This is a genomic window from Bradyrhizobium sp. 21, assembly GCF_023073335.1.
Taxonomy (GTDB): domain Bacteria; phylum Pseudomonadota; class Alphaproteobacteria; order Rhizobiales; family Xanthobacteraceae; genus Bradyrhizobium.
In genome coordinates this window covers 253,665-307,842 of the sequence record NZ_JADPJG010000035.1, presented here as the reverse complement: position 1 = coordinate 307,842, position 54,178 = coordinate 253,665, and the positions used below count along the sequence as shown (strand labels likewise).

52 protein-coding genes and 1 pseudogene are annotated in these 54,178 nt (G+C 65.6%); 26 read left to right on the top strand and 27 right to left on the bottom strand.

The window, feature by feature from the left end; translation table 11 throughout:
• Window positions 1-907, top strand: a pseudogene (locus tag IVB31_RS30120) (phenylalanine--tRNA ligase subunit beta); the annotation flags it as partial.
• Window positions 904-1,674: a sulfite exporter TauE/SafE family protein gene (locus tag IVB31_RS30115; protein ID WP_247331406.1), complete on the top strand. Its 771-nt coding sequence runs from the start codon at window positions 904-906 to the stop codon at window positions 1,672-1,674. The pseudogene IVB31_RS30120 and the gene IVB31_RS30115, both read left to right, overlap by 4 nt.
• A 159-nt stretch (window positions 1,675-1,833) precedes the next feature.
• Here the strand turns inward: IVB31_RS30115 and IVB31_RS30110 are convergent, their stop codons facing one another.
• The gene (locus IVB31_RS30110; RefSeq protein ID WP_247331404.1) at window positions 1,834-3,222 is read right to left on the bottom strand and encodes an FAD-dependent oxidoreductase; all 1,389 of its coding nucleotides are present in this window, start codon (window positions 3,220-3,222) and stop codon (window positions 1,834-1,836) included.
• A 192-nt stretch (window positions 3,223-3,414) separates the two neighbouring features.
• On the opposite strand from IVB31_RS30110, the gene IVB31_RS30105 reads away from it, so the two are divergent.
• A complete protein-coding gene (locus tag IVB31_RS30105; protein WP_247331401.1) occupies window positions 3,415-4,395 on the top strand; it encodes a YiiX/YebB-like N1pC/P60 family cysteine hydrolase in 981 nt (326 codons plus the stop codon).
• Between the two features lie 196 nt (window positions 4,396-4,591).
• On the opposite strand, the gene IVB31_RS30100 is transcribed toward IVB31_RS30105, so the two are convergent.
• Window positions 4,592-4,867: a metal-sensitive transcriptional regulator gene (locus IVB31_RS30100; RefSeq protein ID WP_247331399.1), complete on the bottom strand. Its 276-nt coding sequence runs from the start codon at window positions 4,865-4,867 to the stop codon at window positions 4,592-4,594.
• 50 nt (window positions 4,868-4,917) lie between these two features.
• On the opposite strand from IVB31_RS30100, the gene IVB31_RS30095 reads away from it, so the two are divergent.
• The gene (locus IVB31_RS30095) at window positions 4,918-7,356 is read left to right on the top strand and encodes a heavy metal translocating P-type ATPase (protein WP_247331397.1); all 2,439 of its coding nucleotides are present in this window, start codon (window positions 4,918-4,920) and stop codon (window positions 7,354-7,356) included.
• A gap of 51 nt (window positions 7,357-7,407) precedes the next feature.
• Window positions 7,408-7,851, top strand: a complete 444-nt coding sequence (nikR, locus tag IVB31_RS30090) for a nickel-responsive transcriptional regulator NikR (protein WP_247331395.1) — start codon at window positions 7,408-7,410, stop codon at window positions 7,849-7,851.
• Between the two features lie 43 nt (window positions 7,852-7,894).
• Here the strand turns inward: nikR and IVB31_RS30085 are convergent, their stop codons facing one another.
• Together IVB31_RS30085 and IVB31_RS30080 are read right to left on the bottom strand one after the other, a co-directional pair.
• On the bottom strand, window positions 7,895-8,842 hold the full coding sequence (locus IVB31_RS30085) for a hydroxymethylglutaryl-CoA lyase (RefSeq protein ID WP_247331392.1): 948 nt from the start codon (window positions 8,840-8,842) through the stop codon (window positions 7,895-7,897).
• Window positions 8,839-10,038 (bottom strand): CoA transferase, encoded by a 1,200-nt coding sequence (locus IVB31_RS30080; protein WP_247331391.1) that lies wholly within the window; start codon window positions 10,036-10,038, stop codon window positions 8,839-8,841. Before IVB31_RS30080 ends, IVB31_RS30085 begins: the two co-directional genes overlap by 4 nt.
• Before the next feature lie 111 nt (window positions 10,039-10,149).
• Between IVB31_RS30080 and IVB31_RS30075 the strand changes: the two genes are divergently transcribed.
• Together IVB31_RS30075 and IVB31_RS30070 are read left to right on the top strand one after the other, a co-directional pair.
• On the top strand, window positions 10,150-11,082 hold the full coding sequence (locus tag IVB31_RS30075) for a LysR family transcriptional regulator (RefSeq protein ID WP_247331389.1): 933 nt from the start codon (window positions 10,150-10,152) through the stop codon (window positions 11,080-11,082).
• Window positions 11,083-11,237: 155 nt separating this feature from the next.
• Window positions 11,238-12,656 carry an MFS transporter gene (locus tag IVB31_RS30070; RefSeq protein ID WP_247331386.1) on the top strand — a complete coding sequence of 473 codons (1,419 nt, stop codon included), beginning with the start codon at window positions 11,238-11,240 and terminating at the stop codon, window positions 12,654-12,656.
• Between the two features lie 45 nt (window positions 12,657-12,701).
• Here IVB31_RS30070 and IVB31_RS30065 read toward each other — a convergent pair whose 3' ends face one another.
• Window positions 12,702-14,345, bottom strand: coding sequence for a S53 family peptidase (locus tag IVB31_RS30065; RefSeq protein ID WP_247331383.1), 1,644 nt, complete (start codon window positions 14,343-14,345; stop codon window positions 12,702-12,704).
• Between the two features lie 470 nt (window positions 14,346-14,815).
• On the opposite strand from IVB31_RS30065, the gene IVB31_RS30060 reads away from it, so the two are divergent.
• Entirely contained in the window at window positions 14,816-15,556 is a 741-nt protein-coding gene (locus tag IVB31_RS30060; protein WP_247332317.1) for a sulfate transporter family protein, read from the top strand.
• 6 nt (window positions 15,557-15,562) lie between these two features.
• On the opposite strand, the gene IVB31_RS30055 is transcribed toward IVB31_RS30060, so the two are convergent.
• From IVB31_RS30055 to nth, 3 genes are read right to left on the bottom strand one after another with little or no spacing between them, the layout of a single operon-like run.
• Window positions 15,563-17,191 carry an MFS transporter gene (locus IVB31_RS30055; RefSeq protein WP_247331381.1) on the bottom strand — a complete coding sequence of 543 codons (1,629 nt, stop codon included), beginning with the start codon at window positions 17,189-17,191 and terminating at the stop codon, window positions 15,563-15,565.
• On the bottom strand, window positions 17,178-18,311 hold the full coding sequence (locus tag IVB31_RS30050) for an HlyD family secretion protein (RefSeq protein WP_247331378.1): 1,134 nt from the start codon (window positions 18,309-18,311) through the stop codon (window positions 17,178-17,180). Before IVB31_RS30050 ends, IVB31_RS30055 begins: the two co-directional genes overlap by 14 nt.
• Before the next feature lie 46 nt (window positions 18,312-18,357).
• Complete coding sequence (gene nth, locus IVB31_RS30045) at window positions 18,358-19,140, bottom strand: endonuclease III (protein WP_247331377.1); 783 nt, start codon at window positions 19,138-19,140, stop codon at window positions 18,358-18,360.
• 22 nt (window positions 19,141-19,162) lie between these two features.
• On the opposite strand from nth, the gene IVB31_RS30040 reads away from it, so the two are divergent.
• Window positions 19,163-19,696 carry a DUF2244 domain-containing protein gene (locus tag IVB31_RS30040; protein WP_247331375.1) on the top strand — a complete coding sequence of 178 codons (534 nt, stop codon included), beginning with the start codon at window positions 19,163-19,165 and terminating at the stop codon, window positions 19,694-19,696.
• A gap of 55 nt (window positions 19,697-19,751) precedes the next feature.
• On the top strand, window positions 19,752-20,648 hold the full coding sequence (locus IVB31_RS30035) for a bifunctional helix-turn-helix domain-containing protein/methylated-DNA--[protein]-cysteine S-methyltransferase (RefSeq protein WP_247331373.1): 897 nt from the start codon (window positions 19,752-19,754) through the stop codon (window positions 20,646-20,648).
• Window positions 20,649-20,811: 163 nt separating this feature from the next.
• Here the strand turns inward: IVB31_RS30035 and IVB31_RS30030 are convergent, their stop codons facing one another.
• The 8 genes from IVB31_RS30030 to dnaK all read right to left on the bottom strand — a co-directional run bounded on the left by IVB31_RS30030 (window position 20,812) and on the right by dnaK (window position 28,193).
• Window positions 20,812-21,435 carry a 2,3-bisphosphoglycerate-dependent phosphoglycerate mutase gene (locus IVB31_RS30030; protein WP_247331371.1) on the bottom strand — a complete coding sequence of 208 codons (624 nt, stop codon included), beginning with the start codon at window positions 21,433-21,435 and terminating at the stop codon, window positions 20,812-20,814.
• Window positions 21,436-21,460: 25 nt separating this feature from the next.
• Complete coding sequence (gene dapB / locus IVB31_RS30025; protein ID WP_247331369.1) at window positions 21,461-22,276, bottom strand: 4-hydroxy-tetrahydrodipicolinate reductase; 816 nt, start codon at window positions 22,274-22,276, stop codon at window positions 21,461-21,463.
• Window positions 22,277-22,523: 247 nt separating this feature from the next.
• Window positions 22,524-22,835: a DUF1330 domain-containing protein gene (locus IVB31_RS30020; RefSeq protein ID WP_027566211.1), complete on the bottom strand. Its 312-nt coding sequence runs from the start codon at window positions 22,833-22,835 to the stop codon at window positions 22,524-22,526.
• A 22-nt stretch (window positions 22,836-22,857) separates the two neighbouring features.
• Entirely contained in the window at window positions 22,858-23,568 is a 711-nt protein-coding gene (gene pyrF / locus IVB31_RS30015; RefSeq protein ID WP_247331367.1) for an orotidine-5'-phosphate decarboxylase, read from the bottom strand.
• Window positions 23,569-23,574: 6 nt separating this feature from the next.
• A complete protein-coding gene (locus IVB31_RS30010) occupies window positions 23,575-24,153 on the bottom strand; it encodes an NAD(P)H-dependent oxidoreductase (protein ID WP_247331365.1) in 579 nt (192 codons plus the stop codon).
• A gap of 56 nt (window positions 24,154-24,209) precedes the next feature.
• The gene (locus tag IVB31_RS30005) at window positions 24,210-24,809 is read right to left on the bottom strand and encodes an rRNA adenine N-6-methyltransferase family protein (protein ID WP_247331363.1); all 600 of its coding nucleotides are present in this window, start codon (window positions 24,807-24,809) and stop codon (window positions 24,210-24,212) included.
• 88 nt (window positions 24,810-24,897) lie between these two features.
• Window positions 24,898-26,031 carry a molecular chaperone DnaJ gene (gene dnaJ / locus IVB31_RS30000; RefSeq protein ID WP_247331361.1) on the bottom strand — a complete coding sequence of 378 codons (1,134 nt, stop codon included), beginning with the start codon at window positions 26,029-26,031 and terminating at the stop codon, window positions 24,898-24,900.
• Window positions 26,032-26,291: 260 nt separating this feature from the next.
• Complete coding sequence (dnaK, locus tag IVB31_RS29995; RefSeq protein ID WP_247331358.1) at window positions 26,292-28,193, bottom strand: molecular chaperone DnaK; 1,902 nt, start codon at window positions 28,191-28,193, stop codon at window positions 26,292-26,294.
• A gap of 396 nt (window positions 28,194-28,589) precedes the next feature.
• Here dnaK and IVB31_RS29990 point away from each other — a divergent pair, with 396 nt between their 5' ends.
• Both IVB31_RS29990 and pncA read left to right on the top strand, forming a co-directional pair.
• Entirely contained in the window at window positions 28,590-29,531 is a 942-nt protein-coding gene (locus IVB31_RS29990) for a hypothetical protein (protein WP_247331356.1), read from the top strand.
• Window positions 29,532-29,627: 96 nt separating this feature from the next.
• Complete coding sequence (gene pncA, locus IVB31_RS29985) at window positions 29,628-30,350, top strand: bifunctional nicotinamidase/pyrazinamidase (RefSeq protein ID WP_247331354.1); 723 nt, start codon at window positions 29,628-29,630, stop codon at window positions 30,348-30,350.
• A 7-nt stretch (window positions 30,351-30,357) separates the two neighbouring features.
• On the opposite strand, the gene grpE is transcribed toward pncA, so the two are convergent.
• Together grpE and hrcA are read right to left on the bottom strand one after the other, a co-directional pair.
• Window positions 30,358-30,972, bottom strand: coding sequence for a nucleotide exchange factor GrpE (gene grpE / locus IVB31_RS29980; RefSeq protein ID WP_247331352.1), 615 nt, complete (start codon window positions 30,970-30,972; stop codon window positions 30,358-30,360).
• A gap of 95 nt (window positions 30,973-31,067) precedes the next feature.
• Complete coding sequence (gene hrcA, locus IVB31_RS29975) at window positions 31,068-32,156, bottom strand: heat-inducible transcriptional repressor HrcA (RefSeq protein WP_247331350.1); 1,089 nt, start codon at window positions 32,154-32,156, stop codon at window positions 31,068-31,070.
• Window positions 32,157-32,350: 194 nt separating this feature from the next.
• On the opposite strand from hrcA, the gene rph reads away from it, so the two are divergent.
• Genes rph through hemW form a run of 3 tightly spaced genes read left to right on the top strand, consistent with a single transcriptional unit; the run spans window position 32,351 to window position 34,912 of the window.
• Window positions 32,351-33,064: a ribonuclease PH gene (rph, locus tag IVB31_RS29970; RefSeq protein ID WP_247331347.1), complete on the top strand. Its 714-nt coding sequence runs from the start codon at window positions 32,351-32,353 to the stop codon at window positions 33,062-33,064.
• Window positions 33,065-33,075: 11 nt separating this feature from the next.
• Window positions 33,076-33,711, top strand: a complete 636-nt coding sequence (rdgB, locus tag IVB31_RS29965; protein ID WP_247331345.1) for an RdgB/HAM1 family non-canonical purine NTP pyrophosphatase — start codon at window positions 33,076-33,078, stop codon at window positions 33,709-33,711.
• Window positions 33,712-33,727: 16 nt separating this feature from the next.
• Window positions 33,728-34,912: a radical SAM family heme chaperone HemW gene (gene hemW, locus IVB31_RS29960; RefSeq protein ID WP_247332314.1), complete on the top strand. Its 1,185-nt coding sequence runs from the start codon at window positions 33,728-33,730 to the stop codon at window positions 34,910-34,912.
• Between the two features lie 3 nt (window positions 34,913-34,915).
• On the opposite strand, the gene IVB31_RS29955 is transcribed toward hemW, so the two are convergent.
• Window positions 34,916-36,169 (bottom strand): penicillin-binding protein activator, encoded by a 1,254-nt coding sequence (locus IVB31_RS29955; RefSeq protein WP_247331343.1) that lies wholly within the window; start codon window positions 36,167-36,169, stop codon window positions 34,916-34,918.
• A 345-nt stretch (window positions 36,170-36,514) separates the two neighbouring features.
• On the opposite strand from IVB31_RS29955, the gene rsmI reads away from it, so the two are divergent.
• The 7 genes from rsmI to IVB31_RS29920 all read left to right on the top strand — a co-directional run bounded on the left by rsmI (window position 36,515) and on the right by IVB31_RS29920 (window position 43,523).
• Window positions 36,515-37,465 carry a 16S rRNA (cytidine(1402)-2'-O)-methyltransferase gene (gene rsmI, locus IVB31_RS29950; protein WP_247331341.1) on the top strand — a complete coding sequence of 317 codons (951 nt, stop codon included), beginning with the start codon at window positions 36,515-36,517 and terminating at the stop codon, window positions 37,463-37,465.
• On the top strand, window positions 37,452-37,853 hold the full coding sequence (locus IVB31_RS29945; RefSeq protein WP_247331339.1) for a YraN family protein: 402 nt from the start codon (window positions 37,452-37,454) through the stop codon (window positions 37,851-37,853). Before rsmI ends, IVB31_RS29945 begins: the two co-directional genes overlap by 14 nt.
• Before the next feature lie 10 nt (window positions 37,854-37,863).
• A complete protein-coding gene (gshB, locus tag IVB31_RS29940) occupies window positions 37,864-38,808 on the top strand; it encodes a glutathione synthase (protein ID WP_247331337.1) in 945 nt (314 codons plus the stop codon).
• A 284-nt stretch (window positions 38,809-39,092) separates the two neighbouring features.
• The gene (gene cpaB / locus IVB31_RS29935) at window positions 39,093-39,917 is read left to right on the top strand and encodes a Flp pilus assembly protein CpaB (RefSeq protein WP_247331334.1); all 825 of its coding nucleotides are present in this window, start codon (window positions 39,093-39,095) and stop codon (window positions 39,915-39,917) included.
• 13 nt (window positions 39,918-39,930) lie between these two features.
• Window positions 39,931-41,448, top strand: a complete 1,518-nt coding sequence (locus IVB31_RS29930) for a type II and III secretion system protein family protein (protein WP_247331331.1) — start codon at window positions 39,931-39,933, stop codon at window positions 41,446-41,448.
• 54 nt (window positions 41,449-41,502) lie between these two features.
• Window positions 41,503-42,237: a CpaD family pilus assembly protein gene (locus tag IVB31_RS29925; RefSeq protein WP_247331329.1), complete on the top strand. Its 735-nt coding sequence runs from the start codon at window positions 41,503-41,505 to the stop codon at window positions 42,235-42,237.
• Complete coding sequence (locus IVB31_RS29920) at window positions 42,234-43,523, top strand: AAA family ATPase (protein ID WP_247331327.1); 1,290 nt, start codon at window positions 42,234-42,236, stop codon at window positions 43,521-43,523. Before IVB31_RS29925 ends, IVB31_RS29920 begins: the two co-directional genes overlap by 4 nt.
• A 79-nt stretch (window positions 43,524-43,602) precedes the next feature.
• Here the strand turns inward: IVB31_RS29920 and IVB31_RS29915 are convergent, their stop codons facing one another.
• Together IVB31_RS29915 and IVB31_RS29910 are read right to left on the bottom strand one after the other, a co-directional pair.
• On the bottom strand, window positions 43,603-44,388 hold the full coding sequence (locus IVB31_RS29915; protein WP_247331325.1) for a tetratricopeptide repeat protein: 786 nt from the start codon (window positions 44,386-44,388) through the stop codon (window positions 43,603-43,605).
• Window positions 44,389-44,467: 79 nt separating this feature from the next.
• Window positions 44,468-44,713 carry a PilZ domain-containing protein gene (locus IVB31_RS29910; protein ID WP_129270212.1) on the bottom strand — a complete coding sequence of 82 codons (246 nt, stop codon included), beginning with the start codon at window positions 44,711-44,713 and terminating at the stop codon, window positions 44,468-44,470.
• 227 nt (window positions 44,714-44,940) lie between these two features.
• On the opposite strand from IVB31_RS29910, the gene IVB31_RS29905 reads away from it, so the two are divergent.
• The 4 genes from IVB31_RS29905 to IVB31_RS29890 all read left to right on the top strand — a co-directional run bounded on the left by IVB31_RS29905 (window position 44,941) and on the right by IVB31_RS29890 (window position 50,209).
• Window positions 44,941-46,479, top strand: a complete 1,539-nt coding sequence (locus IVB31_RS29905; protein WP_247331321.1) for a YifB family Mg chelatase-like AAA ATPase — start codon at window positions 44,941-44,943, stop codon at window positions 46,477-46,479.
• 120 nt (window positions 46,480-46,599) lie between these two features.
• On the top strand, window positions 46,600-47,067 hold the full coding sequence (locus tag IVB31_RS29900; protein ID WP_247331319.1) for a hypothetical protein: 468 nt from the start codon (window positions 46,600-46,602) through the stop codon (window positions 47,065-47,067).
• A 140-nt stretch (window positions 47,068-47,207) separates the two neighbouring features.
• Window positions 47,208-49,433 carry an ATP-binding protein gene (locus tag IVB31_RS29895; protein WP_247332312.1) on the top strand — a complete coding sequence of 742 codons (2,226 nt, stop codon included), beginning with the start codon at window positions 47,208-47,210 and terminating at the stop codon, window positions 49,431-49,433.
• A gap of 104 nt (window positions 49,434-49,537) precedes the next feature.
• A complete protein-coding gene (locus IVB31_RS29890; protein WP_247331316.1) occupies window positions 49,538-50,209 on the top strand; it encodes a histidine phosphatase family protein in 672 nt (223 codons plus the stop codon).
• A 42-nt stretch (window positions 50,210-50,251) separates the two neighbouring features.
• On the opposite strand, the gene IVB31_RS29885 is transcribed toward IVB31_RS29890, so the two are convergent.
• The 6 genes from IVB31_RS29885 to hisH all read right to left on the bottom strand — a co-directional run bounded on the left by IVB31_RS29885 (window position 50,252) and on the right by hisH (window position 54,144).
• Window positions 50,252-50,491: a hypothetical protein gene (locus tag IVB31_RS29885; protein ID WP_247331314.1), complete on the bottom strand. Its 240-nt coding sequence runs from the start codon at window positions 50,489-50,491 to the stop codon at window positions 50,252-50,254.
• A gap of 101 nt (window positions 50,492-50,592) precedes the next feature.
• Window positions 50,593-51,549, bottom strand: coding sequence for a type I pantothenate kinase (coaA, locus tag IVB31_RS29880; protein WP_247331312.1), 957 nt, complete (start codon window positions 51,547-51,549; stop codon window positions 50,593-50,595).
• Between the two features lie 20 nt (window positions 51,550-51,569).
• A complete protein-coding gene (locus IVB31_RS29875) occupies window positions 51,570-51,896 on the bottom strand; it encodes a phosphoribosyl-ATP diphosphatase (RefSeq protein ID WP_247331309.1) in 327 nt (108 codons plus the stop codon).
• A gap of 76 nt (window positions 51,897-51,972) precedes the next feature.
• Complete coding sequence (gene hisF / locus IVB31_RS29870; RefSeq protein WP_247331307.1) at window positions 51,973-52,749, bottom strand: imidazole glycerol phosphate synthase subunit HisF; 777 nt, start codon at window positions 52,747-52,749, stop codon at window positions 51,973-51,975.
• Window positions 52,750-52,759: 10 nt separating this feature from the next.
• Complete coding sequence (gene hisA / locus IVB31_RS29865) at window positions 52,760-53,497, bottom strand: 1-(5-phosphoribosyl)-5-[(5-phosphoribosylamino)methylideneamino]imidazole-4-carboxamide isomerase (RefSeq protein ID WP_247332308.1); 738 nt, start codon at window positions 53,495-53,497, stop codon at window positions 52,760-52,762.
• Window positions 53,494-54,144 (bottom strand): imidazole glycerol phosphate synthase subunit HisH, encoded by a 651-nt coding sequence (hisH, locus tag IVB31_RS29860; protein WP_247331304.1) that lies wholly within the window; start codon window positions 54,142-54,144, stop codon window positions 53,494-53,496. The genes hisA and hisH overlap by 4 nt, the downstream gene beginning before the upstream one ends.
• Window positions 54,145-54,178 lie beyond the last annotated feature (34 nt).

The following is a 54,178-nucleotide window of genomic DNA, read 5'->3' as shown; positions in this document are numbered from 1 at the left end:
CGCGCTGGCGGGCCGCGGCATCATCGAAGCGGTGACGTGGTCCTTCATCACCAAGTCCGCGGCAAAACTGTTCGGCGGCGGCCAGCGTGAGCTCGAAGTGGCCAACCCGATCGCGGCAGACCTCTCCGACATGCGCCCGACCCTGTTGGCGGGCCTGATCGCGGCGGCGCAGGCCAATGCCGATCGCGGCTTCGGCGATGTCGCGCTGTTCGAGGTCGGCCAGGTGTTCAAAGGCGATCGTCCGGAGGACCAGTTCTTGGCGGCCGGCGGCGTCCGCCGCGGCTTTGCCTCCTCGGAAGGTCTCGGCCGGCACTGGACGGGCTCGGCGCAAGCCGATGTGTTCGACGCCAAGGCCGATGCGTTGGCGGTGCTGGCCGCGGCCGGCGCACCGATGCAGGCACTTCAGATCGTCGCGGGCGGCCTGTCCTGGCTGCATCCCGGGCGCTCAGGCACCATCCAGATCGGGCCGCAGAACGTGCTCGGCCATTTCGGCGAGATGCATCCGCGCGCGCTCGAGGCGCTCGGCGCCGACGGCCCGCTGATGGTGTTCGAGGTGATCCTGGACCGCGTCCCCGAGGCGAAGAAGAAGCCGACCCGTGCCAAGCCCGTCATCGAACTGTCGGCCTTCCAGCCTGTTACGCGTGACTTCGCCTTCATAGTCGACCGCACCGTGAAGGCCGGCGACATCGTGCGCGCGGCGCAAGGCGTCGACAGGAAGCTGATCACCGCCGTCAACGTGTTCGACGTCTACGAAGGCAAGGGTATCGACGACGGCAAGAAGTCGATCGGCATCGCGGTGACGATCCAGCCGCGCGAAAAGACCCTGACCGACCAGGAGATCGAGGCTGTCGCCGCGAAGATCGTGGCGGAGGTGACGAAGAAGACCGGCGGCACGCTGCGCGGATGAGTTTTACGGACTTCCTCCCCAAGGACGTCAGCCTCACCATTGCGATGGCGCTCTGCGCCGTCGCTTTCGTTTCCGGCACCGCGCGCGGCTTCTCCGGCTTCGGCTCGGCGCTGATCTTCATGCCGCTGGCGAGCAGCATCGCGGCGCCGCGTCTCGTTGCCGCCCTGCTCCTCGTGATCGATTTCGTCGCGGCCGCGCCGCTGCTGCCCGACGCCTGGCGCAAGGCCGACCGCAAGGCCACCGCGGTGATCGTGCTGGGCGCGCTGGTCGGCGTACCCGTCGGCACCTATTTCCTCAGCGTGCTCGAGCCCGTCACCACGCGCTGGATCATCTCCTGCTTCGTCGCCGCGCTGCTGCTTCTGCTGCTGTCGGGCTGGCGCTATCGCGGCAAGGACCACGCCTGGCTCTCGGTCGGCATCGGCGGTCTCTCCGGCTTCTGCAGCGGCCTTGCACAGACCGGCGGCCCGCCGATCGTCGGCTATTGGCTCGGCCGACCGATCGCATCGGTCGTCGCGCGCGCCAACATCCTGCTGTTCTTCGGCGCGTCGGATTTCTTCTCGATGGTCAGCTATGCGACGACCGGCCTGATCTCACGCGAGTCGCTGGTGCTCTCGCTGATCGTCGGCCCGGTCTATGCCATCGGCGTCGCGTTCGGTGCATCGCTGTTCGGCCGCGCCAGCGAGCAAATGTTCCGAAGCATCTGCTACGCGCTGATCGCGGTGGCGGTGATCGCGGGGCTGCCGGCGCTGGATGGGATTTTGCGCTAAGCTATCCATTGTCGTCCTGGCGAAAGCCAGGACCCATTACCCCGGTCAGCGTTTATAGCGCGAAGCTCATAACCCTAGGTCTTCGCCAGACTACTTCCTGGGGTAATGGGTCCTGGATCTGCGCTGCGCTTGTCCAGGACGACGACTGAATCAATTACCCTACTGCCGCGGCGCCCTGCGCTTCTTCGTCGACTGCGTCGGGACATCGGCGGGTTCATCCTTCAACGCGCCGATCTTGCGCAGGGCCGCATCCGCTGCGCGCTCACCGCTTTCCCAGGCGCCGTCGACCGTGCCCCAGAGCGTCTCGTGCGTGGCTTCGCCGGCGAGGAACATGTTGCCGATCGGCTCGGCCAGAATCTTTCGCGAGAGTTGCCCGCCGGGCGAGGCCGCCGACATCGCCCCCATCACGAAAGGCGAGGCGTTCCAGCGCGTCGCGCTGACTTTCTGCACGGCCGCGGCCACCTCGCTGCCGAACAGTTTTGTGATCCATTCCCTGGCGAAGGCGGTCATCGCCTTCTCGCCCTGCTCGGAGAGATCGCGGCCGAACGAGCCGCCGACATCGATCGAGCACAGCGAGGATCCGCCGATATTGGCGAACATCAGCGCCGTGCGCGTCGAATTGCTCTGCTCGATCAGGATGTCGTCGCGCGACAGGCCCAACGGGTTACCCGGCAATTGCAGCACGATGTGATCATAGCTGCCGAGCGTGAGCTTCGAGGCGGCATCGAGCGTGCGCTTTGGAATGTCAGGCCCGAACTTGATCGCGCCTGATGTCAGCACATTGGTCGAGACCGTGATGATGGCCGCGCGTGCGGCGATCTTGCCGGCTTGCGTCTCCACGCTGACGTCGCGATTGCTCCAGACGATGCGGCTCGCCGGCGTCGCCAGCGCCACCGGCGCCTGCTCGCCGAGCTTGCTGATCAGAGTCCCCAAGCCCTGGCGGCAGGCGATCGCGGCGTTGCGATCCTGCGCGCGGGCCTTGTCGATCGCAGAAAGCTCCTTCAGATCCTTGCCGGCGAAGCTGGCGCCGAGCATAAACTCGGCCGCGCCGGCCCAGTCGCCGAGGTCCTTCGGCAGCACAGAGGCACAGGCGGTATCGAGCTTGCCGCGCGCGGCCTCGTCGATGGTGCGGTTGGCGCGCACCAGCGCCGCAAGGAATTCCTCGGTCTCGCCCGCACGCGCGTTGCGGCGCCCGATGCGCATCTTCTGTCCCGATGGCGCCGGCAGCACGTCGAGCCCCGCGCTGCGCGCCAGCCGGATCATCGGATTGGTGTCGGGATTGTGCATCCAGCGCGCGCCGCGATCGAACGGCGTGTCGAAGGTCGTGGTGTCGGTGATGCAGCGCCCGCCGATCTGCGACGCCGCCTCCACCACCACGACCTTGCGATTGGCCGCCATGATGCGCCGCGCCGCGGCAATTCCGGCAGCGCCCGCGCCGATCACGACAATGTCAGCCTCGCGCGGCAGGGGCGCGGCGGTCGCGCGCAGGACCGGCATCGCGGCAAGGGCCGCCGACGCCGATAGGAAGCTGCGGCGCGTGATTGTCATGTCATGGTTTCCGGAGACTTGCGGCGAACGGGAACAGCCAGCGAACCTTGCCGCATCCGATGTTGCACGGCAACCATCATGGTGAATCAATCGTGCTTGACCTCACGGAGCTATGAACCGAATTGCAAGACGTTTCGACCATGATAGAGAAGAGAAAAAGGCGGCCGGAAAAGGCCGTGGGGAGAGTTTGACATGGGGACGGTCCTGGACTCAGCCGGCAAGCTTATTGCCGCGTACCTCTCGAAGGAGGTGCCGGGCTACGAGCCATTCACGCCGAGCGACCCGGAGCACCTGCGCGGCGTCATCGAACCCGGCGACGTGCTGCTGGTCGAGGGCAACAACCGCATTTCCGGCATCATCAAATATCTGACGCAGTCGACCTGGTCGCATGCCGCGCTCTATGTCGGCCCGATCGAGGGTGCCGAGGAGCCCGACGGCGAGCCCCACGTGCTGATCGAGGCCAATATCGGTGAAGGCGTCACCTCCGCGCCGCTGTCGAAATATTTCCCCTATCACACCCGGGTCTGCCGCCCGGTCGGGCTGTCCTATGAGGACCGCACCACGGTCTGCCGCTATGCGATCAACCGCATCGGCTTCGGCTACGACACCAAGAACATCGTCGACCTGATGCGCTTCCTGTTCCCGCTGCCGATCCCGCAGCGCTGGCGGCGCCGCATGATCTCGATCGGCTCTGGCGATCCGACCAAGATCATCTGCTCGGCGCTGATCGCGCAGGCGTTCGACGCCGTGCGCTATCCGATCCTGCCCAAGATCACCAAGGCCGGCAGCCGTGCTGCCCGCCGCGAGATCCTGCACATCCGCGATTCCTCGCTCTACATGCCCCGCGACTTCGACATCTCGCCCTATTTCGAAGTCGTCAAACCCACCATCGTGCACGGTTTCGACTACACCGCGCTGCACTGGGCCGACAAGCAGAAGCCGCTCGAGGAGGTAGCAGGCTCATTCGGGGTGTTTCCAGAAACGCTCAGTGCGCCGCCGCTCGTTCCTGAAGCGGCTGACGAAGAGGCGCCGGATCAAATTCCGGCTGGGCAAGTGATGCGTAAGGCGGCTGCGGAGATGAGCGTCGCCTTCTCCGAGCATTTTGTGCTGCTGAACGAGCTCGCGAGGTACCGCGCACGGGGATACGAACACGCGAGCGAGATCGCGGCGTAAATTGCCCAACGTCGTCCTGGCGAAAGCCAGGACCCATTACCCCAGGGAGCAGTTTGACGAAGATTCGTCGTTCGGTACGATGACCGGACGCACTCGATAGATTCCGCGGTATGGGTCCTGGCTTTCGCCAGGACGACGCTGGAGGAGATAGCGCGCGCGCGTCCATCTCCACCGTCATCGCAATGACAGGAAAAACCTACCGCTCCGACCGACCGATCACCGCCATCAGCTCCGCGATCTTCTCGCGCTGATCGGCCTTGTCGCCGCTCGCGATCGCATGCTCGACGCAATGGGCGACGTGGTCTTTCAAAACCTCTTCCTCGACCCGGCGCAGCGCCGCGCGCACCGCCGAGATCTGCGTCACGATGTCGATGCAGTAGCGGTCATCCTCGACCATTTTCGAGAGGCCGCGAACCTGCCCCTCGATCCGGCCGAGACGTTTTCCGACGGATGCCTTGATGTCCTTGCGCATGTCGACTATATACCCCCCCAGGGTATAAGTTGCAAGGCCGGAGCATGGCAATGAACGACGCGGATCACGAGCATCATCACAACGCGGAAACGCATTCCGGATGCGGCTGTTCCAGCAAGGCTCCGCCGGCCGCCAAACCCGCGACCTCCTCTTGCTGCGGCGGACACGGCGATCACACGCACGACCATGGCGACGCCGCGACAAAAGTCGTCGATCCCGTCTGCGGCATGACGGTCGATCCCGTGACCTCGAAGCACCGGTTCGACCATCATGGCAAAACCTTCCACTTCTGCTCGGCCGGTTGCCGCACCAAATTCGCCGCCGATCCCGCAAAATATCTCGCGAAGGAAAAAGAGAGCGACCCCGAGATGCCCGCGGGCACGATCTACACCTGCCCGATGCATCCGGAGATCCGGAAGGTCGGACCCGGGACCTGCCCGATCTGCGGCATGGCGCTGGAGCCGGAGGTCGCGAGCCTGGAGACGGGGCCCAATCCGGAGCTCGCCGACATGACGCGGCGATTCTGGATTGGCGGTGCGCTGGCGCTGCCGGCGGTGGTGCTGGAGATGGGCGGCCATCTCGCGGGCCCGCACAACTGGATCGATGCGACGCTGTCGAACTGGATCCAGCTCGTCTTCGCCACGCCCGTGGTGCTGTGGGCCGGCTGGCCCTTCTTCGTGCGCGGCTGGCAGTCGATGCTGACGCGCAACCTCAACATGTTCACGCTGATCGCGATGGGCACCGGCGTCGCCTATGTCTACAGCATCATCGGCACCATCGCGCCGCAGATCTTCCCGGCCACCTTCCGCGGCCATGAAGGCGCGGTCGCGGTCTATTTCGAGGCCGCGGCCGTCATCACCGTGCTGGTGCTGCTCGGGCAGGTGCTGGAGCTGCGCGCCCGCGATGCGACGTCGGGTGCGATCAAGGCGCTGCTGCAGCTCGCGCCGAAGACCGCGCGCCGCGTCGATGCTGACGGCGGCGAGCACGAGGTCGAGATCGACGCGCTTCATGCCGGAGACCGCTTGCGCGTGCGCCCGGGCGAAAAAGTGCCCGTCGACGGTGTCATTCTGGAAGGCCGCTCCGCGCTCGACGAATCGCTGGTGACAGGCGAATCCATGCCGGTGACCAAGGAGAGCGGCGCAAAAGTGATCGCCGGCACGCTCAACCAGTCGGGCAGCTTCATCATGCGCGCGGACAAGGTCGGGCGCGAGACGCTGCTGGCGCAGATCGTGCAGATGGTCGCGGACGCGCAACGCTCGCGCGCGCCGATCCAGCGCCTCGCCGACCAGGTCGCGGGCTGGTTCGTGCCGACGGTGATTGCCTTTGCCATCATCGCGTTCGCGGGCTGGGCCTGGTTCGGGCCGGAGCCGCGGCTGGCCTTCGGGCTCGTCGCCGCGGTCAGCGTGCTGATCATCGCCTGCCCCTGTGCGCTCGGCCTGGCGACCCCGATGTCGATCATGGTCGGCGTCGGCCGCGGCGCGCAAGCGGGCGTGCTGATCAAGAACGCCGAGGCGCTGGAGCGTATGGAGAAGATCGACACACTCGTGGTCGACAAGACCGGTACGCTGACCGAGGGCAAGCCGAAGGTGGTTGCGATCGTTCCGGCGGCCGGCTTTGCGGAAGACGACATCCTGCGCATGGCGGCCAGTGTCGAGCGCGCCAGCGAGCATCCCCTGGCAGACGCGATCATGCGCGCGGCGAAGGAAAAGCAGCTCGCGCTGGGCCAGGTCGAGCAATTCGATTCGCCGACCGGCAAGGGCGCGACCGGCAAGGTCGACGGCAAAACCATCGTGCTCGGCAATGCAAGATATCTGACGTCGATCGGCATCGACACCAAAGCGCTCGATACGGAGGCCGAGCGGCTGCGCGGCGACGGCGCGACCGTGATCAACATGGCCGTCGACGGCCGGCTTGCCGGCCTGTTCGCGATCGCCGATCCGGTCAAGGCCTCGACCCCGGAGGCGCTGAAGGCGCTGGCGGCCGAAGGCATCAAGGTGATCATGCTGACCGGCGACAACCGCACTACGGCCGAAGCCGTCGCACGCCGGCTCGGCATCGCCGAGGTCGAGGCCGAAGTGCTGCCGGATCAGAAGAGCGCGGTGGTGACGAAGCTGCAAAAGGCCGGCCGCAGCGTCGCGATGGCCGGCGATGGCGTCAACGACGCGCCGGCGCTCGCGGCGGCCGAAGTCGGCATCGCCATGGGCACCGGCACGGATGTGGCGATGGAGAGCGCCGGAATCACCCTGCTCAAGGGCGATCTCACCGGCATCGTGCGCGCGCGAAAGCTGTCGCAGGCGACCATGAGCAACATCCGGCAAAACCTGTTCTTTGCCTTCATCTACAACGCCGCAGGCATTCCGATCGCGGCCGGCATCCTCTATCCGACGTTCGGCGTGCTGCTGTCACCGATCATCGCCGCGGCGGCGATGGCGCTGTCGTCGGTGAGCGTCGTTGGAAATGCGCTGCGGCTTCGCGCGACGCGACTGTGAGCACCGCGGAAACCGTGTAGAACGGTATCAAGCGCGCGAGGGAGCATTGTGATGCAGCGAATTACGATCACGATCGAGGACGATCTGCTGGCGGAGATCGACGCGGCGGCCGAAGCGCGCGGCTACCAGAACCGCTCCGAGATCATCCGTGATCTCGCCCGCGCCGGCCTGCAGCAGAGCAGCGAGGACACCGCGCAGACCGGCCCCTGCGTCGCCGGCCTCGTCTATGTCTACGACCACGCCGCCCGCGATCTCTCAAAGCGCCTGGTGCAGGAATTCCACGGCCACCACGACCTCGCGCTGGCGACGCTGCATGTCCATCTCGACAACAACAATTGCATGGAGATGACGGCACTGCGCGGCGACGCCGGCGAAGTCAGGCATTTCGCCGACCACATCATCGCCGAACGTGGCGTGCGCTACGGCCGCGTGGTGATGATCCCGACGGGTGCGGGGAAGCAGGCGAAGCGGAAACAGGCGCACAGGCATGATTGATTCTTCTCCCTCTCCCCGCTTGCGGGGAGAGGCGAAGAAAATCTCACGCCGCCTTCGCCGCGCTCCCACTCGGCAGCCCCGCCCGTGCGACACCGCCGTAGAGCGCTTCGTTCGGCATCTCCTCGCGCAGGATTCTGCGCACCGCGATCAGCTTCTCCAGATCGATGCCCGTCGCAAAGCCCTTGCTCTCGCACAGGAAGACCAGATCCTCGAACACGACATTGCCGGTTGCGCCGGGAGCGAAGGGGCAGCCGCCGAGGCCACCGAGCGAGCCGTCGAGGATCCGCGCGCCTTCATCCAACGCCGCAGCCGCGTTCGCGATACCCATGCCGCGGGTGTCGTGGAGATGGATGCAGATCGGCTTTGACCCTGCGAGCTTCACCGCGGCGCGCGTCAGCTCCGCCACCTGCTTCGGCCCGGCATAACCGACAGTGTCTGCGATCGCGACGAAATCAACGCCGGCCTCCAGGCATTTGTCGACGAGACGGAGCACCTCTGCCGGATCGACCGCGCCGGTGATCGAGCAGCCCAGCGCCATCGAGATCGCCGCGTTCACCAGCGGCTTGTGCGGGCTCGCATCGCGCATCTCGCACAGCCGTTTCAGATTGGCGATCGCGGAGTCGCGCGAGCGGTGCGCATTGGCCTGGCTATGCTCTTCCGTCGCCGAAACCACCGAAGCGATCTCGCCGACGCCGGATTCGAGGGCCTCATTGACGCCGCGCTCGTTCAGCGCAAGCGCGATGCCGTGCGCGCCTGGCAAGGAAGCAACGGTCGCGACGACGTCGCGGACATCGACGAATTGCGGAAAGGTCTTTGCCGGCAGGAACGAGCCGACCTCGAAATGCCGCACGCCGGCGGCATATTCCTCGCCCACCCAGCGCTGCTTGGCGTCGGTCGACGGAATTTTCTTCACGAGCTGGAGCCCGTCGCGCAAGCCGACCTCGCGCAGGCTGACGCGCTCCGCGGGGTAGATCTCCAAAATCCGGCTCATGCGCGCCTCCCTGTTGTTTTTGACGTGACGTCTTGATTGTCGATCTCGACGCGAACGGCCGCGGTGTCGGCGCCGAGCGGCGCGACCTTCAGGCCTTCGCCGATATTGCTGCCATTCCACTCGATTGGCAGCGCCGGCACCCGGAACGGCTTGCCGTCGGCGGTGAAATTGTTGACGAGCCCGCCCGGCCGCAGCACATGCGGATCGGCGAAAAGATCCTCGGGCCGGTTGATCGGCGAGAAGCAGATGTTGAGTGCATCGAGCTTCTGCGACAATTTTGCCGCGTCCCACTGCCTGATCACCTCAACGGCGCGCGGAATGATCCGCCCGCGTGCCAGGATGCGATCGGTCGTGGTGCGCAAGGTGGGATCATCGAGGAATTCACCCAGACCGAACTCGCGGCAGAAGCTCTGCCAATGGCCCTCGGTGACGACGCCGATGAAGATGCGCTCGCCGCTGGCGGTCTCGAAGATGTCGTAGATCGGCCAGGCATGCTCGCGCTCCGGCATAGAGCGCGGCTTGTTGCCGGTCATCTCATATTCGACCATGTGCTGCGCGACCAGGAACAGGCAGTTCTCGAACAGGCCGATGCGGATGTCGGCGCCGTCGCGTTTTCCGTCGCGTTTTCCTGCGCGCTTCTGATAGAGCGCCGCGAGGATCGCGATCACGCCGAACATGCCGCCCATGATGTCGTTGGCGGACGAGCCGACGCGCTGCGGCTTTTCGCTGGTGCCGGTCATGGCGGCAAGGCCCGCCATCATCTGCACGACCTCGTCGAGCGCGGGGCGGTGCTCGTAGGGACCGGAGAGGAAACCCTTGTGGCCGGCGATGATCAGCTCCGGATGAAGGCGGCGCAATTCGTCCGCGCCAAGCCCCTGCTTCTCGAGCTGACCGTCGCGAAAATTCTCCAGGAATACGTCGGCGGTCGCGAGCAGCCGGTGCATGGTGTCGCGATCGTCCGGCTTCTCGAAATCCAGCACCACGCTGCGCTTGCCGCGGTTGAACAACGGGAAGAAGGCGGTGCCCATGCCCCCCAGGCTGCGGGTCTTGTCGCCCGCGGGCGGCTCGACCTTGATCACGTCGGCGCCGAGCTGCGCGAGGATCATGCCGCAGGTCGGGCCCATGACCATGTGGGTCATCTCGACGACGCGCACGCCTGCAAGCGGCAATCCGGCCGCCCGTTCTTCATTCGTCATGCGCGCGTCCCTGTTCATTGCCGGCTTCTGGCCAGCCTAGGCCTTCACAAGCCTTCTGAAAAATATAATCTCTCGAAGAGAGTATTCACCGTTCTAGAACGCTTGGGCGCCATGGACCTACGCCAGCTCCGCTATTTCATCGCCGTCTACGAACAGCGGAACCTGTCGCGCGCGGCCGACCAGGTCAACGTCGCGCAGTCCGCGCTGAGCCACCACATCTCGAATCTCGAAGCCGAGTTTGCAACGCCGCTGTTCGAGCGCAAGTCGCGTGGCATGGAACCGACCGCTGCCGGCGAACGGCTGTACGAGCATGCCCGCATCATCCTGCGCGCGATGGCGGAAGCCGAGACCGAGGTCCGCGAGGGTGCCCGCGTCATTGCCGGCGACATCTCCATCGGCATGGCGAATTCCGGCGTCAAGGCGATCGGCGTCGAGCTGATGCGCACGGTGCTCACCAAATATCCCAAGCTCAAACTGTCGCTCACCGAAAGCCTGTCCGGCGCGACGCTGATGCATCTCATGGTGTCCAACGTCGATCTGGCGCTGGTCTACAATCCGCCGTCGGAGAAGGAGCTGATCACGGAAGCCGTCCTGGAAGAGGAAATGTTCTGCGTCGGCATTCCAAAGCTGGTCGGCAAGGGCAAGGCCCCGATCCGCTTCGAGGAGCTGAACCGGTTGCCGCTGATCCTGCTCCGCTACGGCCTCGGTCTGTCCTCGCGCGCGCTACTGGACGATCCGGTCCTGCTCAAGCGGCTGGAAAGCAGCGCCATCCTGCACGCCAACTCGATCACAGGCATGACCGGCGCGCTGGTGGAGGGACTGGGCTGCACCATCGCGACAAAACTGTTCGCGCGGGAAGAGCTGGCGGCTGGCCGCCTGGTCGCACGCGAGGTGATCGAGCCGAAGCTGACCCGTACGCTCTATCTCTGCCGCCTGCGCAACCGTCCGATGACCTATGCCATGGAAGAGATGCGCCGACTGATGCTGGCATTGATCGCCGAGCAGGTGCGCAGCGGCGGCTGGCAGGCGACGCTGGTGGATTAGAGCGGCGAGTTCGCGTTTCTCGAACGCTTCCTTCGATATGTTCGTCTGGATTTCTGGCTGGCAGCGGCCAACATGCCCCCGACCCGGATGCGCTTCTGCAAGAAAGCCGCCGGGACCAGCGCCGCCAGAAGCGTGCGCGTCACGGGGAGGAACTCATGAGCGTCGTCGGCATCGACACGGGCATCGAACTCGGCACCGCATCCGCAGCACCGGATGACATCTCGCGGAGGCTCGAGGCCATGCCAGGGACATCCTATGTCTGGCGCCTGGTCATCCTGCTCTCGCTCGGCGGCTGCTTCGAGATCTACGATCTGTTCCTCACCGGCTACATCGCGCCGGGCCTGAACCGCAGCGGGCTCCTGACCACGACGACGCACGCCTTCTTTGGCTTCTCAGGCATCGGCGCCTTCGTCGCTGCGACTTTTGCCGGCCTGTTCGTCGGCACCTTCTTCCTCGGCTTCCTCGCCGACCGTTTTGGGCGGCGCGCGATCTTCACCTATGCGTTGCTCGGCTACACCACGGCCTCGGTGATCATGGCCTGCCAGACCTCTTCGGAAGGCCTGTTGTTCTGGCGCTTCCTCGCCGGCATTGGCATCGGCGTCGAGGTCATCACCATCGATGCCTACATCACCGAACTCGTGCCGAGCCGGATGCGCGGCCGCGCTTTCGCGGTGAATCAGTCGATCATGTTCATCGCGGTGCCCGTCGTCGCCGCGCTCGCCTGGTGGCTGGTGCCGCTTTCGCCTTTCGGCGTCGACGGCTGGCGCTGGGTGGTGCTGATCGGGGCTGCCGCGAGCATGATCGTCTGGGTGCTGCGGCTGTTTCTGCCCGAAAGCCCGCTCTGGCTGGCCCGCCATGGCCGCAGCGCGGAGGCCTATCGCATCCTGGCCGCACTGGAAGCCGCCGGCGGCAACACTGCCGCGATGCGCCCTGTGCCGTCATCCGCGCGGACGGTGACGCACTCGGCCACGAACGTCGGCTTCGCCGATCTGTTCCGCCCGCCTTATCTCTCTCTCGTCATCCTCTTCATGGTGTTCAACCTCTGCCAGGCCTTCGGCTTCTACGGCTTCGCCAATTGGGTGCCGACGCTGCTGGTCGAGAAGGGCATCAACGTCACCAAGAGCCTGCAATATGCCTTCATCGTCGCCTTCGCCTATCCGATCGCGCCGCTACTGGCATCGAGCTTCGCCGACAAGTTCGAACGGCGATGGATCATTGCCGGTGCGTGCGTCGCCATCATCGTCTTCGGCATGGCGTTCGCGCAGCTGACCGAGCCTGTGCTGCTGATCATCTGCGGTGTGCTGCTGACCGCCTGCAACACCACGATGTCCTATGCTTACCACGCCTACCAGACCGAAGTGTTTCCGACCCAGATCCGGGCGCGCGCCTCCGGCCTCGTCTATTCGATGAGCCGGCTGAGCGCGACGTTCTCGGGCTTCATCGTCGCCTACATGCTGAAGGAAGCCGGCGTCACCGGCGTGTTCGGCCTGATCACCGCGGCGATGCTGATCGTGGTGATCGCCATGGCGCTGTTCGGCCCGAACGTGCGCGGCAAGCCGCTGGACGTGGTGTGAGCCTCTCCCCGTAACAACGGGGAGAGGAAGAGGAAAGAGTCTGGATCACGCCGCCAGCAAGTTCTGCAACGCCGCGCCATCGGGGACGCCGAGACCTGTACAGGGATCCCAGCCGGAGCCGGCCTTGTACATGCCGTGCAAGTCGCCGGTGATGTCGTTGTTGCCGGACGTGATGTCGCGGAACGCGCCTTGCGCGTGCGAGGCGTAGATCAGCGGGTTGATGAAGCCGACGGTCTTGCCGAATTTCTTCATCGTGGCCTCGTTGATGCGGGCGATCAGTCCAGCCATCAATGGCGCCACCGCGCTGGTGCCGCCGATCGTGGTGCCGACGCCGTTGAGGAAGATCTCGTAGCCGGTCGCGGGATCGGCGTCGCCGGCGACGTCAGGCACGCCGCGGCCGCTGCGATGCGCCGGCGATTTCGGCACGTGCGCGTTGGCCTGGTATTTCGGCTGCGCGAACATGACGCTGACGCCGCCACCGCCGGCGCCGCCCTGCGGGCCGCCATTCCAGACCACCTCGTTGATCTGGCCATTCGTCGCCCTGAGATTGGTGCCGCCGCAGGCGAGCGCGAAGGGGCTCGAGGCCGGGAAGTCCGCGTGCGGCTTGCCGTCCCAATCCTGGCCCATGTCGGCCGAGCCATTGTCGCCCGAGGCAACACAGACGGTGACGCCCATCGCGGCGGCGTCGCGGATCGCCTCGTTGAGGCCGTCGGCGAATTGCTGCGAGCCGTCCTGGTCTTCCGGCCCGCCCCAGCTGATCGAGATCACCGAGGGTTTTCGCGCGGTGTCGTGGACGGCGGCCTTCACCGCGTCGATGAAGCCGTTGGTGGTGTTGGGCGCGAAATAGACCACGATCTTGGCGCCGGGCGCGATGGCGCCGGCCACTTCGATGTCGAGCACGACCTCACCGTCCGCGTCGGAATGACCCGGCTTGTTGGCGCCGCCGTCGACGCTCGCGGGCGCGATCTTCGGCATCGGGATGCCCGCCTTCTTGAAGAAGGTGCGCAAGTCCGACGTCTTGTAGCCCGCCCCCGTCGGATGGCCCTTCTGGTCGATGTCGTTGAGCTCGATGATGGCGATGCACTGGCCGGCACCGGTCTCGCCGCCAGGGAAATTGTAGAGCTGGGCGATCTCCTCGACCGAGAAGCTGCCACCCTGCGCTGCGCGCGCCGTCGCGCCCTTCCCGGTGACCTTGCGCCGGAAGTGCGGCTGCGCCACCGGCCGGTTGTCGAGGCCATGCACGCCGACAACGATCCCTTCGAGCTCGGCCGGGATCTGCACGCTGCCTTTGCGCATGCGATAGGTCGCGCCCTCGTGGCGCACCTTGTTGAGCTTGACGCCGAAGGCTGCACTGAGCGCCTTCACAGTGCCGGTCAGCTTCACCGTGCGGGACGCCAGGTGCACGCTCTTGACGTTGAGATCGTGATGGTGCGCGAAATCGTCGATGCTGGCGACGTCGCCGGGGTCGGCGCCCATCTCCTCGGCGAACTCGGCACGCGAGAGATATTTTCGCTCGCGCGGCGGTTGCGCGCCGAGCGCCATCACCTGCTCGTCGTCCGCGCGCTTGGCACGCAGGCGGACGCTGATCTCGATTTCCTGCTTGGGATCGGCCGCGCCAACGAGTTTGGCCCCCTTCGGCAACTTCCGTGCGCTGTTCATCAACGCGACACGCTTGGTCGAGCTTGCCATGACTTCCTCCGTTTGTGATTGGAAGGCGGATTGTCGCACCTCAACTATAGGTGTAATCTCACACACCAATTGGTTCAGGCATTGAGCGATATTTTTTCAAAAGACCTCTTGTTTGGCAGGGCAGAACCTCGACAGCCTCACATCGGCACAGAATTGGTCAGCGGTCACGACCGTTCGACGCCGAAGATTGCGATTTAAGATTGCAGGCGTCGGATCACCGGGCCGGCAGCGGAAGTTGGCTGACTGCAAAGGGGTTTGAGCGAAATCTCGGTTTCGATCCGATCACGCCGCCGCCGCGCGAGACCTTCGCGGTGAAGCGCATGGCGGACGCCGCGGTGAAGGAGACCGCGAAGGTCACGACGGAAGGACTTGCGGAGCCTTGGGCCGCAGGCTGGACAAGGTCAGCCTCCCTTGCCGAGGCGCCCTGGGGTGTCTACTTCTCGCGGGTGGTTTTCCTGAGAGGTAGTCCCATGCTGGATGCCGCCGTAAAGGCGCTGTCGCAAATGATCTCGCCGCCGATGCGCTCGATCCTGTGGCGGTCGATCGGCGTCGCACTGGTGCTGATCATCGTACTGGCGATCGGCTTGCAGCGACTGCTGAGCTGGTTTGCGACCTATGGCGAGGCCTGGCTGGAGGGCCTGCTCGGGCCGGGCTGGCACGCGTCGCTCGAGGTGCTGGCCTGGATCATCTCGATCGCCGCGGGCCTTGGCGTCGTGTTCGGAGCTGTGTTCCTGATGCCCGCGATCACCTCGCTGGTGGCGAGCCTGTTCGTCGACGACGTCGCCGACATCGTCGAGCGCGAGCATTATCCGGCGGAGCGGCCGGGCGTCGCGCTGCCGGTCGGCCAGGCGATCTATGAGGGCGTCAAGACCGCGCTGCTGACGATCCTGGTCTATCTGGTCGCGTTGCCGCTGGTGCTGATCGCCGGAGCCGGCTTCCTGGTCTTCTTCCTCGCCACGGCCTGGCTGTTGGGGCGCGAATATTTCGAGCTCGCCGCGATGCGCTTCCGCTCGCCGGAGGAAGCCAAGGCGATGCGGCGCGACAACGCCGCGACCATCTTCACCGCAGGCCTGTTCATTGCGGCCTTCGTCTCGATCCCGATCGTCAATCTGGCGACGCCGATCTTCGCCATGGCCTTCATGGTCCACATGCACAAGCGGCTCTCAGGACCGCGGCCCGAGCTGATCGAGCCGGCGCGGCAGATGCGGTGATGCTGACTACCTCAGCGACATCCCGCATTTGCGCAACAGCATCCTGGCGAAGCCGAACGGCGCCGGCGTGAACGGGCCAGGCGGCGCCCGGGTGACCAGCGCGACGACGCCGAGCCCGGCCATCGCCACCCAGAAGCACAGCCAGAAACCGTCGATATAGGCGAGCACATTGGCCTCGCGCTGGACGAAGCCCGCGAGCGTGCCGACCGCGCGCGCCTGTGCCGAGCCCGCACCATGGGCCGCAAAATGGTCGGCGAGCTGCTTCAGCATGCGGACCACATCGACATCACCGACGCCGAGATTCTGGCCGAGATAGAAGGAATGGACCTGCTCGCGGACGCGCAGCCACGTCCCCATCAGCGCCACGCCGATCTCGGCGCCGCCGAGCCGCATGATCTGGATATAGGCGGCAAACGAGGTGGCGCGGCTCGGATCGGAATTGGACAGCAGCGTGATGATCAGCGGCAGCAAGGTCAGCGACTGCCCGATGGCCTGGAGCAGCACGATGCCGGCGAAATCCTCGCGTGCCCAATCATGGCTGAGCTGCGTGCCCCAAAGATTGGCGGCGGCGAAGCAGGCAAATCCCACGACCACCACCGCCCGCGTATCGAAATGCCGCAGCAGCCAGATCGAGAACGGCACCAGCACGAACATCGGCAACGCACCATAGGTGAGCAGCAACAGGCCACTCTGCTCCGGCCTGAGCAGGGCGATGGTTGCGAGGAAGTTCGGCACCAGCGACGCGTTGGACAGGCTGGTCAGTGTGTAGAGCAGGATCAAGACCAGCCCCAGACCGATATTGCGCGAGAACAAGACGTTCACGTGCGCCCAGGGCTGCCGCACCAGGGACTCGTTGACGAGGAAGCCCGCGACCAGCACCGCGCCGGCAATGATCAATGCCATCACCGTCCCCGACCCCAGCCAGTCAAGCCGATTGCCCTGGTCGAGGCCGGCATAGATCATCGAAACGCCGGCGCCGAGCAGCAGCATGCCGCCCCAATCGGCCTCGCGCAGCAAAGCGCGGTTCACCGGCTCGTTCGGCGTGCCCAGATAGACCATCAGGCCCATCAGGGGCGCGATCACGACGCTCTGCCAGTACAGCCATTGCCAGCCGAGATGATCGACATAGAAGCCGACCAGCGAGCTCGACGTATCAAGCGCGAAGCCGACGCGGATCGAGTAGATCGAGATCGCCGGAAGCCACCAGCGGATCGGCAGATTGCGGAACACGATCATCAGCGTCGCCGGCACGAAGGTACCGAGCAGCAACCCATGCACGACGCTGAGCGCGAGCAATGTCGGATAATCGTGCACGAACGGGATGATCAGTGACACCGCGGCATAGACGAGGCTGGGGATGCCGAGCACGCGGCGCAGGCCGAAGACGGTGGCAAGCCAGGCCACCGCGGGCGCGATGAAAATCTGCGAGCCGATGCCTGCGGTGGAAAGCCAGGCGCCCTCGTCGAAGGAGAGCGAGAATGCGCCGCGCAAATCGGGCAAGCCAATTGTGGTGAGGCGGCTGTCGAAATTGGCGAGGAACGAGCCGAGCAGCACCGCCGCCACGGCAAACAAGGGCTGAGGCGCGACGCCACCGCGCGAGAGCGGCCCGCGACCGGAATCGTCATTTTCCGCCATTGCCGGCCTTGGTGTCGATGCTGGTGACGACCGACATGCCCGGCACCAGCCGCGCCAGCAGGGGCTGGTTGTCGTCGAACTGGATGCGCACGGGAATGCGTTGCACGACCTTGGTGAAGTTGCCGGTGGCGTTGTCCGGCGGCAGCAGCGCGACCTGCGCGCCAGTCGCGGGCGCAATGCGCTCGACCCGGCCGCGGAGCTTCTCGCGCGGGAAACTGTCGACGGTGATCTCGACCGGCTGGCCCGGCGCGACGTGCGTGAGCTGGGTCTCCTTGTAGTTCGCGATCACATAGACCTTCGGCAGCGGCACCACGTTGATGAGGTTGGTGCCAATGTTGACGTAGTCGCCGGGCTGCACCTGGCGCTCGCCGACGACGCCGTCGAACGGCGCCGATATCTTGGTGTAGCCGAGCTTCAGCTTGGCGCTCGCAAGCGTCGCCTTGGTCGCTTCGAGATCGGCGGCGCGCTGCTTCCTGGTCCCCTGGAGAACCTCGAGCTGGTGCTGCTGGGCCGCGATCACGGCGCGGCTCGCGCGCACGTCGGCCTGCGCCTTGGCATAGCCGGCGACCGCCTGCTCGAACCGCTGCCGCGTGCCGGATTCGGTCTGCGTCAGCGATTGCTGTCGCTCCTGCTCCTGCCGCGCCTCGACCTCCAAGGCTTCAGCCGAGAGCCGCGCGGCTTGCGCCTGCGCGATCGTCGCATATTGCAGCTCGATCTGATTGGCCAGATTGTCCAGCACGGCTTGCGCGGCGGCGACCGCGGCGTCGGACTGCGCGACTTGCGCCTCATAGTCGGCAGGATCGATCTGGATCAGGAGATCGCCGGCCTTGACGCGCTGGAAGTCGGTGACCCCGACCGTCAGGACCTCGCCGGAGACACGGCTCGCAAGCCGCGTCAGCTCGGCGCGCACATAGGCGTCGTTGGTGGTCTGGACCACGGTGTTGCCGACCCATTCGTCGAAGCGCTGCGTTGCGAGCGCGACGAAGGCGAGCGCGACGATCACCGCGAACAGCGGAATCGCGAGCCGGCTCCACAGCGAGCGCGCCGGTGGCTGCGAGGACTTGGGCGGCGGGGCAGGCGCCGCGGCGGGCGGTGGCGAGACTTGTTCTAGTTGACTCACGACATGCCCCCAAACCGACCTTCCGAACGTAGATCTCGCCGCCGCCTCACACCGTCTTCTCCGGCCACCGGCAGAGATCGTTGATCAGGCATACCTCGCAGCGCGGCTTGCGCGCGAGGCAAGTATAGCGGCCATGCAGGATCAACCAATGATGGGCGTGCAGCATGAACTCGGCCGGGATCACCTTTTCGAGACCAAGCTCGACCTCCAGCGGCGTCTTGCCGGGCGCAAGGCCCGTCCGGTTGCCGACGCGGAAGACATGCGTATCGACCGCCATGGTGTGCTCGCCAAAGGCCATGTTGAGCACGACGTTGGCGGTCTTGCGTCCGGCGCCGGGCAGCGACTCGATCCCGGCGCGCGTGCGCGGCACCTCGCCGCCGAATTCGCTGAGCATCTTTGCCGACAGTGCAATGACGTTCTTCGCCTTGGTGCGGTAGAGGCCGATGGTCTTGATGTAGTCGCGCAGGCGTTCCTCGCCGAGATCGAGCATTTTCTGCGGCGTGTCGGCGATCTCGAACAGCGCGCGCGTGGCCTTGTTGACGCCGGCGTCGGTCGCCTGTGCCGACAGCACCACGGCGACCAGCAGCGTGAACGGATTGACGTGCTCAAGCTCGCCCTTCGGCTCCGGATTGGCCTTGCGGAAACGGCTGAAGACCTCGTGGACCTCGGCGGGCGTCCAGGGTTTTGTAGGCCTGGGTTTTGTAGGCTTGGGTCTCGTGGCCTTGAGCGACTTTTTCGCGGCGGCCTTTGGCTTCGCGACGACCGCTTTCGCCTTTTTCTTCGGCACGGGCGCTTTGCGCGAGGCCGGCTTGAGGGTGATTTTCGCCATGATCGGGATATACTGAGGGACGATGAGCACAGGCAACGAAATTGAGCGCGAACGATCTGCAGCCGAGGTCGAGCCTCGGATCTTTTCCGCCCTGCTGACGCCGCACCGCTCGCTGAACCGCACCGGCTTCCTCGCCGTGATGCTGTTCCTGAGCGTCGTCAGCTTCGTCACCGGCCTCGTCTTCCTGATGATGGGCGCGTGGCCGGTGTTCGGCTTCTTCGGGCTGGACGTGCTGGTGATCTGGTGGGCCTTCAAGGCCAATTTCCGCGCGGCGCGGGCGCGCGAGGAAATTACGGTTACGACGTCTGAATTGCGGGTACGGCGCGTCAGCCAACGCGGCCAGGTTGTCGAGTGGACCTTCAATCCGCTCTGGGTCCGGCTTGACATGGAAATCGACGAGGATTTCGGCATCGAGCATCTCTATCTGATCTCGCGCGGTCACCAGATCCAGATCGCCCGCTTCCTGGGACCAGACGAAAAGGCAAGTTTTTACAAAGGTTTGGTCGAGGCTCTCAACGCCGCCAAACGCGGCCCGACCTACAACCCAGTCTCCTGATTGCGGATCGGAAATCGGGTGGTTTCGGGCCGGCCGTAGGCCTACATTTCCGGTCATGATGACACTCGCCATAAATGATCAGCGCCTGGCCGGGCCGGGCTCCCAGAACGCCGCGATGCGCGACTATGATTCCGTGCGCCGGGCGATCGCCTTCATCTCGGAGAACTGGCGCACGCAGCCGGCCATCGAAGCGATGGCGGATGCGGCCGGGGTCACGCCGGATGAGTTGCACCATTTGTTCCGCCGGTGGGCCTCGATCACGCCGAAGGCTTTCATGCAGGCGCTCACCCTCGACCACGCCAAGGGGCTGCTCAGGGACTCCGCGAGCATCCTCGACGCTGCGCTCGACTCCGGTCTCTCCGGCCCGGGGCGCCTGCACGACCTCTTCGTCACCCATGAGGCGATGTCGCCGGGCGAATGGAAGAACGGCGGCGCGGGGCTCATCTTGCGCTACGGCTTCCATCACTCACCGTTCGGCACCGCGATCGTGATCGCGACCGATCGCGGCCTGTCGGGACTCGCTTTCGCCGATCCCGGTGAGGAACAGGTGGCGCTTGCCGACATGACGCGGCGATGGCGGAACGCCACCTATGTCGAGGATCACGAAGGCACCGCACCGCTGGCGCAGCGCATCTTCGACACAAAACTGTGGCGGCCGGACCAGCCGCTGCGCGTGGTCATGATCGGCACCGATTTCGAGGTGCGGGTGTGGGAGACGCTGCTGAAGATCCCGATGGGCCGCGCGGTGTCCTACTCCGACATCGCCTGCAAGATCGACAGCCCGAAGGCTTCACGCGCCGTCGGCGCCGCGGTCGGCAAGAACCCGGTCTCGTTCGTCGTGCCCTGCCACCGCGCGCTCGGCAAGAGCGGCACGCTGACCGGCTACCATTGGGGCATCACCCGCAAGCAGGCGATGCTGGGCTGGGAAGCCGGGCAGTTGGGAATGCAGTAGCTCTTGTCGTCCCGGCGAAGGCCGGGACCCATACCGCGTGATCTATCGGGGACGAACGGTGCCAGTCCCAAGCGAAGTCACGCCAACTGCAGTCTTCGCCAAACTTCTCCCTGGGGTTATGGGTCCCGGCCTTCGCCGGGACGACACCAAGGTTTGGATTGCCTTACGAGGCCAGATCCAGCTTCGACGCCACCGTCGAATCCGCGTTCAGCCGGTAGATGATCGGCACACCCGTGGCGAGCTCGCGCTTCAAGATGCCTTCGGGCGACAGCTTTTCCAGCACCATGATCAGCGCGCGCAGCGAATTGCCGTGGGCGGCCACCAGCGTGCGCTTGCCGTTGAGCACGCCGGGCAGGATCTCCTGCACGTAGTATGGCAGCGCACGCGCGAGCGTGTCCTTCAGGCTTTCGCCGCCGGGCGGCGGCACGTCGTAGGAGCGGCGCCAGATCAGCACTTGGTCCTCGCCCCATTTCTTGCGGGCGTCGTCCTTGTTGAGGCCGGAAAGATCGCCATAGTCGCGCTCGTTCAGCGCGAGGTTCTTCGTCGTCGGCAGGCCCTTCTGGTCGAGCTCGCCCAGAATGAGATCGAGCGTGTGCTGCGCGCGCGTCAAGACCGAGGTGTAGGCGACGTCGAACACGAGCCCCTGCGTCTTCAGCTTGCGGCCGGCTTCGGTTGCCTCCTTCACGCCAAGCTCGGTGAGGTCAGGGTCTTTCCAACCCGTGAACAGGTTCTTCAGATTCCATTCGCTCTGGCCGTGGCGCACGAGCACGAGAAGACGTTCGCTCATTGACTATTTCCGTTGCTTGCTTCGTTCAGAGATCAGCGAGGCCGAGCACATCGGCCATGGAGTAGTGCCCCGGCTTCTTGCCATGCGCCCACAGTGCCGCTTTCAGCGCGCCGTGGGCGAACAGCATGCGATCCTCGGCGTGGTGTGACAGCGTCAGGCGCTCGAACGGACCGAGGAAGCTCACGGTGTGATCGCCGGCGGCGGTGCCGCCGCGCAACGACGCAAAGCCGATGTCGCCGGGCTTGCGCGCGCCGGTGATGCCGTCGCGACCGCGGTCTGCATGCTCGTCGAGCGCGATGCCGCGGCCGCTGGCTGCGGCCTGGCCCAGCATCAGGGCGGTGCCCGAGGGCGCGTCGATCTTCATGCGGTGATGGGTCTCGACGATCTCGATGTCGAAGCTCTCGTCGAGCGCCTTGGCGACGCGCTTGACCACGGCGGCGAGCAGATTGACGCCCAGACTCATATTGCCGGACTGCACCACCACCGCGCGGTTGGTGACGCTCTTGATCACGGCGTTGTCGGAGCCTGACAGCCCGGTCGTTCCGACCACGTGCACGAGACCGCGCTCGGCGGCGATCGCGACATTGGCGAGGGTCGCCGCGGGCACGGTGAAATCCAGAATGCCGTCAGCGTCCTTCGACATCGCCCATAGATCGCCGGAGAGCTTGATGCCGTTGGCCGGCAGGCCTGCGAGCACGCCGGCATCCTTGCCGAGCAGCTCCGAGCCCGGCGCCTCCAGCGCGCCGGCCAGCACCGCGCCTTTGGTCTCGGCAATCGCCCGCGTCAGCGCCCGGCCCATCCGGCCGCCGGCTCCAGCAACAATCAAGCGCATGTCGGACATGGTGTGATCCTCTCAGGTGCGTTGTAGCGGCGGGAGGCAGTTCCGGCAACCGAGGGGGTCGCGAAGTGAAACGCGGCGGATCGCTCGCCCGCGGCCCCATCCTTCGAGACGCCCGCCTACGGCGGGCCCTCAGGATGAGGTCGGAGTACGTGGCAGCTAATTCAACGGGTGCTGATGCTGCTTAGCCTCATCCTGAGGAGACCGCAGAGCGGTCGTCTCGAAGGACGAGGCGCGCGCAGATACCGCCTCAGCCGTCTGACGGTTGCGGGCCGTCATAACCCTCGATGATGATGAGGTCGGCGACGGAGTGCGGCTGGCGCACCTTGATGTTGGCCTGGTATTCCGGCGAGTTGTAGCAGGCGATCGCGGTCTCATAGTCCGGGAATTCGATCACGACGTTGCGGGTGCGGCTGGCGCCTTCGACGGTGGTGAACTTGCCGGCGCGGACGACGAAGCGGCCGCCCCACTTCTTGAAGATCGGACCGTTGGCGACGGCATAGGGCTTGTAGCCCTCGTCACTGCTCACGTCGACGCGTCCGATCCAGTAGCCCTTTGCCATTGTTCTTCTCCCTGGTGGTTGTTCAGCCCAGCGCCTGCGCGATCTCGGCCTGGATGGCGTCCGCAATCGCCTTGGGGTCGGCGGCTTCGACCACCGGCCGTCCGACGACGAGATAATCGGCACCAGCCGCGATTGCACGTCCCGGCGTCATGATGCGCTTCTGGTCACCGGTCGCCGCACCTGCCGGCCGGATGCCGGGGGTGACGAGGCTCATCTGGTGGCCGACGATCTTGCGCAGGGCTCCGACCTCTTCCGGCGAGCAGACGAGCCCGTCGACGCCGAGCACCTGCGCCTGCTGCGCGCGCGCTTCGACGAGCTCGGAGACGCCGAGCCGGAAGCCTGCCGCGTGCAGATCGTCCTCGTTGTAGGAGGTCAGCACCGTGACGGCGAGAATCTTCAGGCTGGAGCTGCCGCGGCCTTCGACGGCACCCTTCATGGTCTGCGGATAAGCGTGCACGGTGAGGAAGGTCGCGCCGAGCCTTGTGATGCTGTCGACGCCCTGCGCCACGGTGTTGCCGATGTCGTGCAGCTTGAGATCGAGAAAGACCTTCTTGCCCTTGTCGGCGAGCTTGCCGACCAGCGGCAAGCCGCCGGCATAAGCGAGCCGGTAGCCGATCTTGTAGAAGGTGACGCTGTCGCCGAGCCGGTTGACCATCGCTTCCGCGGCATCAACGCTGGGCAGATCGAGCGCGACGATCAAGCGGTCTTTCGGGGCGATCTCGGCTGGCGTCATGTCACCTCACATCATGCGTTGGGAAATGTCGATCAACTGCCGCACCATCTCCTTCAAGGCGGCGGTGTCGCCCTCGTTCTTCAGCCTGTCCATATCGTCATAGGCCTGATCGGCAAAGGCGAGCGTGAGCTGGCTGGCAATCACATTGGCGTGGCAGGAGGTCAGGATCAGCCGCAACGCCTGCAGCGCGCGGGCCGCGCCGAGCCGGCTTTGCGAGGCGCCGGCGAGCGCGAAGGCACGGTTGCGGAACACCTCGCCGCGCGGTTCGTGCAGCTCATGCACGCGGCTAACCCAGTCGATCGCGTTCTTCAGCAGCGGCGGCACCGAGGCATTGTATTCGGGCGAGACGATCAGCACGCCATGATGCGCGCCGATCATGCGCTTGAGATTGATTGCGTGCTTGGGCACACCCGACTTGGCCTGAAGATCGCCGTCATAGATCGGCAGCGGAAAATCGGCGAGCGAGATGCGGGTGATGTCGACGCCGGTCTGGGCGAATTCATGGGCCGCGACCGCCGCCAGCTTCGCATTGTGCGAGCCGGTGCGCAGCGAGCCGGGAATGATCAGGATTTTGGGTGCGGACATCCGCTTCCATGCGTTCGGCGAAACCGGCCGCCGCGCAAAGGGGAATGCCGGCGGGATTAGTGCTTGCGATACACCCAGACGCGGGCCGGCGGAAGGTTCATCCAGATCCGTTCCGAGGCCTCTGTGGACACGCCGGGCAGCGATTTCGGAATCGGCGGCACCACCGCATAGGTGAACTGGACAAAGGGCGCGCCGGGCGCCAGCGCCGTGAAGGCGTCGCGGATCAGCCGCAGCCGCGTCAGCATCGGCTTTGTGACCAGCGGCAGGCCGGAGACGACGGCGGAGGCCGGCGCGCTCAAGACGTTCCAGAGCGTGTCGCGCAGGCGGTAGGCATCGCCCTGCACCACCTTGGCCTGCGGATAGCGGTCGCGCAGCAGGGCGCAGAAGCCGGGATTGTATTCGACGAGGACGAGGCGCTTCTGGTCGACGCCGCGCTCGACCAGCGCCGAAGTGATGGCACCAGTGCCGGGTCCGAGCTCGACCACCGGCGCGTCCGAGTCGATATCGACGTAATGGGCCATGGTCCGGGCCAGCAGCTTGCCCGATGGCATCACCGCGCCCATGTGGAGGGGCTTTTCGATCCACGATCTGAGAAAGCGCACCTCGTCATCGAGACGGGGCTTCTTCAACGCACGCGCGGACGATGGCAATGGCATGTCTGGACCGGACGGGACCGCGTGACCGCGGCGTGTCAGAAAATGGTCACAAAGAGGTATAGGCCGAAGGCGGTATGGTCAAGCCGGGTCAATTCGCCCGATTACCGAAGAAATCCTTGACCTTGGTGAAGAAGCCCTCGGATTCCGGCTGGGTGTTGCCGGAGGAGAGCTTTTCGAACTCAGCCAGCAATTCCTGCTGCTTCTTGGTGAGATTTTGCGGGGTCTCGACCACGACCTGAACGTACATGTCGCCCATCTGGCGCGAGCGCAGCACCGGCATGCCTTTTGACGCAATGCGGAATCGACGGCTCGACTGGGTCCCGGCGGGGACCTTCACCTTGGTCTTGCCCTTCTCGATCGTCGGCACCTCGAATTCGCCGCCGAGCGCCGCCGTCACCATCGAGATCGGCACTCGGCAATGCAGATCGGCGCCGTCGCGCTGGAAGAACTGGTGCTGAGCCAGCGACAGGAAGATGTAGAGGTCACCGGGCGGGCCGCCGCGGACCCCGGCTTCGCCTTCGCCGGCGAGCCTGATCCTGGTGCCGTCCTCGACGCCCGGGGGAATGTTGACCGAGAGATTGCGTTCGCGCGTTACCCGGCCCTGGCCCGAGCAGGAGGGGCAGGCGTCCTCGATCATCTGGCCGCGGCCCTGACAGCCCGGGCAAGTGCGCTCCAGCGTGAAGAAGCCCTGCGACTGCCGTACGCGTCCGGCGCCGCCGCAGGTCGAGCAGGTCTTCGGCTTGGTGCCGGCCTTGGCGCCGATGCCCGAACAGGCCTCGCAGGTGACCGAGACCGGGATCTCGATCTGCGCGGTTTTGCCGCCAAAAGCTTCCTCGAGCGTGATTTCCATGTTGTAGCGCAGGTCGGCGCCGCGCTCGCGGCCGCCGCGGCCGCGCTGTCCGGCCATGCCGAACAAATCTTCGAAAATGTCAGAGAAAGAGGAGGCGAAGCCCGCGCCGAAACCGGCACCGCCGCCAGGACCGCCCTGCTCGAAGGCGGCATGGCCGAAACGGTCATAGGCGGCGCGCTTGTCCTTGTCCTTCAGGACCTCGTAGGCCTCGTTGATTTCCTTGAACTTGATTTCGCTGGTGTCGTCCCCGGGATTGCGATCCGGATGAAACTTCATTGCCAGCTTGCGGAAGGACGATTTCAGGACGGAATCGTCGGCACCGCGTTCGACTTCGAGGGTTTCGTAATAGCAGCGCTTGGTGGACGTGGACATGATGAGCTCGGTCTATCCAATCGCGATTCAAATCGGAGCGAAACGACGTCGGCACGTGACGATATAAGCGCTCCTCCGCCTTGCGGCAGAGGGCCGCATGGCGGCGTTCAGCATAGCGGCTGGGAATTGATCGATCGTAACGGGGCCGATTCCAACAGCGTCTTGGCCCGTGCGACCCGACACGATGGCCTCCCCCGCGAGGGAGGAGGCCGTCGGCGCGTATGGGGTCCAAGCCGTCCGCATCGTCACCCTCGCGGGGCTCAGGCGGACTTCTTGTTGTTCTTGTCGTCGTCGACTTCGGTGAATTCCGCGTCGACGACGTCGTCCTTGGCCGCATCCTTCTTGGCGTCGGCCTCGGCCTGCTGCGTGTACATGGCCTCGCCGAGCTTCATCGAAGCCTGGGCCAACGTTTGGGTCTTGGCCTTGATCGCCTCGGCATCGTCGCCCTTCAGCGCTTCCTTGAGGTCGCTGACGGCATCCTCGATGGCGCGGCGTTCGGGCTCGCCAACCTTCGAGCCGTGCTCCGCCAGGGCCTTCTCGGTCGAATGCACCAGTCCGTCCGCCTCGTTCTTGGCCATCACGGCCTCGCGGCGCTTCTTGTCGGCCTCGGCATTGGCCTCGGCGTCCTTGACCATCTTCTCGATGTCGGCTTCCGACAGGCCGCCGGAGGCCTGGATGCGGATCTGCTGCTCCTTGGCAGTGGCCTTGTCCTTGGCCGACACGTTGACGATGCCGTTGGCGTCGATGTCGAAGGTCACCTCGATCTGCGGCATGCCGCGCGGGGCCGGCGGAATGCCCATCAGGTCGAACTGGCCGAGTATCTTGTTGTCGGCCGCCATTTCACGCTCGCCCTGGAAGACGCGGATCGTGACCGCGTTCTGGCTGTCCTCGGCGGTCGAGAACACCTGGCTCTTCTTGGTCGGGATCGTGGTGTTGCGGTCGATGATGCGGGTGAACACGCCGCCCAGCGTCTCGATGCCCAGCGACAGCGGGGTCACGTCGAGCAGCAGCACGTCCTTGACGTCACCCTGAAGCACGCCGGCCTGGATCGCGGCGCCGATCGCCACGACTTCGTCCGGGTTGACGCCCTTGTGCGGCTCCTTGCCGAACAGCTGCTTCACGACTTCCTGGACCTTCGGCATGCGCGACATGCCACCGACCAGCACCACTTCGCCGATTTCCGCGGCGGTGAGGCCGGCATCCTTCAGCGCCTTGCGGCAGGGCTCGACGGTCTTCTGGACGAGGTCGTCGACCAGCGCTTCAAACTTGGCGCGGGTGAGCCTCATCGTCAGATGCTTCGGGCCGCTCTGGTCCGCGGTGATGAACGGCAGGTTGATCTCGGTCTGCGTCGTCGACGACAGCTCGATCTTGGCCTTTTCAGCGGCTTCCTTCAGGCGCTGCAACGCGAGCTTGTCGTTGCGCAGGTTGATGCCCTGCTCCTTCTGGAACTCGTCGGCGAGATAGCCGACCAGGCGCATGTCGAAATCTTCGCCGCCGAGGAAGGTGTCGCCATTGGTCGACTTCACTTCGAACACGCCGTCGCCGATTTCGAGAATCGAGACGTCGAACGTGCCGCCGCCGAGGTCGTACACGGCGATCGTGCCGGCCTTGGTCTTGTCCAGACCATAGGCGAGCGCGGCCGCGGTCGGCTCGTTGATGATGCGCAGCACTTCAAGACCCGCGATCTTGCCGGCGTCCTTGGTCGCCTGGCGCTGGGCGTCGTTGAAGTAGGCGGGAACGGTGATGACGGCCTGGTCGACCTTCTGGCCGAGATGGGCTTCCGCGGTCTCCTTCATCTTCTGCAAGATGAACGCAGAGACCTGCGAGGGCGAGTAGGTCTGGCCGTCGGCCTCGACCCAGGCGTCGCCGTTGGACGCCTTCACGATCTTGTACGGAACGAGCTTCTTGTCCTTCTCGACCATCGGGTCGTCGTAGCGGCGGCCGATCAGGCGCTTCACTGCGAAGAAGGTGCGCTCGGGATTGGTGACGGCCTGGCGTTTCGCAGGCTGGCCGACGAGGCGCTCACCGTCGTCGGTCACGGCGACGATCGAAGGCGTCGTGCGCATGCCTTCGGAATTCTCGATGACCTTGGCGTTCTTGCCATCCATTACGGCGACGCACGAATTCGTGGTGCCGAGGTCGATCCCAATGACCTTTCCCATGGTCCTGATATCCTTCTTTTTGCGGCAGGTTGGTTGGGCCCAAGAGGCACCCGAACCGAAACCCCCTAAGATCAAACATTCGCGATATTGCGATGGTTGACGCTCATATAGGAGGGGGGGAGGGGCCCGCAAGGACCGAACGCAAGTTTCGGCCGTGAAAACATTGGGTTTTGGAAGATCATATCCGGGCTGAACCGCCCTTGCGGGTGAGAAATTATTAACAGGTTCAGGCATCAGCCAACCCGCGCCACCGTGATCCGGCGCGCTCTGTTACCGGCGAGCCAAACCCGCTAAAAGGCGGACGGCCGGACAGCCGCCATCGTGGCTGCTTCGCGCGACAAAGCGGCCCGGTGGACGACCATCGAACGGCCTCAATGTGAACCAATCAGAGTGCCCATGAAGCTGATCCGCCCCCTCGCCGCGCTCGCCCTCCTCGTCGCCTCCACGCTTCCGGCCCTGGCTGCCGACGCCGTTTTCCCGCCGGGCTTGCGCCTCGGCATGGTGCCGCTGGTCGGGCTGAGCACGGCCAAGACCTTTCCCGGCTTCGAGAGCGAGGACGGCAACGTCAAGGTGCTGATCACCGAGCTGCCGCCGGCGGCCTATGGCGAGGTCGTGAGCGCCTTCAATTCCAATCCGGCCGGAGCCAACGGCGTCAAGCAGGACAAGATCGAGACGCCCGCGGGCCTCGCCTACTTCACCACCGAAAGCGGCAAGGCCGGCGATACCCCGGTGAGGCGCTATTCGATGATCGTGCCGGGCGCCGGATTCTCCGGCTATGTCGCGGTGCAGATCCCGGAGAATGCGACCAAGATCCACACCGACGAAGCGGTGCGGCAGATGTTTGCCAGCGTCGTCACCCGCAAGCAGGTCTCGGCCGACGAGCAGATCGCGCTGATGCCGTTCAAAATCACCGATCTCGCCGATTTCAAGGACGTCCGCATGCTGGCGCCGGGCTCAAGCATCATCCTGGCCGACGGCGACGAGAGCACAGGCTATGAATCGAAGCCGTTCATGATCCTCGGCGTGATCGGCGCCACCCCGCAAGCCGCCGACGACCGCGCCCGCTTCGCCCAGGAGGCGGCGCTCCAGATTCCCGGCGTGCGCGAGTCGCGCGTCACCATGTCCGAGCCGATCCGCATCAACGGCCAGCAGGGTTTCGAGACCCGGATCGACGGCATCAGCGGCAAGGACAAGACGGCGGTGACCGTGGTGCAGTGGATCCGCTTCAGCGGCGGTGGCGCCTCGCTACGTATCATCGCCAGCGCCCCGCGCGACCAATGGCCCACGGCCTTTACCCGCTTCCGCGCGGTCCGCGACGGCATCCAGCCAAAGGGCTAGCCCAAGCGCTGGACAGAACCGGCTGCATTTTCGGGCTTCTGTTCGTACACTGGCGGAACTAGGCTCTCCCCCGTTCAATCTGGAGGGAGGCGAACGATGCTGGATCGGCGATACATTTTGGCGGCGCTTGCGACGACGGCGCTCGCGGCGATCGCTCCAACCCCACTCTTTGCGGCGGCATCGATCAAGCCGGACGATGCGTCCGCGCTGCTCGTGATCGACGTGCAGAACTGCTTCCTGCCGGGCGGCAGCCTCGCCGTGAAGGAAGGCGAGCAGGTGGTGCCGGTCATCAACAAGATGGCCAAGGCATTTTCGAACGTGGTGATGACGCAGGACTGGCATACGCCCGGCCACGTTTCGTTTGCGTCAGTCCACTCCGGCAAGAAACCGTTCGAGACCGTCGACCTGCCCTACGGCAAGCAGGTGCTGTGGCCCGACCATTGCGTGCAGGGCACCGATGGCGCGGCGCTGTCGAAGGACCTTGCGATCCCGCACGCCGAGATCGTCATCCGCAAGGGCTTTCACAAGGACGTCGACAGCTATTCGGCCTTCCTCGAAGCTGACGGCAAGACCTCGACCGGCCTTGCCGGCTATCTGAAGGCGCGCAAGATCAAGCGCGTCTTCGTCGCGGGGCTGGCGACGGATTTTTGCGTCGCCTGGACCGCGCTCGACGCGCGCAAGGCGGGCTTCGAGGTCTATGTGGTGGAAGACGCCTGCCGCGGCATCGACAATCAGGGCTCGCTCGCAAAAGCCTGGGCCGATATGGCCAAGGCCGGCGTGAAGCGAATTCAGTCCGCAGATATCGCGGCGAGCGCGTAGGCGCGGCTTACGCCGCGCTGTTCGGCTCATTGGTGTTGGCGGCGGGCGCGGCCTTCGCGCCGCCCTTGGCGACACCGACCAAAGCGGGACGCAGCACGCGCTCGCCGATGGTGTAGCCGGCCTGCATGACCTGCACGACGGTGCCTGCGGGCACCGACGCATCAGGCACCTCGAACATCGCCTGCTGGAAGTTCGGGTCGAACTTCTGGCCCGAGGGGTCGAACTTCTTCACGCCGTGTTTCTCCAGCGCGTTGAGCAGCGAGCGCTCGGTCAGCTCGACGCCCTCGATCAGCGAGGCCAGGCCGGGATCGGCCGCCGCACGGGCTTCGGCCGGAACGGCATCGAGCGCGCGCTGGAGGTTGTCGGCGATGTCGAGCACGTCGCGGGCAAAGCCGGTGATGCCGTAGAGACGGGCATCCGCAACCTCTTTGGTGGTGCGTTTGCGCAAATTCTCCATCTCGGCCAGCGTCCGCAGCATGCGATCGCGCGCCTCGGCGGCTTCCTTCTGCAGCAGCTCGACCGAGCCGGGTTCGGGATCGTCCGGCATGATGTAGGGTTTCGACACCACGGGCTCGGGCGTCGCAGCGGCCGTGTCTTCGGGTTGCCGGTCTCGATCGGTCATCGGCTCTCTTCTCAAACGTCTCAGGGATTTTTCTCGCCCGGATATCGTGCTTTGGACGGCGGAAATCAAGCGCCCGTGATCGGGGGGAACGCCGGTCAGCCTCCGAGAAGGCGGCTGACGATGCGCGCGGCGTAGTCGACGGTCGTGATCACCCGGGCATAATTCAGCCGCGTCGGCCCGATTACGCCCAGGACGCCGACAATATGGCCGGCGGCATCCCGATAGGGCGAGATGATGGTGGAGGAGCCCGACAACGAAAACAGCTTGTTCTCGCTGCCGATGAAGATCCGCACGCCTTCCGCGGTCTCGGCCCGGCCGAGCAGGTCGATCACGCCCCGCTTGGTCTCGAGATCGTCGAACAGCAGGCGAACGCGCTCGAGATCCTCCAGCGCATGCAGATCTTCGAGCAGATTGGCGTGGCCGCGGACGATGAGCTGGCGGTCCTCGCTCTCGCCGCCGGACCAGTTGGCGATACCGGCGGAAATCACCTTTTGCGTGAGCTGATCGAGCTCGGCGCGGGCCTCTCCGAGTGCAGTCTCAAGCTCGAGCCGCGCCTCGGCCAAGGTCCGACCGCGGATCCGGGCATTGAGGAAATTGCCGGCCTCGGTGAGTGCCGAGGAGGGAACCCCGAGCGGCAGCACCAGCACGCGGTTTTCCACCTGGCCATCCTCGCCGACGAGGATCACCAGCGCCTTCTCCGGTTCCAGGCGAACGAATTCGATGTGTTTGAGCCGCGCATTGGATTTTGGCGTCAGCACCACCGCAGCGGCGCGCGTGAGACCGGAGAGCCGCGTCAGCGCCTGGTCGAGCGCCGCCTCGACCGATTGCGCCTGGCCAACGGAAGCGAGCTGGCCCTGGATCGAATGCCGTTCGGCCTCGCTGAGGTCGCCGACCTGCATCAAGGCATCGACGAAGAAGCGCAGGCCCAGTTCCGTCGGCAGCCGGCCGGCGGAGGTGTGCGGGGCGTAGATCAGGCCGAGCTGTTCCAGATCGGCCATGACGTTGCGGACCGAGGCCGGCGACAGCGGCGTGGCGATCAGGCGGGAAATATTGCGCGAGCCCATGGGCTCCCCTGTGGCGAGATAGCTTTCGACAATTTGACGAAAGATGTCGCGGGAACGCTCGTTGAGCTGGGCGAGGCCTGCGCGCGGCGCGATCAGATGGATCGGATCGTGATGGGCCACAAACGGTAACTCCTGTCGCATGCTGACAATTTGGCCATCTGGGAGGCCCCTGACAAGCGTGGTGTTGCGATGGCTTGAAGGTTGCCTGGGACTGAAAAGCCTTGCCGCCCCCTCGCAGCCCCCTTGCCGCCCACCCTCACCCCACCTACAAGCACCGCGAACAGCCCTTTTCCGAGAGTTTTGGAGGATTTCCCATGCGGCCAAGCCGCCGTGCGCCCGACGAATTGCGCCCCGTGACGCTGGAGCGCGGCGTGGTCAAATATGCGGAAGGCTCCTGCCTGGTGAAGTTCGGCGACACCCATGTGCTGGTCACCGCCACGCTGGAAGACCGCCTGCCGCCATGGCTGAAGGGCCAGGGCCGCGGCTGGGTCACCGCCGAATACGGCATGCTGCCGCGCGCGACCTCGGAACGCACCCGCCGCGAGGCCTCCGCCGGCAAGCAAAGCGGCCGCACCGTCGAGATCCAGCGCCTGATCGGCCGCTCGCTTCGCACCATCGTCGATCTCGAGGCGCTGGGTGAGCGCCAGATCACGGTCGATTGCGACGTGCTCCAGGCCGACGGCGGCACCCGCACCGCCTCGATCACGGGTGCCTGGGTCGCGCTCGCCGACTGCATCGCCTGGATGAAGGCGCGCAACATGATCAAGGCCAACGTCATGCGCGACAACGTCGCCGCGATCTCCTGCGGCATCTACAACGGCACGCCCGTGCTCGACCTCGACTATGCCGAGGATTCGGAAGCCCAGACCGACGCGAATTTCGTCATGACCGGCGATGGCCGCATCATCGAGGTGCAGGGCACCGCGGAGCGCGAGCCGTTCACGCAGGACGAGTTCCTGGCGCTGATGGCGCTGGCCCAGAAGGGCATCGCGCGTCTGGTGGACTTGCAGAAACTGGCCGTCGCGTAGTCAATAGGCCCATGCACCGCCGAATCACTGGAAAGCTCGTCATCGCGACCCACAATCCCGGCAAGCTCGCCGAGATGAAGGAGCTGCTCGCGCCTTACGGCATCGAGGCGGTGTCGGCCGGCGAGTTCGGCCTGCCCGAGCCGGAAGAGACCGGCAACGATTTCCGCAGCAACGCCGCGATCAAGGCGATCGCGGCGGCGCAGGCGACGAAGCTTCCATCCTTCGCCGATGATTCCGGCATCGTGGTCGACGCGCTCGATGGCGCGCCCGGCATCTACAGCGCGCGCTGGGCCGGTCCGAGCAAGGATTTTGCCGCGGCAATGGCGCAGATCGAACGGCTGTTGCAGGAGCGCGGCGCGACCACGCCCGACAAGCGCAAGGCGCATTTCGTTTCCGCGCTCTGCGTCGCCTGGCCCGACGATCATCTCGAAGAGGTCGAGGCGCGCGTCGACGGCACGCTGGTGTGGCCGCCGCGCGGCACCGCCGGCTTCGGCTACGACCCGATGTTTTTGCCCGACGGCCACAGCCGCACCTTCGGCGAGATGGAGAGCATCGAGAAGCACGGCCTGCCGCCGCTCGGTCTTGGCCTGTCGCATCGTGCCCGCGCCTTCGTGAAACTGGCGGAGATCTGCCTTGAGCCGCGCTAGAGCGTTTTCGAGCGAAGTGGGTACCGGTTCGCGCCAGGAAAACGCGTCAAAACAAGAATCCAAAGCATTCGGCGTCTACGTGCACTGGCCGTTCTGCCTGTCGAAGTGCCCCTATTGCGACTTCAACAGCCATGTCCGCCACGCCGCGATCGACGAGACGCGCTTTGCCTCCGCCTTCGCGCGCGAGATCGAAACGACCGCGCAGCGCTCGCCCGGCCGCGAAGTGACCTCGATCTTCCTCGGCGGCGGCACGCCTTCGCTCATGCAGCCTGCAACCGTTGGCGCCGTGCTCGACGCCATCGGCAAGCACTGGACGGTGGCGAAAGACGTCGAGGTCACGTTGGAGGCCAACCCGACCAGCGTCGAAGCCACACGTTTTGCCGGCTATCGCGCCGCCGGCGTCAACCGTGTTTCGCTCGGCGTGCAGGCGCTCGACGATGCCTCGCTGAAGGCGCTCGGCCGCATGCACAGCGCGCGCGAGGCACTCGACGCCGTCGCCATCGCGCGCCGCTCCTTCGACCGCTATTCGTTCGACCTGATCTACGCCCGCCCCGACCAGACCCCGGCGATGTGGGCCGACGAACTGCGTCTCGCCATCGATGAAGCCGCCGAGCATCTGTCGCTCTATCAATTGACGATCGAGGAAGGCACGCCGTTCTTCGGCCTGCACCAGGCCGGTAAATTGAAGACGCCGGACGAAGCGGTCGCGCGCGCGCTCTACGACGTCACGCAGGAGACCTGCGACAGGCTCGGCCTGCCCGCCTACGAGATTTCGAATCACGCGCGGCGCGGCGCCGAGTGCCGGCACAATCTGGTCTACTGGCGCGGCGAGGAATATGCCGGCATCGGCCCCGGCGCGCATGGCCGGCTCGACATCGACGGTATCAGGCACGCCACCGCCACCGAAAAGCGCCCCGAAGCCTGGCTGATGCGGGTCGAGAGCAACGGTCACGGCAACATCACCGACGATCTCCTCAACAGCGAAGAGCGCGCCGACGAATTCTTGCTGATGGGATTGCGTCTTGCCGAAGGCATCGACCCCGAGCGCTACAGAGCGCTGTCAGGCCGCTCGCTCGACCCCAAGCGCATCACGTTGCTGCGCGAAGAAGGCGCGATCACCGTCGATGCGACGGGGCGGCTGCGCGTGACGAGCAGCGGATTCCCGGTGCTGGACGCGGTGGTTGCGGATCTGGCGGCGTAGCCGTCAGGCCCCAAAACTCTTCGGCGAGCCCGCGACCGCGACGCCGCCGCCGCTCGTCACCTTCATCACCGCCAGCCCACGCTCGTTGGTGCCGTCGGCGCGGAAGCGGAACAGGCCGTCGATGCCTGCGAAACCCGAGGGATTGGTGAGCACGTCGGACGAGAAGCGCGCGGTGCCTTGCGTGCGCGCGAGCGCGGCGACGAGGGCGACCGCGTCATAGGCGAGGGTGGCGGTGCGGATCGGCTCGGCGCCATACTTCGTGCGATAGCGGCCGGAGAAGGCGCGGAAGCCCGCCGGATCGGGCGCGGCGTAGAGGCCGCCTTGCAAGCTTTGGTTGGCATAGACGCGCGGACTGTCCCACAGGCCGGTGCCGAGCAGCTGGATATTGCGCAAATTCGCACCAGCGGCCGTCATCGCATCCGCGACCGAAACCACCGCGTCGCCGTCATCGGCGATGAACAGCGCATCGGCGCCGCCGAGCTGCTGCGCCACGGTCCGTGCCGGCGTCGCGCGATCGGCGCCGTATTTCTCGAACGCGACGATGCGCCCGCCGCGGCGCGGCACCGCCGCCTTCACAGCGGCCTCGACCACGTTACCATAGGCATTGTCGGGCACGAGCACGGCGACCGAGCGCTTTCCGATGCTGGCGGAATATTCGACGATGCGATTGACGTCGGACTCCGGCAGGAAGCTCAGCAGATAGACGCCGCGGCCGGCGATGCTGGAATCGGTCGAGAACGCCATCACCGAGATGCCGCGCGTGCGCGCGATCTGCGCCACCGCAGGCACCGACTGGGCGAACAGCGGCCCCAGGATGATCTCGGCGCCCTCGTCGACCGCCTGCTGCGCACTCGCCTGCGCGCCCTGCGGGCTGCCATTGTCGTCCTTGATCAGGAGCTGGATGTTGGGATTCTGGAACTCGGCCAGCGCCATCTCCGCGGCGTTGCGCATCGACTGCGCGGCAAGGCCCGCATTGCCGGCGGCCGAGAGCGGCAGGATCACGGCGACCTTGACCCCGCCGGTGCCGGCGGTCGTCGACTGTTGCGGCGGCCCGGCCGGCTGGGCCGGAGGCGGCGAGGAGCTGCTGAACGGATTGGAGAACTGGCTGAGGCTCTGCTGCACGCCGGCGCAGGCCGACAGCACGGGCGCGCCGAGCAACAGGCCGAGCGCGCTCCGCCGGGTCGCCCCTGATATCAGGGACCCCTGAACGGGAGACCCCTCTGAAAAGGAAGATTTGGGATCACGCGGGCCCGGCATCGCAGCTTCTCTTCTGACCGCCCGTCGGCTGGCCGGTCACAACACTCTTTCCACGACACAAGCCGCGGATTCAGGCATATTGTCGGCAAATAGTTAACCAAAACAAAAGGATAATGGCCGCTTAACGCGACCGCACTTTAAAGCCCTGGCTTGCTGTCCGCCCTCCGTCACCCAGCATCAAGGCGGCGTTTCCGCCGTGAATATGACGCTGGTGCTTCATTCCCTCTGCAATGTGATGCCTAATTGATCACATTCCAGTCCCCGCCCTCACCCCTTGGCTGAGCCGCGATCTTTTTCGGAGGACCGGTTCCCAGCCCAAGGGATCATGCCTAAGTTCATTCCATTATGCGCGCAAAGCCGGCCCCGATAAATACGCCTGAAGGCCCAGACGCCGCCCCGCGCGGTTTCTCGATCGACGCCCATCGGCTGACGGCCCCGAAGGCCGCGCCGGGCCTCCATCTGGTCGCGACCCCCATCGGCAATCTCGGCGACATCACGCTACGGGCGCTGCAGACGCTCGCCGGCGTCGACGTCGTCGCCTGCGAGGATACCCGCATCACGCGCCGCCTGACCGAGCGCTACGCCATCGCGGCGCAGCTCAAGCAATATCACGAGCACAATGCGGAAGCGGCGCGTCCAAAGATCCTGGAGCGGCTTTCGCAGGGTGGTTCGATCGCGCTGGTGTCGGACGCCGGCACGCCGCTGATCTCGGACCCCGGCTTCAAGCTGGTGCGCGAGGTCTGCGCCGCCGGCCACGCGGTCTACGCGCTGCCCGGTCCGTCCTCGGTGCTGGCGGCACTGTCCGTTGCCGCGCTGCCGACCGACCGCTTCTTCTTCGAAGGCTTTCTGCCGGCGAAATCGGCGGCGCGACGATCGCGCCTGACCGAGCTCGCGCGCATCGATGCGACGCTGGTGATGTTCGACTCCGGCAACCGCGTACAGGACACGCTCGCCGAGCTCGCCGAGATCATGGGCACGCGTGAGGCCGCGATCTGCCGCGAGCTGACGAAACTGCACGAGCAGATTTCGCGTGCGACGCTGAGCGAGCTGGCGCGCGATGCCGACACGCTGGAGACGCGCGGCGAATTCGTGCTGGTGATCGCCCCGCCTGCGGCGGACGCCGAGATGCTGACATCGGATGCGCTCGACGACGTCCTGCGCGAGCAGCTTGCCGCGAACAGCGTCAAGGATGCGGTCGCGCATGCGGTCGCGCTCTCGGGCCGGCCGCGGCGCGAGGTCTATGCCCGCGCGCTCGAGCTCGCCAAAGATTTGCGGGGCCACGATGGCGAAGACTGAGGTCCCGGCGGAACCGAAAGTCGCCTCGCCCGAGCGCGTCGCCGCGTTCCGCACCGGCGTCTCCGCGGAAAGCCGCGGCGCCGCCTATCTCATGGCCAAGGGCTACCGCATCCTCGCCAAACGCTACCGCACCCCGCATGGCGAGATCGACATCGTGGCGCGCCGCCGCAATTTGATCGCCTTCGTCGAGGTCAAGGCCCGCGCGACCCTGGACGACGCCGCCTTCGCCGTCACTCCGCGCCAGCAGCAGCGCATCATCAATGCCGCGCAAGGCTGGCTGGTCGCGCATCCCGAGCATGCCGAATTCGAGTTGCGATTCGACGCCATGCTGATTGCGCCGCGCTCACTTCCACGCCATGTGTTGGCGGCATTCGACGCCTCGACCTGAAAGGCAGACCATGAAACTGAACGTCGCCGTCCAGATGGATCCCATCGCCCGCATCAACATCAAGGGCGATTCCACCTTTGCGCTGCTCCTGGAGGCGCAGAAGCGCGGCCATGGCCTGTCCTATTACACGCCCGACAAGCTCTCGATGGTCGGCGAGGAGATCGTCGCTCCGGTCCAGCTCCTGACGGTGCGCGACGAGCCCGGCAACCATTTCACCCTCGGCGAGCCCAGGCGCGAGGCGATCGGCGGCTTCGACGTGGTGCTGCTGCGTCAGGATCCGCCGTTCGACCTCGCCTACATCACCTCGACGCATCTGCTCGAGCGGATCCATCCGAAGACGCTGGTCGTCAACGACCCCGCCTCGGTGCGCAATGCGCCGGAAAAGCTGTTCGTGATGAATTTTCCGCAGCTGATGCCGCCGACCCTGATCTCGCGCGACCTCGACGAGATCAACGCGTTTCGCGACAGGCACGGCGCCGTGGTGATGAAGCCGCTGCACGGCCATGGCGGCGCCGCGGTGTTCCGCGTGATGCCGCAGGACATGAATTTCGGCTCGCTGTTCGACATGTTCTCGGTGACATTCAAGGAATCGTGGGTGATCCAGCAGTTCATTCCCGAGGTGAAGCTCGGCGACAAGCGCATCATCCTGGTCAATGGCGAGTTCGCAGGCGCGGTCAACCGCGTGCCGGCCGCGGACGACCTCCGCTCCAACATGGTGCGCGGCGGCGCGGCAAAGGAGACCGAGCTCACCCCGCGCGAACGTGAGATCTGCGCCACCGTCGGCCCGGCGCTGCGCGAGCGCGGCCTGCTGTTCGTCGGCATCGACGTCATCAACGGCAACCTCACCGAGATCAACGTGACCTCGCCGACCGGCATCCGCGCGATTGCAAAGCTCGGCGGGCCTGACGTCGCGGCAAAAGTCTGGGACGCGATCGAGCAGAAGCGGGCGAAGTAGGCGCCGGTCCGTGCCCTGCACACGCTGCTCCGATCGCACACATCCCCTAACCACCCATTCACCATGACGCCGCGCGCCTCATGCTAACGCAGGTGTCGCGTTGCGTGATTCTACGGGGCCACTGGCCGACCGGCTAACGCCCCATTCACCATCTGCCGAAAGACCCCAGCGCGGCCGGCCATCACACTCGGCCTCGCAACACCCCTTATACTTTTACTCCCTACTCATCGACACGGGGAACCCGCCAAGTGCGGTTCGAGTGCCCCGCGTAAGAGTAGAAGCGTATGAACACCGCACGCATTGTCGTTCTCGTCATCGCACTGGGCGCCGGCGGCGTCGCTGCATATCTGGCGAGCGGCTTTGACAACAAGCCCGCGCCCGCTCTTCCCGTCGCCGAGAAGCTGCCGACGGTCGAGGTCCTGGTCGCCAAGAACGACATCCAGCTCGGCCAGGCCGTGAAGCCCGAAGACCTGCAATGGCAGGTCTGGCCGGCGGCGACCGCGAGCAGCGCCTTCATCCGCCGCGACAACAGACCCGAAGCACAGACCCAGATCGCGGGTTCGATCGCGCGCGTGCCGTTGATGCAGGGCGAGCCGATCCGCGAGCAGAAGCTGGTCAAGGCCGAAGGCTCCGGCTTCATGGCCGCGATCCTGCCGTCGGGCATGCGCGCCGTCTCCACCGAGATTTCAGCCGAGACCGGCGCCGGCGGCTTCATCCTGCCGAACGACCGCGTCGACATCGTGCTGACCCGCCGCCTGAAGAATCCCGATGGCGCCAACAACAACAATGGCCCGTCCGGCGGCAACGACCTCGTCCTGTCCGAGGTCATCCTGACCAATATCCGCGTGCTCGCGATCGACCAGGCGCCGAAGGAAAAGGACGGCCAGAACGCCGTCGTCGGCAAGACCGTCACGCTCGAGCTCAAACCCGACCAGATCGCGGTGCTATCGGCCGCGCGCCAGAGCGGCACGCTGACACTCGCGCTGCGCAGCATCGTCGATGCCAACGCGATCGACGGCACGCCCGAGGACCAGGCGATCAAGCGTCCCGGCGGCGTCAACGTGATCCGCTACGGCGTGCAGGCGCGGCAACTGACGTCACAGAAGTGATGATGGGGACAGTATGAACGACGGGGACAATCGGACGGCCTTGCGCATTCGGGGGAAGCGCACGCGCTCGTTCTGGACGGGGACGATGCTGATACTGGGGCTCCTCGCGGCCCCCGATGTCGTCAGCGCCGCAGATGCGCCGGTCGGCGATCAGGCGCCGATGCAGGCGACGGATCTCGATCTGGCGCCCGTCGCAACGATTGCGCCGGCGCGGACGCGCTTCCTGTCGCTCGGCGTCGGCAAGTCCGCCGTCATCGACCTGCCGCGCGAGGTCAAGGACGTGCTGGTCGCCGATCCCAAGATTGCCAATGCGGTGATCCGCTCGGCCCAACGCGCCTATATCATCGGCGGACAGGTCGGCCAGACCAACGTCGTGTTCTTCGCCGCCGACGGCCAGCAGGTCGCCGCCTACGACATCGCGGTGAAGCGCGACCTCAACGGCATGCGCGCGGCGCTGCGCCAGTCGCTGCCGGGCGTGCAGATCGAAGGCGTCGGCGACAGCGTGATGCTGACCGGCTCGGTGTCGAGCCCGGTCGAGGCCCAGCAGGCCGGCGACGTCGCCGCCAAACTGGTCGGCAGCGCGGAGAAGGTCGTCAACAACATCGTCGTGCGCGGCCGCGACCAGGTGATGCTCAAGGTCGTCGTCGGCGAAGTGCGCCGCGATATCGTCAAGCAATTGGGCGTCGATCTCAGCGCCAGCCTGAACGCCGGCACCGCCGTCGTGAACTTCAACAATTCCAACCCGTTCTCGGTCAGCGGCGGACCGCTCGTCAGCAACAATGGACTCGGCGTGGCCGGCATCACCAAGGGCTTCGCCACCGTCAGCGCCACGATGCGCGCGATGGAAAGCGCCGGTGTCATGCGCACGCTCGCCGAGCCGAGCCTGACCGCGATCTCCGGCGAATCCGCCACCTTCATCGCCGGCGGCGAATTCCCCATTCCGTCCGGTTATGCCTGCGATCCGGTCACCCACGTCTGTACCACCCAGATCACCTACAAGAAGTTCGGCATCTCCCTGAACTTCACCCCGGTCGTACTCAGCGAGGGCCGGATCAGCCTGCGCGTGATGACCGAGGTCTCCGAGCTGTCGAACCAGAGCGCCATCACGGTCACTCAGGCGCTGTCCTCGAGCTCGACCAACTCGATCACCATTCCCTCGATCCAGACCCGTCGCGCCGAAACGACGCTGGAAATTCCCTCAGGCGGCTCGATGGCAATGGCCGGCCTGATCCAGCAGCAGACCAAACAGGCGATCAACGGCCTGCCAGGCGTCGACCAGGTGCCGATCCTCGGCGCGCTGTTCCGCAGCCAGGACTTCGTCAACAACGAGACCGAGCTGATGGTGATCGTGACGCCCTATGTGGTGCGCGCGGTCGCCCAGAAGGAATTGTCCCGGCCCGACGACGGCTTTGCGCCGGCGTCCGACGCCCAGACGGCGCTGCTCGGCCGCATGAACCGCCTGTATGGCATCGCGCGCCGGGTCGATCCGATCGCGGGCACGCCCGGCGATTTCGGCTTCATCATCGACTGAGACGAACGGACGGCTTGGGGAACGGGCAAGTCACGGGGCAGAGGGGAAGAAGCGATGACGAAGACCATGGCCGATCGACGTCGCAAGTTGAGCGTCGCGCTGGCATTCACGGGGCTCTCCGTCATGCTGGGCGCCTGCAACACCACCGGCGAGATCGTCACCCAGACGGTGCCGACCGACTATCGCCAGCGTCACCCGATCGCGGTGCAGGAAGCCAAGAAGTCGATCGTGATCTTCGTCGGCAAGGCTCGCGGCGGCCTCTCGGCCGCGCAGCACGCGGACGTCACGGGCATCGCCCGGGACTGGGTGCGCGAAGGCACCGGCTCGGTCGTCGTCGACGTGCCTGTCGACGCCGCGAATTCGCGCGCGGCGGCGGCGACCTATCACGAAATCCGTTCCGTGCTCGCATCCGGCGGCGTGCCGTCGCGTGCCGTGGTCCAGCATTCCTATCGGCCCGAGGATCCCGGACTGCTGCCCACCATCCGCCTGAGCTATTCGAGGATCGCCGCGGTCGCCGGCCCCTGCGGGCTGTGGCCGGAAGATATCGGCCCCTCCATCCTCGACCCCGGCTACAACGAGAACCAGCCCTATTTCAATCTGGGCTGCGCCAGCCAGCGCAACCTCGCGGCGATGATCGACAACCCGGCCGACCTCGAGCAGCCGCGCTCGGAGACGCCGGCCTATAACGCACGGCGCGACATGGCCTTCGAGCGATATCGCAAGGGCACGCCGATCGGGACCGCCAATCCAGAGGCCGACAAGGCCAAACTCAGCGACACAGGCAGATGACAAGCTTCCAGGACGAAGAAGCGGACGATCCGCAGCACCCCGAGGAACACATTGCGCCGGTTCCTCGCATTTCCGTGCAGGCCTTTTGCGAGACCGAGCAGACGCTCGCCGCGATGACCGCGGCCGGGCAGGATCGCCGGCTCGCCAAGGCACACCTTACCGCCAAGGACGGTGGTCTCGCCGCGGCCATCGAAGTCTATGAAACGATGCCGACGCCTAATGTCATCGTGATCGAATCCGACGGCACGCGCGACATCCTCGAGGGGCTCGACGACCTCGCTGGCGTCTGCGATCCCGGCACCCGCGTGGTCGTGATCGGCAATCCCAACGACACCGCGCCCTATCGCGAGCTGGTCCGCCGCGGCGTCAACGACTATGTGGTGGGACCGGTCGAGACGCTCGACGTCGTCCGCTCGATCTGCAGCCTGTTCTCGGCGTCCGAAGCCATCATCACCGGCCGCGTCATCGCGGTGGTCGGCGCCAAGGGCGGCGTCGGCGCCTCTACCGTCGCGCACAATGTGGCCTGGACCATCGCCCGCGACCTCGCGCTCGACTCGGTCGTGATCGATCTCGACCTCGCTTTCGGCACCGCGGGCCTCGACTACAACCAGGACCCGGTGCAGGGCATCGCCAACGCGGTGCTGTCGCAGGACCGGCCGGACACGGCGCTGATGGAGCGTCTGCTCTCCAAATGCACTGAGCGGCTCAGCCTCCTTGCTGCACCGGCCACACTTGACCGCGTCTATGATTTCGGCGCGGAGGCCTTCGACGCGGTGTTCGACACGCTGCGCATGACCACGCCCTGCATCGTGCTCGACGTTCCCCACCAATGGTCGGGCTGGACGCGGCGCGCGCTGGTCAACGCGGATGACATCGTGATCGTGGCCGAGCCCGATCTTGCGAATTTGCGCAACACCAAGAACATGCTGAACGTGCTGAAGGCGGCACGGCCGAACGACCGGCCGCCGCTCTACTGCATCAACCAGGTCGGCATGCCGAAGCGGGCGGAGATCGAGGTCAAGGCGTTCGCCAAGACCATGGAGAGCCAGCCGATCGCGGTGATCCCGTTCGATTCGAAGCTGTTCTCGACCGCGGCCAACAATGGCCAGATGATCGCGGAGGTCTCAAAGAGCCACCGCACCACCATGCTGTTCCAGAACATGGCGAACCGCCTCGCCGGGCGCGGCGAGGTGAAGAAGCCGAAGCGCTCGCTGCTCGGGCCGCTCCTGAAGAGGCTGAAGGGCAGGTCGGGGCGCGCGTCAGCCCCGCATCGCAAGGCGTCGTAAGCGCGAGAGCATTTTCGAGCGAAGTGGATATCGGTTCGCGTCAAGACACCGGGTCAACACGAGAATCCAGGCCGGCGGCTTACTTGTCCGCCCGCTGCTGCTTCTTCGCCAGCAACTCCCGCAGCGCCGTGACCTTTGCCGCCGCCTGATCCGGCGGCAAATCGGCCTTCACGATGGTTTCGGCCTCGTCCTTCTTTCCTTCCAGTCCGAGCACGAGCGCGAGATTGGCACGCACGCGGGAATCGGCGGGATTGCGCTCATGCGCGCGGCGCAGCGTGTCCTCCGCCCTCGGCAGATTGTTCTGGAGCATGTAGGACAGTCCGAGATTGGACAAGACTTGCGGCTCGTCGGGCACGATCTTCAAGGCGGCCGCGTAATATTGCTGCGCCTCGTCGTTGCGACCGAGCTGATCGAGCGCGGCGCCCTGCGCCGACAGGATGCGCCAGTCGGGATCCTCGGGCGAATGCGCGCGACCGAGGACGTCGAATGCCTGCTGGAAATTGCCGCTGTCGGCGAGCGCGCGGCCATAGCCGGCGAGCAGCGCCTTGTTGGTGGAATGGGCGAGCACGGCCTGCTCCAGCACCGCAAGCGCCTGCGCGCGCTGGCCGGTCTGGCGCAGCGCCTTGCCGTATTCGAGCGCGACATTGGGGTCGCCGGGCTTGGCGCGATAGCGCTCGCGTAGCGCGTCCATGTCCGGCCTCACGTCCGGCCTAGCGTCGGTCTTGGCCGCTGTTTCCGGCTTGCCGCCGAGCGCGCCGGTGACGTCCTCGATGCCAATAGTCTGACAGCCGCCGAGGGTCAGGATCAGAAGCGCGGAAAACAGACATCTCGCCGGAGGAGAGGCAACGGACAAACGCTTGGACATACTCTGATCACTCGGCGACTGATCAGAGATGCTTACCGATTAACGCTAAAGTCCCGTTAAGGAACCAGATCGGTCCGGCTCAATCAGTGAATTCAGCGCCGAACTCGCAGCCAATGCGCCAGCGCAGGCGGCACTGCCGCGAATAGTCGGGCGCGAAGATGATGGTGAATTGCGGCGGCACTTCCAGAAATTCCGCCACCACTTTCACGCCACCATCCGAAATATCCGTGATCGTGCAGTCCCGCGGCAGCGATCCGGCGCCAAAATGAATCTTGGCAAGCCGGGTGCACATCCGACGTTCGCTCTTCCGGCGATTTGCAAGCATTTGAATTGTTCACCCGTTAGACCACGGCCCATCCCGCAGCCTTAGGAGTAGCGGACATTCGTTGGAATGTGCTGAGGAGAGCCGCTGGCATTCGAGGCGTAGTGTCTTCGTCGTGTTTACATTTGATTAGGGCTTTCGACCTCTCTCGATACGTTCCCGTATTGTTCTTGCCAGGCGCGGCCCGCTCTGCTACCCCTAATTGTGCAAGAGGGCAGGCTGGTTCGGGCATGGTTCAGCGGGTTTCTACCGTCGCCTTTGAGGGGATCGAGGCCCGCGCGGTCGACGTGCAAGTGCAGGTCGCGCCGGGTCTGCCAGCCTTTGCCATCGTAGGTCTCCCGGACAAGGCGGTGTCGGAGGCCCGCGAGCGGGTCCGCTCGGCGCTGATCGCCTCGGGGCTGGCGCTGCCGGCGCGGCGGATCACCGTCAATCTCGCGCCCGCCGATCTGCCCAAGGAAGGCAGCCATTACGACCTGCCGATCGCGCTCGGGCTGATGGCAGCGATCGGCGCGATCCCGCCGGATGCGCTGACCGGTTTTACGGTGCTCGGCGAACTCGGCCTCGATGGTTCGATCGCGCCGGTGGCCGGCGTTCTGCCCGCCGCGATCGGCGCCAATGTGCGCGAGGAAGGACTGATCTGTCCGGCGGCCTGCGGCTCGGAGGCGGCCTGGGCGAGCCCCGACATCCAGATCATCGCAGCACACTCTCTCATTCAGATCGCCAACCATTTCAAGGGCACGCAGGTGCTATCGCGGCCTGTGCCGAAGGTGCATGAAGCCGCCGCCTCGCCGCTCGATTTGCGCGACATCAAGGGCCAGGAGAGCGCCAAGCGCGCATTGGAGATCGCGGCCGCCGGCGGGCATCATCTGCTCATGATCGGCGCGCCCGGCGCCGGCAAATCGATGCTGGCGGCGCGCCTGCCCTCGATCCTGCCACCGCTGTCGCCGGGCGAATTGCTGGAGGTCTCGATGATCGCCTCCGTTGCCGGCGAGATCGAGGGCGGCGCGCTGACCGCGCGGCGGCCGTTCCGCGCGCCGCATCATTCCGCCAGCATGGCCGCGCTCACCGGTGGCGGCATGCGCGCGAGGCCCGGCGAGATCTCGCTCGCGCATCAGGGCGTGCTGTTCCTCGACGAGCTCCCCGAATTCGATCCGCGCGTGCTGGATTCGCTGCGCCAGCCGCTGGAGAATGGCGAGGTCGCGGTGTCCCGTGCCAATCACCGCGTGACGTACCCTGCGCGCTTCATGCTGGTCGCCGCGATGAATCCGTGCCGCTGCGGCCATGCGTTCGAGCCCGGCTATGCCTGCAAGCGCGGCCGCATCGACCGCTGCACCGGTGACTATCAGGCCCGCATCTCGGGGCCGCTGATGGACCGCATCGACCTGCGCATCGAGGTGCCCGCAGTGACCGCGGCCGATTTGATTTTGCCGCCGGCGGCGGAGGGTTCGGCCGAAGTCGCGGCGCGCGTGGCGGCGGCGCGCGACATCCAGCTCGCGCGCTACGCGGATGCGGGTCTGCCGAAGGTTCGCACCAATGCCGAAGCGCCGGCCTCGGTGCTGGAGCAGATCGCCAAGCCGGATGCGCAGGGCGCCAAACTGCTGCGCGACGCCGCCGAGACCATGCGGCTGTCGGCGCGCGGCTATCACCGCGTGCTGCGGGTGGCACGCACCCTCGCCGACCTCGACGGCGCCGACAAGATCGGCCGGCTGCACCTCGCCGAGGCGCTGTCCTACCGCGCACTCGCGGAGGATGTGCGGCAGATGGCGTGATCATTCCGCGCATCAACCCTGCGGTAACGAGTTTCCTTTACGCTCTGCAAACCATAAGGCCCATCAGTTCCCGCCACGAGTTTCGGTACAGGTTTTCTCGGGCCCGGCGAGTAGCGTATCATGTTGCGTTTCAAGATCCTGGCCTCGGCTATCCCCCTGCTCGCGGCTGCGGTGTTTGCCCGCAGCGAGATCGGATCGGTCTCGCATCCGTGCATCGCGCTGGGCGATACTTCGGTCGAGCTGACGTCGCTGTTCTGGACCGCCGGCGTGCATGTCGCCTTCACCGATGATCCCGCTCGCGCCACGGTGCGGGTTCAGATCACCGAGGACGCGGACGCGGCAGACTTCGCCGTCGTCGACGACGGCCTCGGTTCGGAATCGGAGACCTGCCAGGCCAATCCTTCGACCCGCCTGATCTCGATTGCGGCGCAGCCCGTCGACGGCGGCCAGGTGATCTATCTCTCCACCGAGGGGCCGGCGGATTACCGTGTCTATGTGCGCTCGAAGACGTTCTCGCAGCGCGAGGCGGCGGCGCTGATCGTCGGCGCCCGTGGCGGCCACCGCCATCTCCAAGCTGCTTCGCTTTGAGCCGCCTCGCTCTGAACCCTTAACGCCTCGTCAACCCTGTTTGGAGGCGGTCGCAACACCTCAAACTGTTCGCAAGGTCGCGGGCACATCGTCGTTTACAGCGAGCACAGGGTTTTAAGAAAAGAGTCGGGTCGGTGGCGATGGGTCGGACGTTCCGGATCAAGGTGCGCATGCGCCGCTTCAGGCGGCAGTATCCCAAAATCGCCTTCGCGATCCGCTCCTTCATGATCTTCTCGGCGACGTTCGGCGGCGCCTATGGCTTTGTCACCGGCAGCCGGTCCGAGACTTCCGGCTATGATCCCAACGCGTTTGCGATCGGCGCCAGCTTCCTGTTCGCGCTCGCCTGCCTCGGCCTCGCCACGCTCAGCATGCGCCTGCGCTTCGTCAAAAAGCGGATGCGGACGCTCGCCGCCCATAACGAAGCGCTGATCGACCGCAATTGGGAGCTGAAGGAAGCCGAAGAACGGGCCCGCAGCCTGTTCGAACAGCAGGGCGATCTGATCGTGCTGCGCGACGCAAACGGCCGCATCACCTTCGCCAATGAGGCCTATTGCGCGCTCGCAGGCCAGGCGCGCGGCGCGCTGGTCGGCACGCGCTTTGATTTCGACGTGCTGGAGCAGGGCGACAGCGCCCGCGAGAGCAACGGCACCCGCATTCACGACCAGAAGATTGCAACCCCGCTCGGCGCCCGCTGGATCGCCTGGCGCGAAGGCTATGTCCGCCTCGACGCCGGCCAGCCCGCCGAATTGCAGAGCGTGGGACGCGATGTCACCGACCGCACCGAGACCGAGCGAGCGCTGTCCGACGCCCGCGACCAGGCCGATGCCGCCAATCGCGCCAAATCGCGCTTCCTGGCCATGGCCTCGCACGAGATCCGCAACCCCCTCAACGGCATCATCGGCATGGGCGGGCTGCTGCTCGACACCAATCTGACGCCGGAGCAGACGACCTACGCCAAGGCCGTGAAGACCTCCGGCGAAGCCCTGATGGCGCTGATCGAGGAACTGCTCGACTATTCCAAGATCGAAGCCGGCAAGCTCGATCTCGAGCAGCGTCCCTTCGCACTCTCGGCCCTGATCGAGGACATCACCGAGCTGCTCGCGCCGCGCGCGCAGGCCAAGCAGCTCGAGATCGCCGCCTATGTCGACGAGCGCCTGCCGCTCGAGGTGGTCGGCGACGCCGCGCGGCTGCGCCAGGTGCTGCTCAACCTCGCCGGCAACGCCATCAAGTTCACCGCAACAGGTGGCGTTGCGCTGATCGTCGAGCCCGGCATCTGGCCGAACGAGATCAGCTTCCTGGTGCGCGACACCGGTATCGGCATCGCGCCGGAAGCGCAGCAGCGCATCTTCCGCGAATTCGAGCAGGCGGACGAGCGCGTCGCGCGCACCTATGGCGGCACCGGGCTCGGCCTTGCCATCAGCGAGCGCATCGCCAAGCGCATGGGCGGCCGCATCACGCTCACGAGCGAGCCGGGCAAGGGCTCGACCTTCGAGGTCGCAGTGCCGCTGGCGCCGTCGCAAGCCGGCGCGGGCCAGACGCCATTCCCGAGTCCCGAGCTCGCCGGCAAGTCGATCCTTCTGGTCGCGGACGGCATCGAGGCCTCGCTGATCGCGCGGCGGCTGCAACGCTGGGGCGGGCAGACCTGCATGGTCGCCGATGCCGCGGTCGCAGAGGCACTGCTGCCCGAACGCGCATGGCATGCGGTCCTGATCGATCGCGCGCTCGGCGCTGCCATCGCCGACCGCCTCGGCGAAGCCGCACGCAGCCATGCAACGCAACGCCTCGTGCTGCTGACATCCGGCTCGCGCCACGAGAAACTCTCGCCGGCCTTCACCGGCTTCCTGGTGAAGCCGTTGCGAGCGGCATCGCTGGCCGCACGCCTCACGCTGACCCCGGAGGTCGCCTCACCCGATCTCGCGCCGGAGCCATCGGCCCAATCCACCGGCGCGGCACCGGCGAAAGGCCTGTCAATTCTCGTCGCCGAGGACAACGAGATCAACGCGCTGTTGATGCGATCGCTGCTGACGAAACTCGGTCACCGCGTGGTCATCGCGGTCCATGGCGAGGCCGCGCTGGAATCCTGGCTCGCGGCGTCATCGGCCGGCACGCCCTATGATCTCGTGCTGATGGACATCCAGATGCCGCAGCTCGACGGCATCGAAACGACAAAACGCATCCGTGCGCATGAGGCGGCCAAAGGCGGCCACCACACGCCGATCCTCGCACTCACCGCCAATACGCTGGTGGAAGATCGCTACGCCTGTTTCGAAGCGGGCATGAACGGATTTTTGATCAAGCCGCTCGATCGCGACAAGCTGGAAGAGGCGCTGGCCGGGCTGGCGGCGTCGCGGCATCTGGCGGTCTGATTCAGAGCTTCACGGGAACCTGATCAGGGCCGGCAATCGAGAAATTGAATTCGCCTGCGTTGAGCGCCACCATCCTCTGGGGTACTTGCAGGAGGATTTCGCGCATGAACGCGCTCTGCCGGCTCATATTTATTTTCATTGCTCTTCTCGCTGGAATGTCCCAATCCGCCGCGGCCGATACGACGCAGCTCATCGCATCGCTCAAGCAAGGCGGCTACGTCCTGGTTTTTCGGCACACCGCGACCGACGACAGTCAAAAGGACGTCTACCCTTTCAAGTTCGACGACATGAACGCTCAGCGTCAGCTCAGTGAAAAGGGCCGGGACACGGCGCGCCAGATCGGCGCAGCGGTCAAGGCATTCGCGATCCCGATCGGTGATGTCTTCACGAGCCGGCTGAATCGCGCTGTCGAGGCCGGCAGGCTGATCTCCGGCCGCGAGGTTCAACCCGTCGATGCCTTGACGGACAGCAGCAACGCCAGCGCCTCGGGAATGGCCAACCCGGCCGGTGCAAATACAAAGGCCGGACAGGCCATGCGTCAGCTCGTCGACGCGCCGCCGAAGCCAGGCACGAACACGGTCCTGGTCACCCACAAGACCAACTTCGCCGATGCCTTCGGCAAGGACGCCGGCGACGTGCAGGAAGGGGAGGCCTTCATTTACCAGCTCCAAGGCTCCTACCAGGCCCAAAGCTCCTACCAGGCCCAAGGCTCGGGCCCCGCCACCTTTGCGGGGCGCATCAAGCCTGCGGATTGGACCACGCAAGCCGGCAAGTAAATCGCGCGCGCCGACGATGCGCATCAGCAAGGGGTCAGCGGCCTACGCGGCGTAAGCACCAAAACGCGGCGCGGAGAGCTTGCCGGACGGCGCCTGGGTTCCCGTGAAGATGGTGTTCGTCCGCTCGGCGCGCTTGCAATGCGGGCACACGAAGAGATGCGCGATGATCGCAACCGGCTCGTCCGCGAGCAGTTCCGAACGGTACCACCTCATCTCAAGGTGGCAGTCGGGGCAGGTCGGTGCTTCAAGCTGCTCCGCAGCACTTCTCAGACGATCAACCATGGAGCCCTCAGGTCTTCGAAGGTCATAGCCGAAGACCTCATGCCGGTCTGCAACAAAAGACACTCTGCCCCAATCGGCCGGGGCCGCGCCGGTGGGCGCAATTACAGCCGCCGCAGCGCCACGCTCGACACCGTGTGGTCCGCGCCCTTCTTCAGGATCAGCGTCGCGCGCGGACGGGTCGGCAGGATGTTGTCCTCGAGATTGGCGAGGTTGGTGCGTTCCCAGATCGCGATCGCGGTGGCGGTGGCTTCCTCGTCCGACAACAGCGCGTAGCGATTGAAGTAGGATTTTGGATTGGTGAACGCGGTGTCCCGCAACGACAGGAAGCGGCGGATGTACCATTGCCGCAGCGCGGCTTCGTCTGCGTCGATATAGACCGAGAAATCGAAGAAGTCGGAGACGACGGGGACCGCCTTGCCGTCGCGCGGCAGCTTGCCGGTTTGCAGCACGTTGACACCCTCGACGATCAGGATGTCGGGCTGGTCGATCTCGGCCCACTCGTTCGGCACGATGTCGTAGGTCAGATGCGAATAGACCGGCGCGCGCACATGATGGCGGCCGGCCTTGATGTCGGAGAGAAAGCCGAGCAGCAGCGGCAAATCGTAGCTCTCCGGAAAGCCCTTCTTCTGCATGATGCCCTGCCGATCGAGCACCGCATTCGGATACAGAAAGCCGTCGGTGGTGATCAAATCGACCTTCGGGCGCGGCGACCAGCGCGCCAGCAGCGCCTGCAGCACGCGGGCCGTGGTGGACTTTCCGACCGCGACCGAGCCGGCGACGCCGATGATGTAGGGCATCTTGCGGTCGCGGATGTTGAGGAACTGGCGCTCCGCGTAATACAGCCGCTGCATTGCATCGACATAGATCGACAGCAGGCGCGACAGCGGCAGGTAGATGTCCTCGACCTCCTGCAAGTCGAGGCGATCGTGCAGCGAACGGAGCCGGTCGAACTCGCCCGGCTCCAGCGTCATCGGCGTGTCGTCGCGCAGCCGCGCCCACTCCTCGCGCGTATAGACGCGGTACGGATTATACTGCTGCTCGGGTGCGCGGATATCCATGACGCGACTCTCCACCTCGGCTAGCTGCCGCCCTTACGCGACGCCTTTTCTTCCAACCCTGACATATTGGTCCGCTTGTCCAATGCGGCCTCGACCTCGTCCAGCTTTACGCCGCGGGCCTTGAGCAGCACAAGGAAATGATAAAGCAGGTCGGCGCCTTCCGCGATCAGATGATCGCGATCGTTTTCGACTGCCGCGATGACGGTTTCGACTGCTTCCTCACCGAACTTCTTGGCGCAATGTTCGGCGCCCTTGTCGAGAAGCTTGCGGGTATAGGAGCCCTCGCCCCCCGCCGCCGCGCGGGCGTCGATGGTCTCGGCCAGATCGTGGATCGTGAAACGCACCATCGGAATTACTCAGAAACACATCCGGCCAGAGGCCATTCCCCGCCGGCTAATGTAGCAGCTTTATGAAAGGGAGTCGTCAGGCATCGAGGCGCATGGCCAGCCCGCGCCGGGCCATGTGCTCCTTGGCTTGGCGGATGGTGAATTCCCCGAAATGGAAGATCGAGGCGGCCAGCACGGCGGTGGCATGGCCGTCGCGGATGCCGTCCACGAGATGGTCGAGATTGCCGACGCCGCCCGAGGCGATCACGGGAACGGGAACGCTGTCGGCGATCGCCCGGGTCAGCGGGATGTCGAACCCCTGCCTGGTGCCGTCGCGGTCCATCGAGGTGAGCAGGATTTCACCGGCGCCGAGCGAGACCACTTCCTGGGCATATTCGATGGCGTCGATGCCGGTCGAGTTGCGGCCGCCATGAGTGAATATCTCCCATCGCTCTCCGCCACCCGCGCGCTTGACCCGCTTGGCGTCGATCGCGACCACCACGCACTGCTCGCCGAATTTCTCGGCGGCTTCCTTGACGAACTCGCGCCGCGACACAGCCGCGCTGTTGATCGAGACCTTGTCGGCGCCGGCGCGCAGGAGCGTTTTGATGTCGTCAACCTTGCGCACGCCGCCGCCGACGGTGACAGGCATGAAGCAGGCCTCCGCCGTGCGCCGGACCACGTCCAGCATGATGCCGCGGTTCTCGTGGGTCGCGGTGATGTCGAGGAACGTCAGCTCGTCGGCGCCGGCGGCGTCATAGGCGATCGCCGCTTCGACGGGATCGCCGGCATCGCGCAGATCGACGAAGTTGACGCCCTTGACGACCCTTCCGTCCTTGACGTCGAGGCAGGGGATCACGCGCACCTTGAACATGTGTCAGCTCCTAGGCGGCGCGCGCGTTGCGGATCAGGGAAAGGGCATCCGCCGGATCGAGCCGGCCGTCGTAAAGCGCACGGCCGGCGATCGCACCGGCGAGCTTCCTGGCGCGCGGCGTCAGCATCGCCTTGACGTCCTCGATCGAGGCGAGGCCGCCGGAGGCGATCACGGGAATGGAGATGGCGTCGGCGAGCGCGATGGTCGCATCGAGGTTCAAGCCCTTGAGCAAGCCGTCGCGCGCAATGTCGGTGAAGATGATGGCGGCGACGCCGGCATCCTCGAAACGTTGCGCGATTTCCAGCACCGTGACCTGCGAGGTTTCGGCCCAGCCTTCGACCGCGACCTTGCCGTCACGGGCATCGAGCCCGACCGCCACGCGGCCGGGGAACTTTTTCGCCGCAGCTTTCACCAGCTCCGGGTCGCGCACCGCGGCGGTGCCGATGATGACGCGGGTGATGCCCTTGTCGAGCCAGGCTTCGACGGTCGCGAGATCGCGAATGCCGCCGCCGAGCTGCACCGGAATTTTGATCGTCTTCAGCATCGCCTCGACGGCCTGCGCATTCACCGGCTTGCCGGCAAAGGCGCCGTCGAGATCGACGACGTGGAGATACTCAAAACCTTGTTCGACAAACCTCTCGGCCTGGGCTGCGGGATTGAGGTTGAACACGGTCGCGCGCGCCATGTCGCCTTGCTCGAGGCGCACGCATTGGCCGTTCTTGAGGTCGATCGCGGGAAAGAGAATCACGGTTTCCATCGCAAAAAGTTCGAGATCAGGGCCAGCCCAAAGCGCTGGCTCTTCTCGGGGTGAAACTGCGTGCCGATGGCCGTGTCCTTGGCGACGATCGCGGTGACGGGCCCGCCGTAATCGGCGCGCGCAAGCACGTCCGCCTCGTTGGCGGCGTTGAGGTGGTAGGAGTGCACGAAATAGGCATGCTGGCCCTTGGGGCCGAGCGGCAGCCTCTCCAGCACCGGATGCTCGCGCAGCACGTCGAGCGTGTTCCAGCCCATGTGCGGGATCTTCAGGCTCTCGTCGCGCGGCGTAATCTTCTCGACGTCGCCGCCGATCCAGTTCAGACCTTGCGTGATGACGTGTTCCTTGCCGCGGGTGGCGAACAGCTGCATGCCGACGCAGATGCCGAACATCGGCCGCGCCTTGACGCGCACCGCTTCGGTGATCGCCTCGACCATGCCGTTGACGGCATCGAGGCCGCGCCGGCAATCGGCGAAGGCGCCGACGCCCGGCAGCACCAGACGGTCGGCGCTATAGGCCTGATCCGGATCGCTGGTGACGAAAACCTTTTGCGGGTTCTCCATGCTGCGCGCGGCGCGCTCGAACGCCTTGGCGGCCGAATGCAGATTGCCGGAACCGTAATCGATGATGGCGACGCTCATCTTGACCCTCCCGGTTCTGGAAACAAACCAATGA

Coding starts and splice junctions, on each gene's coding strand:
- IVB31_RS30115 (WP_247331406.1), top strand. CDS start 904: ATGAGTTTTACGGACTTCCTCCCCAAGGACGTCAGCCTCACCATTGCG.
- IVB31_RS30110 (WP_247331404.1), bottom strand. CDS start 3,222: ATGACAATCACGCGCCGCAGCTTCCTATCGGCGTCGGCGGCCCTTGCC.
- IVB31_RS30105 (WP_247331401.1), top strand. CDS start 3,415: ATGGGGACGGTCCTGGACTCAGCCGGCAAGCTTATTGCCGCGTACCTC.
- IVB31_RS30100 (WP_247331399.1), bottom strand. CDS start 4,867: ATGCGCAAGGACATCAAGGCATCCGTCGGAAAACGTCTCGGCCGGATC.
- IVB31_RS30095 (WP_247331397.1), top strand. CDS start 4,918: ATGAACGACGCGGATCACGAGCATCATCACAACGCGGAAACGCATTCC.
- nikR (WP_247331395.1), top strand. CDS start 7,408: ATGCAGCGAATTACGATCACGATCGAGGACGATCTGCTGGCGGAGATC.
- IVB31_RS30085 (WP_247331392.1), bottom strand. CDS start 8,842: ATGAGCCGGATTTTGGAGATCTACCCCGCGGAGCGCGTCAGCCTGCGC.
- IVB31_RS30080 (WP_247331391.1), bottom strand. CDS start 10,038: ATGACGAATGAAGAACGGGCGGCCGGATTGCCGCTTGCAGGCGTGCGC.
- IVB31_RS30075 (WP_247331389.1), top strand. CDS start 10,150: ATGGACCTACGCCAGCTCCGCTATTTCATCGCCGTCTACGAACAGCGG.
- IVB31_RS30070 (WP_247331386.1), top strand. CDS start 11,238: ATGAGCGTCGTCGGCATCGACACGGGCATCGAACTCGGCACCGCATCC.
- IVB31_RS30065 (WP_247331383.1), bottom strand. CDS start 14,345: ATGGCAAGCTCGACCAAGCGTGTCGCGTTGATGAACAGCGCACGGAAG.
- IVB31_RS30060 (WP_247332317.1), top strand. CDS start 14,816: ATGCTGGATGCCGCCGTAAAGGCGCTGTCGCAAATGATCTCGCCGCCG.
- IVB31_RS30055 (WP_247331381.1), bottom strand. CDS start 17,191: ATGGCGGAAAATGACGATTCCGGTCGCGGGCCGCTCTCGCGCGGTGGC.
- nth (WP_247331377.1), bottom strand. CDS start 19,140: ATGGCGAAAATCACCCTCAAGCCGGCCTCGCGCAAAGCGCCCGTGCCG.
- IVB31_RS30040 (WP_247331375.1), top strand. CDS start 19,163: ATGAGCACAGGCAACGAAATTGAGCGCGAACGATCTGCAGCCGAGGTC.
- IVB31_RS30035 (WP_247331373.1), top strand. CDS start 19,752: ATGATGACACTCGCCATAAATGATCAGCGCCTGGCCGGGCCGGGCTCC.
- IVB31_RS30030 (WP_247331371.1), bottom strand. CDS start 21,435: ATGAGCGAACGTCTTCTCGTGCTCGTGCGCCACGGCCAGAGCGAATGG.
- dapB (WP_247331369.1), bottom strand. CDS start 22,276: ATGTCCGACATGCGCTTGATTGTTGCTGGAGCCGGCGGCCGGATGGGC.
- IVB31_RS30020 (WP_027566211.1), bottom strand. CDS start 22,835: ATGGCAAAGGGCTACTGGATCGGACGCGTCGACGTGAGCAGTGACGAG.
- pyrF (WP_247331367.1), bottom strand. CDS start 23,568: ATGACGCCAGCCGAGATCGCCCCGAAAGACCGCTTGATCGTCGCGCTC.
- IVB31_RS30010 (WP_247331365.1), bottom strand. CDS start 24,153: ATGTCCGCACCCAAAATCCTGATCATTCCCGGCTCGCTGCGCACCGGC.
- IVB31_RS30005 (WP_247331363.1), bottom strand. CDS start 24,809: ATGCCATTGCCATCGTCCGCGCGTGCGTTGAAGAAGCCCCGTCTCGAT.
- dnaJ (WP_247331361.1), bottom strand. CDS start 26,031: ATGTCCACGTCCACCAAGCGCTGCTATTACGAAACCCTCGAAGTCGAA.
- dnaK (WP_247331358.1), bottom strand. CDS start 28,193: ATGGGAAAGGTCATTGGGATCGACCTCGGCACCACGAATTCGTGCGTC.
- IVB31_RS29990 (WP_247331356.1), top strand. CDS start 28,590: ATGAAGCTGATCCGCCCCCTCGCCGCGCTCGCCCTCCTCGTCGCCTCC.
- pncA (WP_247331354.1), top strand. CDS start 29,628: ATGCTGGATCGGCGATACATTTTGGCGGCGCTTGCGACGACGGCGCTC.
- grpE (WP_247331352.1), bottom strand. CDS start 30,972: ATGACCGATCGAGACCGGCAACCCGAAGACACGGCCGCTGCGACGCCC.
- rph (WP_247331347.1), top strand. CDS start 32,351: ATGCGGCCAAGCCGCCGTGCGCCCGACGAATTGCGCCCCGTGACGCTG.
- rdgB (WP_247331345.1), top strand. CDS start 33,076: ATGCACCGCCGAATCACTGGAAAGCTCGTCATCGCGACCCACAATCCC.
- IVB31_RS29955 (WP_247331343.1), bottom strand. CDS start 36,169: ATGCCGGGCCCGCGTGATCCCAAATCTTCCTTTTCAGAGGGGTCTCCC.
- rsmI (WP_247331341.1), top strand. CDS start 36,515: ATGCGCGCAAAGCCGGCCCCGATAAATACGCCTGAAGGCCCAGACGCC.
- IVB31_RS29945 (WP_247331339.1), top strand. CDS start 37,452: ATGGCGAAGACTGAGGTCCCGGCGGAACCGAAAGTCGCCTCGCCCGAG.
- gshB (WP_247331337.1), top strand. CDS start 37,864: ATGAAACTGAACGTCGCCGTCCAGATGGATCCCATCGCCCGCATCAAC.
- cpaB (WP_247331334.1), top strand. CDS start 39,093: ATGAACACCGCACGCATTGTCGTTCTCGTCATCGCACTGGGCGCCGGC.
- IVB31_RS29930 (WP_247331331.1), top strand. CDS start 39,931: ATGAACGACGGGGACAATCGGACGGCCTTGCGCATTCGGGGGAAGCGC.
- IVB31_RS29925 (WP_247331329.1), top strand. CDS start 41,503: ATGACGAAGACCATGGCCGATCGACGTCGCAAGTTGAGCGTCGCGCTG.
- IVB31_RS29920 (WP_247331327.1), top strand. CDS start 42,234: ATGACAAGCTTCCAGGACGAAGAAGCGGACGATCCGCAGCACCCCGAG.
- IVB31_RS29915 (WP_247331325.1), bottom strand. CDS start 44,388: ATGTCCAAGCGTTTGTCCGTTGCCTCTCCTCCGGCGAGATGTCTGTTT.
- IVB31_RS29910 (WP_129270212.1), bottom strand. CDS start 44,713: ATGCTTGCAAATCGCCGGAAGAGCGAACGTCGGATGTGCACCCGGCTT.
- IVB31_RS29905 (WP_247331321.1), top strand. CDS start 44,941: ATGGTTCAGCGGGTTTCTACCGTCGCCTTTGAGGGGATCGAGGCCCGC.
- IVB31_RS29900 (WP_247331319.1), top strand. CDS start 46,600: ATGTTGCGTTTCAAGATCCTGGCCTCGGCTATCCCCCTGCTCGCGGCT.
- IVB31_RS29895 (WP_247332312.1), top strand. CDS start 47,208: ATGGGTCGGACGTTCCGGATCAAGGTGCGCATGCGCCGCTTCAGGCGG.
- IVB31_RS29890 (WP_247331316.1), top strand. CDS start 49,538: ATGAACGCGCTCTGCCGGCTCATATTTATTTTCATTGCTCTTCTCGCT.
- IVB31_RS29885 (WP_247331314.1), bottom strand. CDS start 50,491: ATGGTTGATCGTCTGAGAAGTGCTGCGGAGCAGCTTGAAGCACCGACC.
- coaA (WP_247331312.1), bottom strand. CDS start 51,549: ATGGATATCCGCGCACCCGAGCAGCAGTATAATCCGTACCGCGTCTAT.
- IVB31_RS29875 (WP_247331309.1), bottom strand. CDS start 51,896: ATGGTGCGTTTCACGATCCACGATCTGGCCGAGACCATCGACGCCCGC.
- hisF (WP_247331307.1), bottom strand. CDS start 52,749: ATGTTCAAGGTGCGCGTGATCCCCTGCCTCGACGTCAAGGACGGAAGG.
- hisH (WP_247331304.1), bottom strand. CDS start 54,144: ATGAGCGTCGCCATCATCGATTACGGTTCCGGCAATCTGCATTCGGCC.